Genomic DNA, 55,504 nt, shown 5'->3' on the forward strand with positions numbered 1-55,504 from the left:
CCTGCCGCTCGCCCCGGCGCTGATCCTGCTGCCGCTGCTCGGCGTGATGCTGAACGGCACCTCGTCGGTCCTGTACGGCACGGTGCCGGAACTAGCTCCTGGCGGCCGGGTCGAGCGGGCGTTCGCGGTGTTCTACACCTGCACGCTCGGGGGCAGCGCGCTCGCGGCGCCGCTGCTCTACGGCCAGCTCGGGGACGCGGCCGGCCCCCGCTGGGCGGCGGTGGCCGCCGCCGCGACGGCGCTCGCCGTGGTGCCGCTCATGCTGGCCCTGTCCCGCCATCTGGCTAAGTTCAAGGATCAAATATCGGGGTCGGAAGCACGCGCCTGAAACGCCACGCCTCTCCCTCCCCCCTCTGCGGGGGAGGGTGGCCCCCGGAGGGGGTCGGGAGAGGGGAGCGACGGTGCAGAATCAGGCTGTGATCGTCACGTCCGCTCCGCCTGTTTCGGACGCCGGGTTCCCCTCTCCCGACCCCTGCTGACGCAGGGGCCACCCTCCCCCGCAGAGGGGGGAGGGAGAGGCGCGTATCCCGCTTGGGCGAGGGACCCCGCGTACTTCGTCGGAAGATGTGTGAATCCGGCGGACCTCGCCGGGGGAGGGCGGCCCCGACGGGGCGCGTTCAAGCGGCCAGCTTCAGCAGCCACGCGTCATGCGCTGTCAGGAAGCCCTTGAGCCGGTCGCCGTAATCCTCGGGGACGGCGCTTCGGACGCTGTCCCGGGTCCGGAGGGCCGCCCGCCAGGCCGTGATCTTCGGGCAGGCCTCGAAGACGTCGGTCGGCGCCACGGTGTCGAACACGTCGAAATACCGGAAGACCGGCGCGAACGCCGCATCGACCAGGCTGAACGCGGGGCCCGCGAAGAACGGACCGTCGCCGAGCGCCGCCTCGACCCGCGCGAACTTGGCCACGAGCGCCGCGCGCTTCGACGCGAAGGTCGCTGCGTCCGTGGCCGTCTCGAAACCCCAGAGATCGGACAGGATCGCCGATCCGAGCTCGATCCAGCCGCGATGGCGCGCCCGGTCGAGCGCGTCGCGCGGATGCAGCGCCGGGCCGGCTTGCGTCTCCTCCAGGTATTCGCAGATGACGGCGCTCTCAAACAGCACGGCCTCGCTGCCGTCCGCCCGGCCGACGATCAGCAGCGGAACCTTGCCCAGCGGCGAGATCGCCTGGAACCACGCGGGCTTGGCGGCGAGATCCACGGACCGCCTTTCGAACGAAACCCCCTTTTCCGCCAAGGCGATGGCGGCGCGCTGGACGTAGGGACAGAGCGGGTGACTGACCAGCGTGAGGGCCGGCGCCCCGCGTCTTGCGGTCGTCATGCTGCCGTCTCCTCCAGCCCCTCGGCCAGCCGCGCCGCGCGGACCGCAGGGCGGGCGCCGACGCGGTCGAGGAAGGCGCGCACCTGCGGGAATCCGGACAGATCGATCTTCGTGTAGGCGGACCAGCCGACGATCGTGAACAGGTAGGCGTCGGCCGCCGTGAAGCCTTCGCCGAGCAGGAACGGACCGCCGCCCGCCAGATGACGCTCCACGAAGGCCAGCCTTTCGCCGATCTTCCGGCGGGCCACGTCCTGGGCCTGCGCACCGTAATCCGGGTGAAACAGCCAGGGGCTGTACAGCTTGTGCAACTCCGTGGCGACGAAGGTGAGCCAGGATTGCAGCGCGGCCCGCTCGCGCGTTCCGGGGGCCGGCGCCAGGCCGCGTTCGGGCTTCAGCTCCGCGAGATACAGGGCGATGGCGATGCCTTCCGTGAGGATCGCACCGTCATCGAGCCTGAGCGCCGGGACATAGCCCTTCGGGTTGACGGCGCCGTAATCGCTCCCGTCCTCGGTGACGTGCGGCGTCCGGGCGATGTCGACCCGTTCGAGGTCGAGGGGAAGGCCCACCTCGTTGGCAACGATGTGCGGGAAGAGCGAGCAGGTTCCGGTCGCGTAATAGAGCTTCATGGCGTGATCTTTCGGCAAGTACCCCGAGGAAAGCGCCCGACGTTGCGTGGGCGAAAGGGGCGCGGTTCCGTGACCTCGGCCGGATCGGCCGTGACGGCCTGTCCAGAGCGACATAGATGCAATAGCATGTACCCGCTCCGCCCGTCAAGATAGATGTATCTGCATCCATGTCCGAGCCGACCGATACGCCCCGTCCCGTCCCGCCGTCGATCACCGCTGCCTGGATCGGCCTGATGCGCGCGCAACGGATCGTCCTCGCCGCGATCGAGGCCGATCTGAAAGCGGCCGGTTTGCCGCCGCTCGGCTGGTACGACGTGCTGCTGGAACTGGCCCGCGCCACCGAGGGGCGCCTGCGTCCCTTCGAGATCGAGAAGCGGACCCTGCTGACGCAGTACAACCTGTCCCGGCTGATCGACCGCCTCGAAGGCAAGGGGCTCGTTCAGAAGGAGCTGTCGGGCGAGGATGGCCGCGGCCGCTTGGTCGTCATCACGCAGGACGGCCGGGCCATGCAGGCCAGGATGTGGACCGTCTACAGCAGGGCGCTGTCCGATCACGTCGGCCGCAAGCTGGACGAGTCCGGCGCCGACGCCCTGGCCGGCCTCCTGGCGAAGCTGACGGACTGAGGCGATCCGCCGGGCGCGACCCGGTCGATGGCCCAGGCAGCGGATCAGAGCACCCCCAGCGTGCTCACCCGGACCGGCTCGGAGCGGCCCTCCACCGGGATCTCGCGGATCGCCGTCGGGGCGGTCTTGGCCGCGCGGTAGACCGCCTCCGAGACCACCGCGATGCAGCCCAGAACCTTGGTCAGGCCCTGCAGGCGCGAGGCGACGTTGACGGTGTCGCCGAGCGCGGTGAAGCGGGCATCGGTGGCGTCGCCCATCGCGCCGACGATCGCCGGGCCGGCATGGACGCCGATCCCGTACCGCAGGGTGTGCTCCAGATCGGTCGCCAGCAGCGCGTTGAGGGTGGCGACGTGCTCGGCGATCAGATCCACCGCCCGCAGCGCGTCGCGGGCCGCCGGCTCGGGGTCGGTCTCCAGGCCGAACAGGGCCAGGAGGCCGTCGCCCAGGAACTGGTTGGTCGAGCCGCCGGCCTCCCGCACCGCGTCGCCGACCGCGCCGAGGAAGCGGTTGATGATGAACACCGTGTCGTAGGGCAGGCGCTCCTCGGCGAGCCGGGTCGAGCCGCGCAGGTCCACGAACATCGCCACGATGAAGCGCTCCTCGCCCGATTGCGCCCGGTCGAGCAGGTCCGCCTGCCGGACGCGCGGGGGCAGGGGGAACAGCGGGACCACGGCGAGGTCGGATTCGGGCCGGAACTGGCAGGCGAGGCGCACCCCCGGCCCGGCGGCGATCCGCTCCAGCACGGCGCGTTCGGCCCGGCCGGCGGGGGGAATCCGGTCGCTGCCGTCGAGCACGCGGATCCGGCAGGTCGAGCACCGGCCGCGGCCGCCGCAGACGCTGGCATGGGGGATCCGGTTGCGCCGGCTCGCCTCCAGCACGCTGGTGCCGCGGGGCACCCGCACCACCTTTCCGTCGGGATAGCTGAGCCGGATCGTGCCGCGCTTGATCTCCGTCAGGGTCCGGCCCCCGCGGGCGGCGATGACCACGGCGATGAGGCCGGCATAGGTCGTCAGCATCCCGTCCCGGATGGCGGCGAGCCGCGCCACCTGGTCGGGCAGCCCGACATGGACCGGCTGGAGCGCCACGGCACGCCAGGCCGGGTCCTGCGCCAGGGCGAGGATCGTCCGGCCGCCCTGCACGAAGCCGAGCAGGGCCAGGACCGGGACCAGCACCGCCACCGCCAGCAGCCAGGGCGCCGCGCGCCCGAAGGCGGGCTTCAGCCGCAGCCAGAAATACAGGCCGGAACAACCGTGGATCCAGGCGATGACCAGCATCGCCGCCTGCAGCGCGCCGCTGAGCGGGGAGGCGACCCAGAAGGCGTAGAGTTCCTGCGCGTAGCCCTTGTCGAGCCCCTCGGTGGCGAAGGCGATCCGGGTTGCCGCGATGTGGCTGATGAGCAGCGGCGGGATCAGCAGGCCGGAGACCATCTGCACCACCTCGCCGGGACGCCAGCGGAAGTAGCGGGCGGCGTAGAGGGCCTGGAGCCCGAGCCCGAGATGGATCAGCAGGGCGCCGTAGAGCAGCGCCAGGCCCAGCGGATTGAGCCACAGGGCGGAGGCGATCTCGAGCCCGTCCTCCATGGCGTCGAGGGAGATGTTGCCGAGCGCGTGGTTGGTCAGGTGGGTGAGGATGTAGGCGAACAGCACGAGCCCGCTGCCCAGGCGGAGGCGGCGCAGGCTGAGGAGGGACCGGATTTGGGCGCGCGGGTTGATCGGAGCGGCCGGCGGGTTTCCGGCGGCGGATCGGAGCGTCGCGAGCGACGGAGTGCGCATCATCCTGGGAGGTCCGACGAGATCGGCAGCGGGCCCGCTTGGTCCGGCCTTCGTACCAGCAAACGGCGGCCGCGGCCTGCGTTGTATTGCTACTTGTCGGTGCGTTTCAGGCCAGGACCGGACTGAAGCCTGCCGGGACAACCTTCGCGCGCCCTTCGAAGCGGCCGGATAGGGCTTTGCCGCCAGCCGACTTCCGGCGAAGAATCGCGCGGTCCGTCCCCCGATTGTGCGAAGCGTCCGGGGCCGGCCCTGGCCGCGCGGGAGCCGTCAACCGAACCGTCCGCCGGGCGTTGCCCAGGCTGGATGACACTTGGAAAAACCCGATGCCCGACCCGTTCTTCGCCCGGAGCGCCGCCGCGGTGGCCGCGGACCTGATCGGCGCGCAGCTCCGGGTCGGCGAGGCGGGCGGGATCATCGTCGAGACGGAGGCCTATGACCGGACCGACCCGGCTTCCCACAGCTTCGCCGGACCGACCCAGCGGAACGCCAGCATGTTCGGGCCGCCCGGGCACGTCTACGTCTACCGGTCCTACGGCCTGCACTGGTGCCTGAACCTGGTCTGCGAGCCCGGCAGCGCCGTGCTGCTCCGGGCGGTCGAGCCGACCGAGGGTCTGGCCGCCATGGCGGCGCGCCGGGGCCTGGCGGATCCGCGGCTGCTCTGCGCCGGGCCCGGCCGCCTGTGCCAGGCCCTCGGCATCACCGGGGCGATGGACGGCCTGCCGGTGGCGGAGGCGCCGTTCCGGTTCGCGCCCCGGGCGGAGCCGGTCCCGGTAGTGGCGGACCGGCGCATCGGGATCACCCGCGGCGCCGAGACGCCCTGGCGCTTCCTGCTCGCCGGCTCCCGCTTCGTCAGCCGGCCGGTGCGGCGGGTCGCGCCGATCGCCGGGCGAGATCCGCCCGAGCCCCGCAGAGATCCCGATCTCGCCTGATGCTGAAGCCGTCGCCTCAAGACGCGATCGAGGCCGGGAAGGTCCGGAGCGCAGCAGGCGCTGCGACTTTGCAGACGGCCGGAACAACGCGGGTCCACTTGGCCGTCCGGGCAACCTCATGTATAGATTTTGCCCGACGATATGGCAATTTTTGCAACTACAGGTCGGAAAATTTTCAAATTACAAGCATTCGGACTTTCGGTGACCCAGGACAGCCAGAAGGCTTTTGACATCGTCGCCCGGCTCAAGGAGGCGTCGAAGATCAGCGACATCCTCCGCGAGATGCGGGCGGGCGGCGCGTATTTCGGCTACGATGTCTTCATCATCACCAACCTGCCGGCGGAGCACGAGGTCTCCACCCAGAACTGCGCCCTGGTGCCGTCCTGGCCGGAAGGCTGGCGGAAACGCTATTTCGAGCGCGACTACCTGCGGATCGACCCGGTGGCGAACCATGTGAAGCGCACCACCGAGCCGTTCCTGTGGAGCGAGGCGCCCTACCGGTCCGACGAGGCCGGGGCCGCCCGGGTGATGGGCGAGGCCACCGAGTTCGGATTGTCGAAGGGGTTCTGCGTCCCGATCCACCATCTGAGCGGGCCGGGCGGCGGCGTCAGCTTCGGCGCCAGCCGGCTCGACCTGTCCGAGGAGGCCAAGGCCGCGCTGCACCTTGTGTCGATCTACGCCTATCAGCGGGCCGAGACCCTGATCCGCGAGGGTGGGCGCAACCCGGTGCGCAAGGCGCCTCGGCTGACGGCGCGGGAGATCGAGTGCCTGCGCTGGACCGCGGCCGGCAAGACCAGCTGGGAGGCGTCCGAGATCCTCAGCACCTCGCAGCGGACCGTGGAGTTCCACCTCAGGAACGCCGCCCGCAAGCTCGATGCGGTCAACCGCGTCCAGTGCGTCGCCGAGGCCATGCGACAGGGCATCATAGCCTAGCCACCCGGCCTGCGCCGACCTCGTAATTTTACGAGGCTCATTCGTACCCACCACCCGGCATCACGCCCCCAAAGGGGAATGATCCATGGTTGTGGTTATCGACGACGACAATATTTCCCAGCACGGCGATCTGCTGGAAAAGATCTACCGATTCCGGCACGCGCTGTTCGTGGAGCGGCTGAACTGGGAGGCGTGCCGCCGGCCCGACGGCCGCGAGATCGACCAGTTCGACGGCCCCGGCTGCATCCACCTGGCCTATCTGGAAGACGGCGCGATCACCGCCTACACGCGGCTGCTGCCGACGACCCGGCCGCATCTGCTCACCGAGGTCTACCCGCAGCTGGCGCAGCGTGGGCCGGCGCCCCGGGGCGCCACGATCTACGAGTGGACCCGCTGCGGGACGCTGCCGGCCCGGCGCGAGGGGCGCACCAGCCGGATCGACCCGGCCACCGCCGGGATCTTTACCGCCGCCGCCGAGGTGGCGCGGGCGCGCGGTCTCGACGGGCTGCTGGCGCAGACCCATCCGATCCTGGTCAACCGGCTGATGTCCTGCGGCTGGGACGTCGAGCCCCTCGGGCTGCCGACCACGTATCAGGGCCATTCGATCCTGGCGGTCTATGCCCGGCTGGGGCCCGACACGGTCGCGGACTCGCGCCGGTTCTTCGGCCTCGACGCCTCGCCCCTGCACACCTCGCGGGCGCCGGCGATTCGGCTGCCCATCCCCGCCGAGCGGAGGCTGCACGCATGAGCATGTCCGACATCCTGGACCGGGCCTGCAAGCGCGAAGGCGAGGACCCGGCGATCGTGCGTCTGGGCCACCACGCGATCGAGATGTGGCGTGCCGCGGAAGAGCTCGGCGACCCGCGCCTGCTCGCCGCCCTGCGCCCGCTGGTGGAGCATGTCGGCCGGGCGCTCGCCCGCGACGTACGGGACGAGGCTTGCGCGGACGACACGCTGCATTGAGGGGGCGGGGCGGCATCGTCTTCACGACCCGGGGCGGCCCAGGATCTGAACCCAATTAGCTTGACCGTGGCGATGTCTGCAACGGGTGGGAAGCCGCCGGTCCGTTTCCGGGCGGCGATACATGGAAGCGGACATCACCGTCAGGTCGACGCCAGGAGCTCAATGCCGAAGCGTGTCGATAGGCTGCCAAGACGTGCCAGAGCCTCCGCGTCAGGCACCTGAGCGGGCGCCGAGGTCGCACCTGTCTGACCTGCCTCTCGGACGAACTGCTCGAAGCCGGATGGCGTGCAGAACACCAGGGCTTCGGCTGTTTCAGAACCGGCGTTCCCCAGCCGATGGGCTTGGCCTCGAGGAAGGATCATGGCCTCCCCCACGGACAACGAGCAGGTCTTGCCGCCGGTCTCAACCTCGACCTGTCCGGACAGCACGTAGATGGTTTCCTCCTCGTTTAAGTGCCGGTGCGGCGGCGTCCACACGCCGGGCGGGTTGGTGATGCGCAGCAGTGAGAACTGCCGGCCGGTCTCCTCGCCCGTCACCAAAATGTCGACGAGCGTTCCAGCAAAGGTCATGGTTTCGGTCCGGTGCATCGGCGTGCTCCCTGTTTGTGGAATGTCCAACTCTAGGACCGCCCTAGACATGAGACGAGCTTAAGCGTTCTCATACGCGCATGAGTTCACGTCATGTGTCGGAGCGCGATCTCCGCCTCTTCCTCGTGCTCGACGCGTTGCTCGATCATCGAAGCGTGACGCAGGCGGCGAGCGCCCTCGGCCTCACGCAGTCGGCAGTCAGCCATTCGCTGCGGGCATTGCGGATGCGGTTCGGAGATCCGCTGCTGGTTCGGGTCGGTAATACGCTCTGCCCAACACCCCGCGCGCTGGCCCTGCGTCCCGGACTGTCGCTTGGGCTATCGGAACTCGAACGCGTGCTGGGCCGAGAGCCAATGTTCGATCCGGCGCACTCGACGCGGTGCTTTAGCCTTGCAACACCGGACTATCCCCAGTTCACGGTTCTACCCGAGCTATTTGGCCGGATCAGGCGCGAAGCACCCGGCCTGGATTTCCAGGTGAGACCGATCGGCCAGGGGCTCGCTGAAGATCTTGCGAGCGGTAGTCTAGATCTTGTCCTTGCGGGAGCTGAAGTCGAGCGGCAGCTGGCGCTCGACCGCGCGTTGATGCGGATGCGTGTCATCTCCGAGCCGTTCCACTGTGTGGTGAGGCGCGGACATCCAGCTTTGGCGGCTCCGCTCGACCTTGACGCCTACTCCACCCTGCCGCACGTGCTCGTCAGCACCGGAGGGGACCGCACGGGTATCGTCGATATAGCTCTGGCAGCTGTCGGACGGCGCCGCCGCGTGGCCATGACGGTCCCAAGCTTCCCGGCCGCGATCTGGATGGTGGCAGCATCCGACCTCATCGCGACGCTGCCGAAGGCGATCACCGATCGCGCATCGCGGCACGATGTTGAAGTCAGAGAGCCACCGATCCTGTTGCCACCGAGCGACGCCTATCTCTGGTGGCATCCGCGCTTCCAGCACGATCCTGGACACAGCTGGTGGCGTCAAACTCTGTCGAACGCCTTGGCGGGCTCAACCCTTCAGGAGACGACCTGCCGGACGAACCATCTCGATGAAGTCTAATCGGCACGTGCCGACCTCCAGCCGAAGTAGGCACGGTGCGCCCCGAGCCGAAGTTGCCGGACGGCTGACGAACAGCCGCTTTGGAGAAGCGCCGACGGCGGTCCGGGCAGCTGGATTGGGTCGAAACCAGTCGCCCCACGGCTAAGCTGATTGCGTTCAGACCCCGGAGCCGTTCCCGATCGCGTTGCCAGCGGTCTCGACTCCAAGTCCCTGATTCGACGCGCTCGCCGCCGAACCGGCATCCGCTTCGGCCGCGAGCGTTTCAGTACCGGCCAGGCGCACCCTGCATGACGCCGGCACCCGGTCGAACACTCAAGCGGCGGCGCGCCTGTCGCCCGGTAACAGATCCCGGCTGGCCTGCTCGATCCGCCTCAACCAGTCTTCGGCCGCCGCCGCCCGTAGATCGGCCGCCCGCGCATAGTCCTCCGCGTCACGGATGCGCGCCTCCGCGCGGGCCTGCACCGCGCGGATAGCCTCCTCCGCCTGGGCCTGCGTGTCCCGCAGCAGCGTCTCGAGGGTCAAGATCTCCTGTTGGGCGCGTTGCAGGTCGGCCGCGAGCGCCTCGCGGACGGCGGCCTGCTCGCGCAGACGGATCTCCTGCTGCTGGGCCGCATCCTTGGCGACCGAGATCGTGTCCAGGACCCGGGTCCAGTCCGCCACGGCGTGCGGCGTCACCGCGTCGGGCTCCTTAGGACTTGCCGCCGGATCCACCGCGTCGGCCAATCGGACGATCTCGGCGGTCGCGGGCGCTTCGGGCGAAGGCCGGTTCGTCGCAATCCGCGCATCGAGCTGTGTCCAGAACATTTCGTTCATCGTCGCCGTCATGATGCTCCCACGCTTCCACCGATCGCGATGCGCCTCACGCCGCGGAGGATCGGCCGCGAGCCCCCGGTGTCTCGCCGGCTTCGTGACCGGGGCGCACCGCGAACTCGGCCTCGATCGTGTCCGCGATGCGCTGGAGCATCTGCTCGGCCGCGTCGGCCCGCTCCTCGGCGGCCTGTATCATCCGGGTGGCCTGCGCATGGACGTCGCGCGTCTGCTGCTCGGCGGCCTGCACCCGCGCCCGGGCCGCATCCATGTCGACCCGCATCTGTTCCAGGAGTTCCTGGACGTGCAGCTCCTGCTCCTGCGCCCGGTCCTCGACGTCGCGGATATGCCGGGCCGCACCTTGCACCCGCTCCAGCAGTCCCGGCCACTTCTCCGCCATCAAAAGCTCCGCGTCGCGACCCTGCGCCTGGGCTCGACCGTCCGTGGCCGCGCTCAACACGACCAGGTTGCCGGCGCCGAACCGTGCCGTCGGCTCCTGCGCGTCCCGGACTGCAGTCCCGGACGGGTCCGGCGCCGCGGCCGAGGACGGGTTTGCCTGTTCCATGGTTCGTCCCTGTTGGTGCGTCTTGTCGTGTGCGCACGACAGGCCGCCCGAATGCGGCGCTCAGGCGGGAGCCCGGTCCGGGCTGGCCTGGCCGCCCGAAAGCAGCTTCTTGGCCGCGGTATCGATGCGCTGCAGCCACTGCTCGGCCGTGGAGGCGCGCAGGTCCGCGACGCGCGCCCGCTCCTCCGCCTGGCGCACCAGGGCCTCCGCTTCGGTGCGGATCATCCGGACCCGGGCCTCCGCCTCGGCGCGGATGTCCTGAACCTGGGCGTTGGCATCGGCTTGCGCGCGCTGCAGCCGGATGTCGGACTGCGCCTGAACCTCGCGGGTGCGCATCTCCGCCGCGCGACGCTTCTCCTCGGCTTGCTGGAGCTCCTGACGCAACGCGGTTAGCGCGGCTTGATGGGACATGCCTTGCTCCCTCCAGCGCCGCTCCTGCTCGTCGGCGAGACCAGCCATGCCGTTGATAATGTCGAGGGTGCCCATCCAGTCGTCGACGCCCTCGGATCGCGCCGCCGCGACGGGCGAGCCGAGTTCCACGGCGGTCGGAACGGTCGGCGGCTCAGAGCCTGCCGCGGCCCCAATCAGCAGCGTCGGCGGGGATTCTACGACGCCGAGGGAGGACCGGAGCCGCAGGATCTCGGCGGCCGGTTTGGCGGCGATCTCGTCCAGGCCGGCAGCGAGCTGCGTCAGGACCGTGGGCCAGGGGAATTGGGCAGCCGTGGCCATGCAGGTCTTCCGGGAGGCAGCGGAGGTTGATGCGAGACGGCCACGATATGGTTAACAAAACCTTAATTTTCGCCTTTGGGTTGCATCTTGGCGGCTTCGCTCGCCTCGAAACGGACACGACCGTCAGTCCGGTTCTGATCGACGATCATCCAACCCAACCCCCCTCATCCTGAGGCGCGAGCGCAGCGAGCCTCGAAGGAGCCCTCCAGCCAGCCACGCGATCCCTGGAGGGCTCCTTCGAGGGCGCCGCTGCGCGTCGCCACCTCAGGATGAGGGGTGTGGGTTGGACAAGCGCCGATCAAGACGAAGCCAGCCCCTGTCATCTACCTGATCTGAGGCCGTCGCTAGCGTCTTCCCCGCGATCCGCCGCATCGCTGGCGTATCCGTCACCGCAACCGCCAGACCCTCGGGTTCGTGGCGACGATGGCCAGGACGTAGAGGGCGACGCCGAGCGGCGTGCCGTAGGCGATCACCACGATGCCGATCCCGATCCAGGCTGTCAGCAGCGCGACCATCAGGGCCAAGACGACAGGATTCATGGCCGGCCCTGCCAGGATCGCTTCGGGGCGCGGACGACCCGTATCACGGTCATGAGACGCGGTCATCGCCGTCCGAGATCGCCTCGGCGCGCCGGGCGACCTCCGTCAGAACGCGATCGACCGCCGCCGGCCACGCGACGCCGTGGTCCTGCAGCATCCGGGTCGCGGTGACGAGCATGTGGAACTGCTTCGGCGGGATCGTCGCACCCGCGGCGTGCTGTTCGAGGATACGGTCGGCCAGTGCCGTCGCCAGCCCAGCCACCTCGGCCAGCTTGTCGGCCGGAATGTCCGGGCGCGTCACGTCGGGTCGCCCTTCGCCGTCAGGGGCTCGATGGGGAGCGTCACGGATCGCGTCCAGTCCTGTCGGTCTCGATACTGTCGATCGGCGCGCACTGTGCCCACGATGACGCCACGGATCAACGCCGCGCGGTCGGACTTGAGCGGCACGGTGACAGCCGATCCCGGGGAGACGGCCCGATCCAGCCACTTGGCAACAGACCCCCTCCGGACCCGCCGTGTATTGGGCTTGCCGGGACCGTGTTCGGGTCGCGCGCGTGACGTGAAACGGCACCGCCACGCCCCCTCACGATTCAAGATCCATCTTCCAGCGCAGCGTAGATCATGGCGCGGGTCAGCGTCCGGTAGTGCTGGCGTTGCTCCGCCGACGACGTCTGCATCGATGGGCTGCGGCTGCTAGAGCGTTTGCACGCGGCCGGCGAGATCGACTGGAGCCGGGCGAGCCTGGACAGCGCGTCTGTCCCGGCCAAAGAAGGGGCTCTGCCCCTGGCCCGAACTCGACTGACAAAATTTCATTCTATAATAATAAATAGATTTGTGATAGTAAAATTGTTATGCCCTCGCTTGTTATCCAGTTAAATTAAACCTGAACCGTAAATATCGGTTTCATTATGTCACGAGATAATAAAAGGGAATTATTTATTTAAAGAATTGTCATCAAGTGCATATTTTGCGCAACAGCTGCAAGATATAAATACATATGCAATCAAATGCTTCAAGAGCAGTAGACTTGTCCATCAAGGCCATGCGGCCGGCCGGCGGCGAGCAGCGTGTCCCAGACGGGGGCTGGCAGCGGTACGCCTTCGGCGAGGCGTTCCGCCTTCATGCGGCGCTCGGGCTCGCCCGGTAGTAGCACCGCGCCGCCCGGCGCCGGCCGGGCGGAGGTGAAGAAGTCGAGGTAGCTGCGAGCCTCGGTGGCGATCGCGTCGTCCGATCCGAAGACCCGCGGCGTCATGTAGAGCGAGAGCATGCCGTTGCAGACCCGGCGCTTGCCCGGCCCCGCGGTACCGGATCCCGTGAGCGCGCCGGCCAGCAACTCGCACATCAGCGACAGGCCCGAGCCCTTGTGCTCCCCGAAGGCCCGGATCGCGCCCCGGCCCTTCTGGTTGTCGCGCTCCGGACCGTCGAGCGGGCCGAACAAGGTGGCCGGATCGGCGCTGAGGCGGCCGTCCGGCTCGATCAGCACGCCCTCGGGCAGGGGCTTCCCGCCCTGCGAGGCCACCAGCACCTTGCCCTCGGCGACCGCCGAGGTGGCGAAGTCGAGGACGATCGGATCGCGCCCCGGCACCGGGAAGGCGGCGGCCACGGGGTTGGTGGAGAAGCGCCGCTCCACCGATCCGAACGGCGCCACGAGCAGGCTGCCGGCGACATTGACGAAATGCACCGAGACGAGGCCCGCGGCGGCGGCGCGCTCGGCCCATTCGCCGATCCGCCCGAGATGCCCGGCATGCCGCAGCGCCACCACCGCGACGCCGTGCGCCTCGGCCTTGGCGATGCCGAGATCCGTGGCGAACGGGCCGGCGGTCTGGCCGAAGCCGTAATGGGCGTCCACCAGCGCGAAGGCGCCGCCGTCGATCAGTACCTCGGGGGTGCGGTCGGCCACGAGTTCGCCGTCGCGTAGCCACGCCACGTAGCGCGGCACCCGGATGACCCCGTGGCTGTCGTGGCCGGTGAGGTTGGCGGCCACCAGGAACTGGCCGATCCGCCCCGCCTCGGCCTCCGAGCAGCCCTCCCGAACGAAGATGTCCCGCACGAAGGCGGTCAGTCCGGCGGCGTCGATCCGCATGATGGTTCATCTCCCGTCGTCGCGCCTCATCGGGCGCGTTCGGGTAACGATCCTAGGCTTTCTTAACCCGCAAGGCGACCGGTTCGGGTGACGCGGGATAGACAATGAAGCGCCCCGCATGGCCCAATACAAACAACGTCGGGCACAAGAACCGGCGGCGGGACGGAAATGCCTATGAAGACGACGCGTCGCGTTTTCTTGACGGGTGCCGCTTGCGCGGTTGCCAGCGGCCTCGCCCCGGGGGTGATCCGATCGAGCCGGGCGCAGGGCGCCGGCGCGACGGTCCGGATCGGCATGGTGCTGCCGGTCACGGGGCCCGGCGCGGATGCGGGGCGCTTCGCCCTCAACGGCGCCAAGATCGCCCTGGAGGCGGTCAACAAGGCTGGCGGCGTGCTCGGCAAGCCCCTCGAGATCGTCACCGAGGACGACCAGACCACCAATCCCGGCGCGGTGTTGGCCTTCTCCAAGCTCGCCTCGCAGCCCGATCTCGTCGGCTTCCTGGGCTCGGTCCGCTCCACGCAGAACCACGCGATGGCGCCGGACATCCTCAAGACCGGCAAGCCGATGTGCTTCGGCGGCACCGACCCGGTGCTGACCCAGCTCGGCAACCCGTGGCTGTTCCGCTTCCGGCCCAACGACAGCTTCTCGGCCCGGGTGATCGCCGAGCACGGCGTCAACGGGCTCGGGAAGAAGAAGTGGGCGATCATCCACTCCACCGACGCCTTCGGCACCAGCGGCGCCAAGGCGCTCACCGAGAGCCTCGGCAAGGCCGGCGCCACGGTCGTGCTCGACCAGGGCTACGCCAACCAGGGCCAGGACTTCACGCCCGTCGTGCTGGCGATCCGGCAGGCGGGGGCCGACGTGATCGGCTCGTACTTCACCTTCGAGAACGACCTCGGCATCTTCGCCCGCCAGCTCCGCCAGCTCGGCGTCACCGCCCCCTGGGTCGGCTCGCCCTCGATCACCAACGTTACGGCCCTGAAGCTCGCCGGGCCCTCGCTCTATGGCACCTACGGGGTGGCCGACTACGCGGAGGAGTCGAGCGACGCGGCCCGCGCCTACGGCAAGGCCTACCGCGCCGCTACCAAGATCGCCCCCGACAACCAGTCGTCCTGGACCTTCGACGCGGTGACGGTCCTGGCGCTGGCGATCAACAAGGCGGGCAAGACCGACCCGCAGGCGATCCGCGAGGCGCTGCTGGCGGTGCGCGGCCACGCGGGCGCCGAGGGCACCTACAACTTCGACAAGAACGGCGACGGCCTGCACGGCTACAACGTCGTGCGCAACGACAAGGGCACGATCACGTTCGACCGGCGCATCGACTTCTATCAGGGCTGAATCCGGGGCCGCGGACGGGGAACGGACGCAGACATGGACCTGATCCTCCAGCTCCTCTTTACCGGGATCGGCATCGGCTCGGTCTACGCCCTCGTCGCCCTGGGCTTCGTGCTGATCTTCCGCGCCACCAACGTCGTGAACTTCGCGCAGGGCGAGTTTTCGATGGTCGCGGCCTTCCTGATGGTGGTGTTCGCCGTCGACCTCGAATGGCCGTACTGGCTCTCGGTGCTGCTCACCATCGGCGGGATGGCCCTGCTCGGCGCCCTGTTCAACCTCGGCGTCTACTATCCCCTGCGCCACCGCACCTACCTGCCGGTGATCATCTCGACCATCGGCGCCTCGATCTTCCTGGCCAACACCACGCTCGCCCTCTACGGGCCGCAGCCGCAGGTCCTGCCGCCGGTGTTCGAGACCCAAGGCTTCCTGCTCGGGCCGGTCTTCCTCGACAGCCAGTATCTCCTGATCATCGCGGTGACCGCGGCGCTCGTGGCGTTCCAGTACTGGTTCTTCGAGCACACCCTGGTCGGTAAGAAGCTCCAGGCGACCTCGCAGGACAAGGAGATGGCCGCGCTTCTCGGCATCCCGGTCGCCGGCATGATCATGCTGACCTTCGTCTACAGCGCCGTGCTCGGCGGCATCGCCGGCATCCTCGTGGCGCCCGTCCTGTTCGTGTCGATCCAGATGGGGGCGACCATCGCGCTCAAGGCCTTCGCCGCGACGATCATCGGCGGGTTCGGCGACGTGACCGGCGCGATCATCGGCGGGCTGGCGCTCGGCATCATCGAGACCTTCGGGGCGGCCTACGTCTCGGTGCCGTACAAGGACGCCTTCGCCTTCATCGTCCTCGTGGCCTTCCTGGTCGTGCGCCCGCAGGGGCTGTTCGGCGAGCGCGTGGCGGAGAAAGCATGAGCGCCGAGCCCACAACGACGGCCGCCGCGCCCCTCCCGGGCACGGCCTCCCGGGCCGCCCGGCCGTTGCCGCTCGGCAGCCTCGCCTACGCGGCGCTCGCCGCGGCCGCCGTGGCGCTGGCCGCGACGACGCCGTTCAGCGGCTACGTCCTCAACATCTTGATGCAGGCCGCCACCTACGCGATCGCGGTGATCGGGCTCACCGTCGTGCTCGGGCTGTGCGGCCAGATCAACCTCGCCCAGGCCGCCTTCTTCGGGATCGGCGCCTACGCGGTCGGCCTCGGCACGGTCGATCACGGCCTGAGTTTCTGGCTGTGCCTGCCGATCGGGCTGGCGCTCGCGGTCGTCCTCGGCGCGATCCTCGGCGCCTCGACGCTGCGGCTCGGCGGCCACTACCTCGCCATGGTGACGATCTCGTTCCAGCAGATCCTCACCCTGGTCCTGACCAACTGGATCCCGGTCACCCACGGCCCGGACGGGGTGCCCAACATCCGCCGCCCCGCTTTGTTCGCGGACGGGCAGAGCTATCTCGCGCTGTGCGTGCTGGTCCTGGCGGTGGTCGGCTGGCTGGTCTGGCATCTGCCGCGGACCCGGCTCGGGCGCGCCATGCGGGCGGTGCGCGACAACGAGCTGGCGGCGGGCGTCAGCGGCATCGACGTCTACCGCACCAAGGTCGCGGCCTTCGCCATCGGGGCGCTGCTGGCGGGGCTGGGGGGCGGGCTGTTCGCGGGGAGCTTCACCTATATCAGCCCGGACCAATTCTCCTTCGCCGAGTCGATCGTCTTCCTGACGATGGCGCTGCTCGGCGGCGTCGGCTCGCCGGTCGGCGCCGTGATCGGCACGGGCCTGCTGATTCTGATCCCCGAATGGCTGCGCTTCCTCAAGGAGATTCCGGGCCTGTACCTGGCGATCTACGGGCTCGCGGTGATCCTGATCGTCGTGTTCATGCCCGACGGCATCTGGGGATTCTTGGGCGATCAGGTCCGCCGGCTGCGACCCGTGAAGTCCATGCCCCCGCCCGCCCCGGAGCTGACGCTGAGCCAGGAGCGCGACGCGTCGGCGACCCTGCTGACCGTGTCGGGCCTGTCCAAGTACTTCGGCGGCCTCAAGGCCGTGGACGCGATCGATTTCACCGTCACCCGCGGCGGCATCCACGCGCTGATCGGCCCGAACGGTTCGGGCAAGACCACGACGCTCAACGTCCTGTCCGGCCTCTACACGCCGACCGGCGGCACCCTGCGCCTCCAGGATCAGGACATCACGGGCTTTCCCCCGCACCGGCGCGCCGCAGTCGGAATCGGGCGCACGTTCCAGAACATCCGCCTGTTCCGCTCGATGAGCGCCCTGGAGAACGTGGTGATCGGCGCCGAGCGCCCGAACAACGCCCTCGGCGCAAGCGACCGGCCGGCGCTGGAGGCCCGCGCGCGCTCGGCCCTGGCCTTCGTCGGGCTGGAGGCGCGGGCGCAAGAGCCGATCTCGGGCTTCTCCTACGGGCACCAGCGGCTGATCGAGATCGCCCGGGCGCTCGCCGGCAACCCCACGCTCCTGCTCCTCGACGAGCCGGCCGCCGGGCTCAATTCCAGCGAGAAGAACGCCCTGACGGTGCTGCTGCGCCGGATGGCGGCCAAGGGCCTGACCATCCTGATCATCGACCACGACATGACGCTGGTCAGCGACGTGGCGAGCCACGTCACCGTCCTGAATTTCGGCCGGCGCATCGCCGACGGGGTCACCGCCTCCGTGCTGCGCGAGCCCGCGGTGATCGAGGCCTATCTCGGCGAGGACGCGGCGACCGGGCCGGACGCAGGGCTCAAGACCGCGCTGAAGACCGATCTCGCGCCGGCCTGACCAGGATGAGCACCGCATTGTCGAACCCGGTTCTGGAGATCCGCGACCTCACCGTCCGCTACGGCGAGATCGAGGCGGTGCGCGGGCTGTCGTTCGTGGTCGGCACGGGCGAGGTCGTGACCCTGCTCGGCTCCAACGGCGCGGGCAAGTCGACCACCCTTAAGGCGATCTCCGGCCTCGTGAAGCCGGCGGGCGGCAGCATCCTGCTCGACGGACAACCGCTCCACGGCCTGAAGCCCGAGGCGATCGTGCGCCTCGGCGTCGCTCACGTGCCCGAGGGGCGCCGGGTGTTCCCGGGGCTCACCGTGCGCGAGAACATCATGCTCGGCGCCTCGAACCGCTCCGGCATCGCCAAGCGCGTGCTGCGCGACGAGGTCGAGGCGATGTTCGAGCTGTTTCCCGATATCCGGCGCTTCGGCGACGCCCTGGGCTGGACCCTGTCGGGCGGCCAGCTCCAGATGGTGGCGCTCGCCCGCGGCCTGATGGCCAAGCCACGCCTGCTGCTCCTCGACGAGCCGTCGCTGGGCCTCGCCCCGGTGATCGTCCAGGCGGTGTTCGCGATCATCGCGGAGGTGCGCCGCCGCGGCACGACGGTGCTGCTGGTCGAGCAGAACGCCCGCATGGGTTTGTCGGTCGCCGACCGCGGCTACGTGCTGGAGACCGGCCGCCTCGTCCTCGAAGGCGACCCGCAGGCGCTCTGGGCCAACGACGACATCCGCGCCGCGTATCTCGGAGGCCGCGCAGCCTGACGCCACCGCCGCACCCCGGAACCGCCCCGATCACGCCCGGTTGCCTCTTGTGATCCCCAAAGGCGCGGTGAGGCCTATCGTGCGCGACCGCAAGCCAGCATCCCGGCGCACCGTTCTGCAATCGGGCGGCGCCGTCGTCACGAGCGCGATGCTCGGCATTGGCAGGGCCGCCGGTGCGGAGACGGGCTCCGGTGCGCCGGCAGAGACGCCGACGGGCCGTCGATCCAAAACCCTCGATACCGAGTACTTCAAGGGCATGTACGCCACGGAATCGGATCCGTGGCGCTTCGCCTCCAGCCCCTACGAGCGCGCCAAGTACGTGGCAACCCTCGCGGCGCTTCCGCGGGCCCGCTACGCTTCGGGTCTCGAGGTGGGTTGCTCGATCGGCGTGTTCACGCACGAGCTCTGCCCCCGCTGCGACGCGCTGGTCGGACTCGATGTGGTGCCGTCGGTCCTGGATGCGGCGCGGGCGCGCTGCGCCGATTGCCCGAATGTAAGCTTTCAACTCGCCGCCGTTCCAGGCGCCTGGCCGGAGGGCCGGTTCGACCTGATCCTAATCTCCGAGGTGGCCTATTATCTCGACCGCGCCGACCTTGCCCGCCTGGTCGCACGGGTCAGGGGCGCGGTGCTCCCGGAAGCGGACATCGTGCTGGTCCACTGGCTCGGCGTCACCCACTATCCCCTGTCCGGCGACGAGGCGGCCGAAGGTTTTATCGCGGGCGCACACGACTTCGCGCGGGTCCTGAAGCAGTCGCGCACTGCCGAGTATCGGCTCGACGTACTGCGGTCGATCGAGCCCGATGTGAAATCCGTTCCCTAACGCGAGCGATGTCGCCAGATCGTCGGCGATTGGTCGCGCGATCCTGCCCCGACCGAGGGATGTCGCATCACCGCGGCGGCGGTGCCATCCGGGCACTCCTCCGCTCCCGCGCCGTTGCGAGGCCGTACAGGCCGAGACCGGCCAGCATCAGCAGCAGGCTGGCGAGGGACTGGAGCGGCCGAACGGTGACAAGGTGCACGAGCATGAACAGCGTGACCGCGAGGAAGATCAGCGGTGTGATCGGGTAGCCCCAGGCCCGGAACGGCCGCGGCAGGTCGGGCCGGGTGATCCGAAGCTTGATCAGACCGATCACGGTGAGGAACGAGCACACGATCAGGCCGAACTGGATGACGTCGAGCACCGCCTCGAAGCTCTGCGTGAACAGCAGGAGGGTCGCGACACCGGCCTGGAGCAGCAGTGCGGCGACCGGCACGCCGCGTCGTGAGCGCCCGGCGAACACGCGCAGCGCCGCCACATCCTCGCCCATCGCCACGGTCACCCGCGGGCCGATCCACATCATCGCGCTGATGGCCGGGATCAGGCCGGCGCAGATCAGCCCGCCGACGATGCGGCCACCCGCCTCGCCGAAGACGTGACGGCCGGCAATCACCGCGACCTCGATCTGGCCGGCGAGTTCGGCGACAGGCGTCGTAAAGAGGAACACCGCGTTCAACGCGATGGAGAGCACGACGACGATGCTGGTCCCCACGAGGAGCGCTCGCGGCAGGCTGCGCGGCGGGTCGGCGAGCTCGCCGACGATGTAGGTCGCGGCGTTCCAGCCCGAATAGGCGTACATCACGAAGACGAGGCTGACAGCGAAGCTGGCGCTGACGATCTGCGCCGGATCGAATGCGCCGGGGGCGAAGCTGATCGCCTGGCCGCCGCCCCGGGCGAAGCCCACGCCGATGAAGGCCGCGATCAGTGCGAGCTTCAGCAGCGTGAACCCGACCTGGAAGGCGCTGCTGTGGCGCGTCCCCCGCAGGTGAACGAGCGATACGATCCAGATCGCCGCGAAGCCGAGCAGCAGCGGGGGCGCCCCGGGCAGGACCGCCTTGCCGTACTGGCCGAGGGCCATGGCGGCGAGCGCGACGGGCGCGGCGAAACCCAAGGTCGCCGAGAGCCAGCCGGCCATGAACCCGATCGCCGGGTTGTAGATCCGGCTGAGGAGATTGTACTCGCCGCTGGAGCGGGGAAACATCGTGGCGAGTTCGGCGTAGCAGAGCGCCCCGCACAGCGCGACAACACCGCCGACGAGCCACAACAGCAGCACCGTGAAGCCGGACGGGATGTCCGTCACTTGGAAACCGAGACTGGTGAAGACGCCGATGCCGATCATGTCGGCGACGACGATGGCCGTCGCCGCGAGGGTGGAGATGGCCGGTGCTGGTTCAGCGGCGCGAGATGTGCCCGTCATGACCCCTGTTCGCTATGGCCTGACGCCGGACCTCAGGGGTGGACAGAAGCCCAGACGGCCTCAGCAGGACGTTACAATCGTCTTGCTCGCCTCTTCGTGGATCGCAGCAATCCGGAAGCGCGACTAGGGCTGGCCGAGGCGTCCGTTTGCCGCGTGCGAGATGGCCGTTCAGATCGTCGACTGCCCTGGCGAGGGGAAAGGCCTTCGAACCCAGCGCAGAGACGCGAGCCGAGCATCCGACATCGCGGAAACGCGATCCGCGTTTAGGCAACGCTCCATTCGCTCGGCGGCCGCATTCTCGCTTACGCGCCCGGTCACCGCACAGCCCGGAGGCCGACACGCGAAAGTTTTGCGAAAGGTCGCTTTATGACGACCGCGACGACCGCCCGAAGGGCAGCTTTTCCAGTTTGAGCGTTGGAACCGGTCGGACCACTTTCGGCCAAACCCGGTCGGCTACTGTGCGCCCAACCCGGTCATTCCATGAGGCACGAACGCTCCTCTATAGCGGACATTCAACATCAAGTCTGCGATGCTGGGCCATTCGCAAAAGGAGTGTCAAAGCACCTGCGAGAGGAAGCGGCGGGTGCGCTCGTCCTGCGCGGATGCGAAGAACGTTGCAGGCGGGCCGTGCTCGACGATCACGCCGCGATCGGTGAAGTAGATATGGTCGGCCACGTCGCGGGCGAAGTTCATCTCGTGCGTGACGAGCATGCACGTCATGCCCTCCTCGGCCAGTTCGCGGATCGTGACCAGCACCTCCTTGACCGTCTCCGGGTCCAGGGCCGCCGTCACCTCGTCGAACAGCATCACGTCGGGTCGCATCGCGAGCGAGCGGGCAATGGCCACGCGCTGCTGTTGACCGCCGGACAGCTCGCCGGGATACGCATCCTCCTTGCCGGCCAGCCGAACCTTGGCGAGCAGGGCGCGAGCCCGGGCCTCGACCTCGCGCCGATCCTGCCCGAGGACGTGGATGGGGGCCATCATCACGTTCTGCAGCGCGGTCTTGTGCGGGAACAGGTTGTACTGCTGGAACACCATCCCGACCTTGCGGCGCAGCGCCAGCTTGTCGAGGCGCGGATCGGTGACCTCGATCCCCTCGACCCGGATCGAGCCCGCGGTGACCGGCACCAGCGCGTTGATGCAGCGGATCAGCGTCGACTTGCCGGAGCCGGAGGGCCCGATGATGCAGACCACCTCGCCCTTGCGCACATCGAAGCTGACACCCTTCAGGACCTCGAACGTCCCGAAGGACTTGTGCACGTCGACGAGGCTGACGATCGGCTGATCGGGCGTCCAGCCCTGGGACGGGGTGCCGGCCATGGTCGCGCGCATCCTGCTCAACGGGTCTCGAAGCGACGTTCCAGGCCAGCCGTCAGCCGGTCGATCGGGTAGCAGTAGAGAAAGAAGCAGAGCAGGGCGAAGCCGTAGAGCGGGGCGAACAGCTCGGGGCGGCCGCCCTCGGCGGCATGCACCTGCGCGGTCAGCGTCAGCATCTCGGTGACCCCGACGATCGACGCCTGCACGGTGGCCATCGCGATGAGCGCATAGACGTTCATCCAGGGCGGCAGCATGCGCTTCGCGCACTGGGGCAGGATGATGCGCCACATCGTTTGCCGCCGGGTGAAGGCCAGGGATTCGGCCGCCTCCCATTGCGTGTTCGGCACCGAGCGCACGGCGCCGCGCACGATCTCGGCGACGTTGGCCATCACCGGCAGGCTGAAGCCGAACGTCGCCTTCACCCAGTCGGGCAGCGGCACGCGGAGTCCGAACACCGTGACCTGGAACGGCACCAGGAACATCACGAAGAACAGCAGCACCAGCCAGGGCACGTTGCGGAAAACCTGCGTGATCGACCACGCGATGCGGCGCAGCACCCGGCCCTCGGCCAGCATGGTCAGCCCGAGCCCGATGCCGGCGAGCGTGCCGATCGCCATCGCCATCAGCGAGATCGCGACATTGAAGGCGAAGCCCGTGAGCAGGAGCGGCGCCCACTTGATGACCACCTCCAGCGGTGACAGCGCCGCGCCCGCGCCCGCGCCCTGGGCCCAGGCCGGGAGGGCGACGACGGCGAGGCCGCAGAGCAGCCAGCCATGGACGGGGCGCAGGCGCGCGGGCGGACGGTTTTTGGAAATGGCGAACGGCAAGAGAACCGGCAGATCAGTCGGACGACCTTCCGGACGCTCGTCTGCACGCGGGCCGTTTCGGTCCGAAGGGTTCATCGGCCGTATCCGGGGATGCGCAGCGCGCGCTCCCAGCGGTGCATGATCCAGACGAGCACCCCCACGAGCACCGCGTAGGTCGCGAGCAGCACGAGCATCATCTCGAGGACGTTCTGCGACTCGGACCAGATCTGCTTGACCGCGTAGAGCGTCTCGGGGACCGCGATGGCGTAGGCAAGCGTCGTGGTCTTCAGGAGGTTGATCAGGTTGTTGTTTAGCGCCGGCAGGCAGACGCGGAGCGCCAGCGGCAGGACAACGTGGCGGTAGGCCTTGAACCGGGTGTAGCCGAGCGCCTCGGCGGCCTCGACGGTGGTCTTGGGCACGGCCTCGATGCCGGAGCGGAAGATCTCGACGTTGAACGCGCCCGCAAACAGCGAGAGCGAGACGATCGCCCATTGCACGTTGTTGAGGATCGGAGCGCGCAGACCGTCGGCCGAGCGCACGTCCGGCAGGAGCGTACCGAGGCCGAAGTAGAAGAAGAAGATCTGCACCAGCGGCGGCGTATTGCGGAACACCACGACGAAGCCGTTGACCAGCCCCCGCAGCAGGCGCGACGGCCCGCCCTGCAGCAGCGCCCCGACTGCGCCGATCACGAGGCTGATCAGGATCGTGCTGATCCCGAGCAGCAGCGTCATCCGCAGGCCGGCGACGTAGCGGTTCCAGTCGTACAGGTCGTAGAAGACCGTGAAATTGAAGCCCGTGGTCTCGTAGAGACGCTGGAACCAGGCCTGGACCGCTTCGATCATTGCGGTCGATCACCTGGACTCGTCGAACGGACGCGCATCAGTTGGTCGCGTTCTTGTACTTCTCGTGCATCGCCTTCGAGTAGGCGGTGGGCTCGATGCCCCACTTCTTCTCGCCGGCGACGATGAAGCCGGTCTTCATCCAGTCCTTGGTCGCGTCCTCGACCATCGTCTGGAGCGTGGTGTTGCCCTGCGCGACCGCCATCATCCACGGTGCGTCGAGGATCCCCTTGAGAGGCAGGGCGTAGCCGGCCTTCCAATCGTCGTCGAGCAGCTTACCCTGAAGCATGCTCTGGTCGTAGACGTAGCCGAGGCAATTGCCCTGCTTGAGCGCGAAGAGCGGCTTTTCGGAGCCGTCGAAGGCGACGATCTCCGCCCCGTAGGTGCGGGCGACATCCTTGTTGTACCAAGCCCCCGAGGTCGCGCAGAGCGGCTTCCCCTTCAGCTGGGCCCAGTCGGTGATGCCGGAGGTCTTGGGCAGCAGCACGTTCACGAAGTCGGAATAGTATTGCGGGTCGATGGCCTGCACGACCCGGCGGCGCTCCGGCTTGTCCGAGAGCGTGGCGATCAGGAGATCGACCTTGCCTTGCTGGAGGAACTCGATCCGGTTAGCCGAGACCACCGGCACCAGCTCGAGCTTCACGCCGAGGCGCTTGGCCAGGTCGGCGGCGAGATCGGGCTCGAGCCCGATGATCGTGCCGCTCGGATCGCGGAACCCGAAGGGCTTGTAATCCGCCTTCACGCCGACGATCAGCGTCCCGCGCTGCTTGATCGCGTCGACGCCGTCCGCGGCCGATGCTTGGCCGGGCATCGCGAGAGCCGAGACCGCCGCGAGCGCGGCCAGAGCACCGGTCGTCAGGAAGGTGCGGATCGTGTGTCGCATCGGCTCGGTCCTGCGCGGGTGATCTGATCTTGGCATGGTTTCTAGCAATCCACGAGCCACCGGCCGGCGGATCAACCGAAGCGTGCGAGCGCGAACGGCGTGAGGTCGGGTCGCCCGGCTCCCCCTGTCAGGTCGGCGGCGACGGCCTCGCCAATGCCCGCCGAATGCTTGAAGCCGTGTCCCGAGCAGGCGGAGACCACGAGTACCCGATCCATCTCGGGATGCCGGTCGATAATGAAGCCGCGATCGGGGGTCACCGTGTAGACGCAGGCCGCGGCCCGCACGACCTCCGGGGTGGCGCCGGCCAGCCGGTTCTCAACCCGCAGCCGGTACATCGCGTCGGATTCCGACGGATCGACGTGGCGCTCGACTGCGTCGGCGGAGGTGGCGGTGCTGTACTGCTCGGTCGCAACCTTGATGGAGCGCTCCCCCGCCATGGGCGGGAAGCCGTAGAGGTAGTCCGTGTCGCCCGTCCCGTACATCCAGATGAAGACGGGCGAGCGCGGCCGATACGCAGCTTCGTCCGCCAGGGCGTACCAGTGCAGGAGCTGGCGCCGGACCGTCAGCAGCCCGTCGAACGGCCGGCCGAGCAGCGGCGCGGTCCAGGCGCCGGCGGCGACCACGGCGCGATCGGCCAGGATCACGCCGTCAGCGGTCTCGATGCGGACACCGGACCCGTCCTGATGCAGCGCCCGCACCTCGCAGCCGGTCCGGATCTCGGCCCCCAGGGCGGCCGCACGGGTGAGTTGTGCCGCGATGCAGCGCTCCGGGAACACGGTGCCGCCGCCCGGCTCGTAATAGGCCTTCTCGTCGCCGGCGAGGTTCAGGAATTGCGGGAAGCGGCGGGCGACCTCGGCCCCGTCGAGCACCTCGTGCGCGATCCCGGCCCCCTGCGCCGCGCTGATCGAGCGGCCGACGAAATCCGGCTTGCCGTGGTGGGAGGAGACACCGTGACCGGGGGCCATGACCAGGGCGCCGCAGGCGTTCAGCAGGGTCTCGCCCGTTTCCGCCTCCAACTCCCGCCAGATCCGATGCGCCGCGGTGACGAACGGGACGTAGTCGCTCCCTTCCCCGACGGCCTGGCGCGTGATCCGGGTCTCGCCATGGCTCGACCCGAGCGCGTGCGGCGGCGCGAAGCGGTCGAGCCCGATCACCGCGGCACCGCGTTTGGCCAGCTGGTAGAGGGTGGCGCTGCCCATGGCCCCGAGTCCCAGGACCGCGACGTCGACCCGCCCCGTCATCGACGATGCCCCCGCACGTCGGCGCAGCGACGGGATTGGGTCTTCAGCGGCGACACGGGTAGGGCGGTGGAACCGAGCATCCGGGCGATCTCAAGCATAACGATGAAGCCCCCAAGAATGACGCGCCCTGGTTGTTGCGCTTGACCGCAGCAGACGGTTTCTTTCACCGATGAGCCAACTCAAGGCACCGACATCGAAGGAGGACACGTCCGCGCCGGGGGATCGGCCGTACGAGATCGGCTTCATCCTCGTGCCGGGCTTTGCGTTGATGTCGTTCGCGTCGGCTTGCGAGCCGTTCCGGGCGGCGAATTACCTCGCCGGCCGGCCCCTCTACCGGCTGCGCTACTTCGGAGAGATGGAGGGCTCGGTCGCGTCCTCTTCCGGGGCGGAGATCCCCACCGAGGAGTTACCGCGCGAGCCTGGTCACCTGCAGACGGTCTTCGTCTGCGCAGGCGGCGAGCCGACCGGGTGGGACAAGCCCGCGATCCACGCCGCTTTGCGGCGCATGGCCCGGTTCGGCGTGCGCATCGGCGGCATCTCGGGTGGCCCCTACCTGATGGCTGCGGCGGGCCTGCTGGCGGATCGCCCCTTCACGGTCCATTGGGAGTACACGGGTGCCACGGTCGAGGCGTTCCCGGATGCACGCCTCACGAGCGCGCGCTATGTCGCCGATGCCGATCGCCTGACCTGCGGCGGCGGCGTCGCCCCCCTCGACATGGCCTACACGTTGATCGCCGAGCGCATGGGGGCAGCATTCGCGCGCCGCGTCTCAGACTGGTTCCTCCACACGGCGGTCAGTGCCGCGGATGACCCGCAGCGCGCCTCGACGGCTGAGCGCTACGGCGTCCATCATCCGGCCTTGCTCACCGTCCTCGAGAACATGGAGAAGACCGTCGAAGCGCCCCTCGACCGCCAAGCCATGGCCCGCCTCGCCTCGGTCAGCGCCCGTCACCTCGACCGCCTCTTCCTCGACAAGCGGGGCCTGAGCTTCTCGGCCCAGTACCGGGCGATCCGCCTCTCCCATGGCCGTCGCCTGCTGCGTCAGAGCCCGCTCAGGATCGGGGAGATCGCGACGGCCTGCGGCTTTTCAAGCGCAGCCCATTTCTCACGAATCTACAAGTCTCATTTCGGCTGCAGCCCATCCTCGGAACGTTGAGGCAATATAAAACTAGAGAACCGTCAAGCTCGATTTCCGGGGTGATCTGACATATGACGCCGTAAGGATTTCGGCAGTCGAGACGTGGTGTCCGCTCACCGGGAAGTCGATATTCCGCGTTCGGCCAGACGACGTCAGACCGGATCGCCAATCCGCGTAAAACCCGCCGTTCGGCTATGCGCCCATCCCGGCCATTTCAAAGGCCTCGGTCGCTCACCATTGCGGACATTGGTGAAACGGCTTCGACGCGGGGCCATTCGCATAAGGGCACGCCGCGGAACGAGATGCGCCGTGATCGTCCGCGGCTGCGTGCGAGCCAGTGTGGACCTGGGAAGGTCCGCTTCCAGGCTGTCGACGCGGCAGAGATCTACGACTGGGTTGGGTGGTCTTCTGCCAGTCGGCTTTCGAGCGTCATATTCAAAAAGCCGCCGTTCGACGCCCGGCAGGATCCGGTCGGAAGCCGAATGGCTGCTCGAAGGCTTTCGGCTGGTCTGCTTTCGGGAAGGCGGCGAAGCGGACGTTGTCGCCCCGCCCGCTCACGACCCGATTCCATCGGAGGAGCTGGTTCGGGACGAGCCCAGAAACGGTCGTTGGTCCCACCGTTGATTCCGTGATGCGTTGCGTGAGACGGATGCCGCCAACGTGTCTTGGTATATGCACGCTCACCGGCGACCTCACGTGAAGCTTCTTCGCGATCGCAGTGCCGTCGCTCATTGATAACTTTCAACGTAGAATAAATACAAACTGACTTTGTGCTCTGAGGTATAGTTTTTATGTTCTTGCCAAATGGCGTATCGCTACGATACGCCATGACGCTGCTTAATTGCTCCGGCGATCTGTCGCTGGTAGAGGTCGATGCCTGTCGTCACTCCTTCGCGCGAGGCGCGCGCAAGTCATTTAGCGAGACTTTATCGTACCCATTGTAAAGCATTGCTGCGCTTTCTGGGTCGGAAAGTCGGCCAAAGCGATGCGTCGGATTTGGCGCACGAGGCATTCCTCCGGATCGCACATTCGGGACACAGCCAGACACGTCTCCACAACGAGCGCGCCTTCCTGTTTCAGATCGCCGCGAACCTCGTCCTCGACCACAAACGTGCGCAGGTGCGCCGATCTCGCATCCTCACGGCCATCGAGATAGACGAGCTCCTAATGGTTGCCGACGAGACACCGGGCCCGGAGCAGTTCGCTCATTCGCGTGGTGAGTTGCAGGCTCTCGATGCGGCACTGCGCGAACTGCCTTTCCGGCGCGCCGAGGCCTTCCGGCTCAGCCGGATCGAAGGTCTGAGTCACGCGTCGATCGCCGCCCGTCTTGGCGTATCGCTCCGCACCGTGGAGGCAGAGGTTAGGATGGCTCTTGATCATTGTGCCGACCGTCTGCGATCCGGACGGTCGCCGGATTGATCGCGGCGTCGTCCTGATGACAATGATCCCCGGCATGGAATGCCCTTCAGGAGATCGCTCGAAACGCTTCCGGCAAACGGCGAGAGACGAATGAGCGCGCCGGACTATCATGGCAGACCGTCCGCCGACAGGGACCGATGCATTGCGCAGGAAGCGCACGCCTGGGTGGTTCGCCTGACGTCAGGCACCGCGACGCAGGACGACGCACAGGCGCTTGCCACCTGGCGCTCCGATCCGGAGCAGGACGCCGCCTTCCGGGCTGCAGCAGGACTCTGGAAGCAGGCGGGCCAAGCCCTTGCCGGCCCAGCGCGCGCGCCGGCCAGCCGCGGTGACCTGCTGGCGATGACCCGGCGCCGCATGCTCCGCCGGGTGGCCGCGGGAGGCATCGCATCGGCCTCGATCGCCGCCGGTGCCACGCTTGCGTTGCGATGGCCGGTGCTGAGTGCGGCCTATCGGACAGGAACCGGTGAGATCCGAACGGTGGTCCTGTCGGGCGGCATCCGCCTCGAGCTGGATGCCGAAACCGCCCTGGACGCCGACCTCGACGACGAGGGACACGACATGGTCCTGCATGCGGGCTCGGTGGCCGTTACGGTCCCGAGCGGGCATGCGGCCCTCACCCTGGGCGCGGGCCAGGGGCGTCTCGTCACCGAGCCGAGCCAGCCCGCGGAGTTCATCGTGCGCTGCAAGCCGAGCGAAGGCCTCTCCGGTTGGGTCGGCGGCGTGGACGCCGACATGTCCTGCCTGTCCGGCGCCATCACGGTCGTTCCCGCGGCGGGATCACAGGCGACGCGCCTCACGGCAGGGCAGGAAATCAGGATCGGGCCGGATGCGCGCGGCGTTCACCCCATCGACGTCGCCCATGCGGCGGCATGGCGGCGTGGCCTTCTCGTCTTCCGCGACACGCCCCTGTCGGAGGTCGTGGACGATCTCAACCGATACCGCCCCGGTCGCATCGTCCTGGCCAGTTCGGCGGCCGCCGCGAGACGCGTGACAGGGATTTTTCATCTGGCGCGTCCGGAAGAAGCCCTCCGCAGCATCCGTACCGCGCTCGCCCTGTCGGAGGTGCGACTCGGCGACCGGCTCGTCGTTCTCCGCTGAGGCCGGCGCGGGAGCCACCAGTTTTTTTGCGGGCTCGTCACCCGGAGCACGTCTGAAGAGTCAGGCGGGCGATCATGACCCGCCGGACCGCGGTTGCAAACCGCGCGGGGACGGTGGGGCGAATGACGGTGCGAGGACGCGGGGCGAACCGGACGGGGAATGGCTGTCGTATGGTCATCGGATTGAGTGGGGTCGCGGCGCTGGTGCTCGCCATGCCGACGCCGACCTCGGCGGCCATCGACCACGCGGGACGGGACGGGACGGCCATCGGCGCGCGGATCACCCGCATTGCCGCGATCGTCGCAGATGCGGACGAGATCCTGGATTTCGCCATTGCGGCTCAGCCCCTGGATGAGGCCCTCGCGGCCTACGGGGCGATCAGCGGCGTCCAGTTGATCTACGACAGTCACGCGACTCGCCGGCTCCGCGCGACACCGATCACCGGACGCTACGACCGGGTGGAAGCGCTCCGGCTATTGCTTTCGGGCACGGGTCTGGTGCCGCAATTCACGGCCCAGCGCTCGGCGACCCTCGTAGGCGTCGTGGCCGAGGCCGACCCCGCCGGCATCCAGGACGGCGCCGTCGTCCTGGATGCGCTGGAGGTGACCAGCGACACCGCCATCGGACCCACGAACGGCTACGTCGCCCGGCGCAGCACGACCGCGACCAAGACCGGCACGTCGCTTCTCGAAACGCCCCAGGCGGTCAACGTCATCGGCCGAAAGGAGATCGAGGATCGGCAGGCGCAGAGCGTCAGCCAGGCGCTTCTCTACACGCCGGGGGTTCTCACCCAGTACGGCACGGACGTGCGCTACGATTGGCTCTACGTCCGCGGCTTCGTGCCCGGGCGCTACCTCGACGGGTTGCGCCTGCCGTTCGGTGCACGCGGATACTCGCAGCCGCGCATCGAATCCTACGGCCTGGAGCGCATCGAATTGCTGAAGGGCCCGGCCTCGGGGCTCTACGGGCAGAACTCGCCGGGCGGTCTGCTCAACCTCGTCAGCAAGCGGCCGAGCGCGGTTCCCGTGCGCGAGATCCAGCTCCAGACCGGCAGCTTCGGACGCGCACAGGCCGCCTTCGATCTGTCGGGTCCGATCGATCCGGACGGCCGGGTCCTGTACCGGCTGACCGGGCTCGCCCGCACCACCGGCACCCAGGTCGATTATCTGGAGGAGGACCGAGTCTTCATCGCGCCGAGCGTCACGTTCCGGCCGGATTCCGACACGTCGTTCACGATCCTCTCGCAATACTTGCACATCAATTCGCCCGGAGGCGGCGCGCCACAAGGCCTGCCGACGCTCGGCACCCTGTACACGAACCCGCGCGGGCGCATTCCCACCAGCCGGTTCATCGGTGAACCGAACTACGACCGCTTCAAGCTCGACCAGGGCTTCATCGGCTACGCCTTCGAACATCGGTTCAACGATGTCTGGACCGTGCGCCAGAACCTACGCTTCGCGCATGTGGAGGCCGACACCCAGCGGGTTCAGGCCATCGGGCTCGGGGCCGACGGCCGCACGCTCTCCCGCTACGCCTGGGCCTTCCCGGAGCGCTCGAACCTGTTCAACGTCGACAATCAGGCGGAGGCGCACTTCTCCACCGGACCCTTCGACCATACCCTGCTCCTCGGCGTCGATTTCCTGCGCGAGGATGCCCGCTATGACGAATCGCAATTGCGGGTCGTCCCCTCGGTCAACATCTTCGCGCCGGTCTACGCGGGCACGGTCACCCGGCCGCCGCTGGGCGCACGGACGACGCAGAGCCGGAACCAAGTCGGCCTCTACGCCCAGGACGAGATCCGCTTCGGCGGCTTCAGCCTCACGCTGAGCGGGCGGCAGGACTGGGCCGACGCCCTCACCCGCACCCGGACGGCCGCGACCGGTGCATTGGCGCGGGTGAAGCAGGACGATGCCGCCTTCACCGGTCGCGTCGGCCTGAGCTATCTCTTCGACGGCGGCTTCGCCCCCTATGTGAGCTACGCAACCTCGTTCCAGCCGACCTCCGGCACGAACCGGCTCGGCTCGCCGTTCGCGCCCACCACCGGGGATCAGATCGAGGGCGGCATCAAGGTGCAGCCGACGGGAACGAACCTCCTGCTGACCGGGGCGGTCTTCGACCTGAAGCAGCAGAACGTGCTGACGCCGGACGCCGTCGACTTCCGCTTCAACACCCAGGCCGGCGCGGCACGGGTCCGCGGGCTGGAACTCGAGGCCAAGGCGAGCCTGACCGACAGTCTCGACCTCGTCGCCTCCTATGCGGCCATGACCAGCCGATTCACCAAGGCGAACGCCGATGCGACGGGAGCCAGCATCGTCGGGAACGAATTGCCGTTCGTTCCGCGCCATCAGGCGTCCGTCTGGCTCGACTATACGATCCGGACGGGCGACTGGGCGGGCCTCGGCCTGGGAGCGGGCGTCCGCTACATCGGTGTTTCGGTGGGCGACAACGCCAATCTCTATCGGACACCGGTCGTCACGCTCGTCGACGCGGCCTTGCGGTATGATTTCGGGTATCGCTATCCCGCCCTGAAGGGCGTCGATCTCGCGCTCAACGCGACGAATCTTTTCGACAAAACCTACGTGACGACGTGCATCGCTGCCACCGGGTGCTTCTATGGCAATAGGCAGACGATCCTCGCAACGCTGCGATATCGTTGGTGACGGGCAGGGACATCGCCCGAAGAGCCCCGACGGATCGTTAACTCAGCCTGGATGGTTCTGCGCGTCGAGGACGCGCAGAGCTTTTTCACCCGGCCGTTTCCGGATGCAGCGCCGCGGTCGGATTGTGATCCTTAGACGGATCGTTCGCGTAACGTACGCTTATGGGTGGTGCGCCTACGTTCCCTCGTGCGAGCCTTCATCCCAGGTGACGGCGAAAGCCGCTACGCCAGCTTGATCAAGCCCTCGTGGCGGTGGCCCCTGATAGCCTTCCGAACCCGTAGCCCGAGCTACCCGCTGCCTCGCTTCATGCTGAGGTGCCGCCCGATCCAGTCTTGAGCCGCATCGAGGTCCAAGAAGAGGGGAGCGCTCATCACCGCGGTCAGACCGAAGCCGGCCTCCAGGAACCACATGCCCGCGAATGCGCCGTGCTGCCCGGAGAGTTGCACCAGCACCGCCACGAGGAACCCGTCCGCGAACACAAGCTGACCGTCGCCGTCTTCACTGCCGGTGGCGACACGCACCGGCTGGAGGTGCAGGGTCATCCCGCCGCTCGCTTCTGCAAGTGCAGGTAGGTCGCGTCGAACTCGGAGGCGCGGACAAGCTCGTCCCACGCCTTCACCACCAGCGTCTGCCGGTGCAGCGTGATCAACCCGCGACCGCGCATCTCCTTCAATACGCGGTTGATGTGGACGCTGGTCATACCCGTAGCATCAGCGAGATCGATCTGGGTAACCGGCAGGGGGCAGCGGTAATCGCCCGCCAGACCGACCGCCTCCTGCTTCAGGTACAGTTCGCAGAGGAGGTGCGCTAAGTGCTCGAAGGCCGGGCGACGACCCATGGCGATCAACCACTCCCGGAAGATCGCCGCGTCGATCAGCGTGTCACGCCAAAGCGCGGCGGCGATGGTCGGGAAGCGGGCCGTGAGGTCGTGCATGCTCTCGTGCGGGACAAACGCCACGGTAGCCTGGGTCATCGTCCCGAGGGTGTGGTCCATCAGCGGGATGTGCAGGCTCTGCAAATCCGGGATGTCGCCCGCGATGTGGAACGAGAAGATCTGGCGGCGCCCCTCGCTCAGGAACTTGTAGCGACAGGCCCAGCCTTCCAGGATGACACAGCACTGGGTCGCCCGGTCTCCGTCCCGCACGATGTCCTGTCGCGCCGTGAGGGTCCGGACACGGACCGGCAGGCTCTCAATCGCCCGTCGTTCCTCGTCAGAGAGGCGGGTGACGCTCTCCAGCTTGCGGATGAGCGGGTAGAGGGCGTGGGGGAGCTTTGCAGCCATCGTGGCGTCGCCTTGCGTCGCAGGCGGAAGCACACGGCTCTCCCAGGCGGCAGCACCTGTACCGGAGCGGCTGACGATCCTATGAGCGTAGGAGGTGTATTAACGCGGCGATCAAACCTGCGTTAAGATTTTCGGCGATCCCGGTGCTCCGCATGGTCGCCCCCGTCTGTTGAGATGGTGGACCTCACGGTTACGTGACCGGGCTGCACGCACCGTGTTAACCTCAATCAGAGCCGGGCCCCGGTGAAGCGGCTACGGCGTCGGCATGGCAAACCGGCTCATGACGCTCGACCTGTTCGCCACCCTCGACATCGTCGAGGACGATGTCACCGCCGTGGTGGACGCCTACATCGACGATCCAACCTCTGGTCCGGTCTCGTTCGGTGAGATTTATCGGATCGACCCCGCCGCGGCCGTTGCAGCCCACCCCTTCGCCCAAACGCTCATGGGTCAGTTCTGGGCAAGCCCGGAGCTTCGGCGGGCCGCCATCCGTGCCGCCATCATGCTCGCGCAGCCGGAGCGGGTGTAGCCGTCGCGCCCGGTCAGTTGCGAGCGGACAGCAGCTAGCGTCCGCTCAGCCACTGAGACGTGATTTCTCGAAACGCCGCATCGCCGCTCGCCTCTGACGCGCCCTCCGAGCCGAAGGACCGGGCCGACTGGCGCACGACTATATCATCCCGCGTGACCGACCAATCGAACCGGCCGGGCTCCTTCGCAGATGGGGTGATCCGCAGCTTGTGGGGGTTCGGCTTGAAGATGATCATCTCTCGCATGTGGGGAGCCGCAGGCCCATCCACGATAGGACCCAGGGTGGCCCGAAGGTCTGGAACTGTACTCAATCTCATGCGCTGCCGGAAACACAATATATGATGGTATGGTGCCGCCGGATTGCGTGTCTCTCGACGCGCCGATCTCGAAGCCTATCCCGCATCATTGCGATACGCCGTCCGGCTCGGGGCGAAACGACCGCCGAAGAGCGCGTCGTGAGCCATGATCGAGACCCTGATCCGCAAGCTCAGCACCGCAGGCGGACTAACCGAGGCCGATCTCGTGACGTTGCGGCGCGCGAGCCTGCATAGCCGACCGGTCCCAGCCCGTCAGGATCTCACCAGCGAGGAAGATCGACCCGATAACGTGCATCTCGTCCTCTCCGGCTTCGTCTGCCGCTACAAGATCCTGCCGAAGGGTCAGCGCCACATCACTGCCCTCATGGTGCCGGGCGATTTCTGCGACCTGCACGTCGCCATCCTCGACGAGATGGACCATTCGCTCGGCACGATGACGCCGTGCACCGTGGTGGAGATCCCACGCGCCACCATCCAGGACCTGACCGAGAACCATCCCCGCATCGCTCACGCTCTCTGGTGGGCGACCCTCGTCGATGAGGCCGTACTGCGCGAGTGGCTCGTCAGCTTGGCGGGACGCGAGGCCGCCGAGCGGATGGCACACCTGTTCTGCGAGCTGCTGCTGCGCCTGCGTGTGGTCGGCTTGGCGGAGAAGGACGGTTACGCTTTGCCCTTCACCCAGATTGACCTCGCCGACATGCTCGGTCTGACGCCGGTTCACGTGAACCGCGTGATGAAACACCTGCGGTCCGAAGACCTGATCGTCCTCAAGAAGCGTCGCCTTGAGATCCCAGATGTGGCTCGGCTGAAAGCGTTCTGCGACTTCGTCCCAACCTACCTGCATCACACGCCAAGAGCGAAAAAAACTTCGGCTTCACCAACACAGGCTACAAACCTCAGCCCCCGAATGAGGCAGAACCAAACACATCGCTGATCGAACATTTGGGCGTCAGCGGCTGAGAGATGCGAATGCTCCCGCCTGAGCGAGATCGGATATCTCATGCCCCATTTTTTTTTCGACACCGACGACGGCCACTTCCGCCATGAGGACGATGAGGGCTTCGAATTGCCCAGCCTCGACGCCGCTCGCATCGAGGCATTGGATGCCCTCCCGGAAATGGCGCGTAACAAGTTCCCGGACCGGGATCGTCGCACCTATTCGGTTCGGGTGCGCGATGAGGACGGGACGGCGGTCTACTCCGCCTCGCTCGCCTTGGTCGGTGAGTGGCACGTTCCACGTGCGGGTTCGTCGTCTTAGCCCTCCTCCAGCAGTTGCGAGCTGCCTGCGCCCTCAGCTCAATGCGACCGCGAAGCCCCGCTGCACCGCCGGCCGGGCCATCATCGTGTCGTACCAGCGCCTCACATGCGGGTAGTCGGCGAGATCGACCTGATGACGCTCGTGCCGCCACGCCCAACCCAGAATGGCGAAATCCGAGATCGACAGCGCGTCGGCCACAAACTCCACCGCCGCCAAGCGCCGATCCAGCACGCCGTAGAGCCGGTGGGTCTCCTTCAGATAGCGCTCCAATCCGTAGGCTCGGTCCTTCTCTGCGACGCCGAGGAAATGGTGGACCTGCCCCGGCATCGGTCCGAACCCGCCCATCTGCCACATCAGCCACTCCAGCACGGCCATGCGCCGGCGCGGATCGGCCGGCAGGAACCGGCCCGACTTCTCGGCGAGGTACAGCAGGATCGCGCCCGACTCGAACACCGCGATCGGACCGCCGGGCCCGTCCGGATCGACGATGGCGGGGATGCGATTGTTCGGGCTGATCGCCAGGAAGGCCGGATCGAACTGCTCCCCCTTCGTGATGTCGACGGTCCTGACCCGGTAGGGCAGGCTCATCTCCTCCAGGGCGACGCTGATCTTGCGCGCGTTGGGTGTGTTCCAGGCATACAGCTCGATCATCGCAGGGGCCTCGATGTGCACGTTCGCATCGCTAACGGCTGCGGCGCAGATGCGAAAGACGCGCGGATGTCAGGGGGGCATCCGACGATCCCCGATCCGCGTCGCGCTCGGCATGGATCCGTTACACCGGGATGGCCCCGCGAACGCGCGTCTCACACCGGGCCGCGAAACGGTCTCCAAGCCTGTGTCAGTTGGGTAAGCCGGAAGACGGCATTGCCGACGCCGAGAACGAGCGCGTGTTCAGGCCCAAAGCTGGCCGGCGGAGCGGTGACGACGGTGGCGGGAGACCGTGCAGGCCGCCGCTAAGCCCTGGTCCCCGCAGCGATATCGCCGAAGAGCGCAGGACGCTAAATTTCCACCAGGAAGGCCTGGTGGAGCTGAGGGGAATCGAACCCCTGACCTCCGCAGTGCGATTGCGGCGCTCTCCCATCTGAGCTACAGCCCCGTCGAGGCGCCGGCCTTGTAGGCGCGGGCGGCTCAGCCTGTCAATTCCTGTTTCACCGCCGCCCGCCGCGCCCCGATCATCGGGGCCGCCGCGCGGGCGCCCCGAGGATACGCGCGAACCCGCATGAACGCCCTGATCTGGCTCTTCGACACGGTCGTCCAGCTCTTCATCTACGTCCTCATCGCCAGCGCGGTCCTGAGCTGGCTCGTGGCGTTCAACGTCGTGAATGTCCGCAACCCGATCGTCGCCCAGATCGGCGAGGTGCTCTACCGGATCACCGAGCCGGTGCTGCGGCCGATCCGCAACCTGCTGCCCAATCTCGGCGGCGTCGACATCTCGCCGATCATCCTGATCCTGCTGCTGCTGTTCATCAGCCGCCTTCTGCACGAATATGCCGTCCCCCAGGCGTATATCTACGCGCAGTAGGATCGAGCGACCGTGAAGACAAATCCAGGCCGGTTCTTCGAGGATTTCCGCCTCGGCGAGACCATCCGCCACGCCACGCCCCGCACCGTCACGGTGGGCGACGTCGCCCTCTACACCGGCCTCTACGGCCCGCGCTTCGCCGTGCAATCGTCGGACGCCTTCGCCCGGGCCTTCGGGTATCCCAAAAGCCCGCTCGACGACCTGCTGACCTTCCACATGGTGTTCGGCAAGACCGTGCCGGACGTCTCGCTCAACGCGCTCGCCAATCTCGGCTACGCGGAGGGCGGGTTCCGCCGGCCGGTCTATCCGGGCGAGACCCTGTCGACCGTCTCCGAGGTGATCGGCCTCAAGGAGAGTTCGAACCGCCAGACCGGCGTGGTCTATGTCCGTTCGGTGGGCTCCGACGAGGCTGGCGAGACCGTGCTGAGCTATTGCCGCTGGGTGCTGGTGCGCAAGCGCGACCCGGAGGCCGCGATCGCCGAGGAGCACGTGCCGACGCTGGCCAAGGTGGTCGATCCGCAGGACCTCGCGGGCGCCCTGCCGAAGCTGTCCTCGGCCGCCTACGATTCGGAACTCGCCGGCAGCCCGCACCGCTTCGCCGACTACGCGGTCGGGGAAAAGATCGACCATGTCGACGGCATGACCGTCGAGGAGGCCGAGCACCAGATCGCCACGCGCCTGTTCCAGAATACCGCCAAGGTCCATTTCGACGGCCTGGCCGCCAAGGACACCCGGTTCGGCCGCCGGCTGATCTATGGTGGGCACGTGATCTCCCTGGCCCGGGCGCTCAGCTTCAACGGGTTGGGCAACGCCTTCGCGCTCGCCGGCATCAATGCCGGCCGCCACGTGGCGCCGCTCTTTGCCGGCGACACGGTCTATGCCTGGAGCGAGGTTTTGGACGCCGCCGATGTCGGCCGCGCCGATGTCGGCCTCCTGCGCCTGCGCACGGTCGCCACCAAGAACCAGGCCTGCGGTGCTTTTCCGGACCGGGCGGGGGAGGGCTACGACCCGGCCGTGATCCTCGATCTGGATTACTGGGCGTTCGTGCCGAAGTAGGCCGGGGCTTCACAGGAGGCCCGGTCTGGATAGAGCCCTCCCTGTAGGGCCACGGTCTTTACTGATCTCAGGACAAAGCTTGGGTCCCCCTCTCCCCGCAGGCGGGGAGAGGCCCACACGGACCTTGTCGTCCGTGTGGGAAGCGCAGGCGAAGCCGGAGCGGCGGTGAGGGGCTTGAACGGATGAGGCTCATACGGAGCCGCCCCCTCACCTTCGGCTGCCGCCTCGCTCCGGCGACGACAAGGTCGCCGGAGCCCTCTCCCCGCAAGCGGGGCGAGGGGATACCCACCCCGTGCCGTGTGAATTGGATGATCCGTTGAGGTGGGAACGCCAAGGCATGACCGGCGGCTGCCCTCGTCCGACGCCGACGTGTAGGATGGCCCTCGCCCGCTCCTGAGCGGGCCCGCTGTTCGGCCTTCACAGGAGCGTCCGTTGGCTTCCGTCCCGTCGATGTCGGAGGCTGTGACGATCCGGCCGGCGGGCCTGGACGATGCGCCGGCCATCGCGGCGATCCATGTCGCCGCCTGGCAGGAAACCTATGCCGGGCTCCTGCCCGCCGCGATGATCGCGGCCCTTACGGTCGAGACGCGGCTGGCGATCTGGACGCGCATTCTCGGCGATCCGGATTCCGGCACGGTCGTTCAAATCGCCGAGGGGTCGGCGGGGCCGGTCGGGTTCGGGTCCTGCGGTGCCCAGCGCTCGGCCGAGCTGGCAGCCGACGGCTTCGACGGCGAGGTCAGCGCGATCTACGTCCTGAGAGCCGCGCAGCGGCGCGGGACCGGCAGCGCCCTGATGGCCGCGCTGGCGGCGTACCTGCGACAGAGCGGTCACCGTGCCGCCAGCCTGTGGGTGCTGCGCGACAATGCGATGGCCCGGCGGTTCTACGCGCACCTCGGCGGTGTCGTGATCGGCGAGCGGGCGGAGCGGCGGGAGCAGGCCACGCTCGTGGAGGTCGCCTATGGCTGGCGTGATCTCGCGGCGCTCCAGCGGAATCTGGTTTCCGGCTGACGCGCACGCGCCGTCATTGCGAGCGCAGCGAAGCAACCTAGGGAACCGCTACCTTCTCAAATCGTGCGCTGCCCTGGGTTGCTTCGCTGCGCTCGCAATGACGGTTGTGGTCGGGCGACCCAAAAAATAAAAAACCTCAGCGCAGGCCGTTGCGTACCACGCCGGCCTCGACCGCCACGGAGAGGCGGTCCGTGATCGCCCACTCGACCCCGACCCGGGTGTTCGGCAGGATCGCGATGTCCTCGCGGGTGAGCGGCGGGGTGAACGGGGTCGGCCCGACCCGCAGGGTGTCGTGGACGGCGGCGGCTCCCGCCTTGGCGTAGAGCAGCACGTCCGGCGCCAGCAGGGTCCCGACCTTCACCTCCAGCGCGCCGGCGAAGTCGCGGCTGTAGGCGCGGCGCCCGAAGCCGGGGGTGAGGTTGCCGTCGAGGCCGGCCAAGTAATCCAGGCCGCCGCTGATCCCGTAGAGGATCGGCCCTTCCTGCCACATCCGGCCACCCTCGAACCCGATCGTCGGGCCCGAATAGCTGCCGAGATGCCGGGAGGTGGTGACCGCGTAGCCGGTCGAGAGGCTTGCATAGGAGCCGGTCCAGCGGCCCGCATCCGCGACCGGCTCCCAGGCGAAGGCCGGCAGCGGCGCGAAGCCCGTGAACGGCAGCAGCGCCTGGGCGGCGGCGGGGCCGGCCGGGAGCAGGGCGGCGCCGAGCACGAGGCCGGCGGCGAATCGGCGGGGACGAGAACCGGCGGATCGAGTCATGCCGGCAGGATAGCGAAACCCGCCGGGGCGAAACAGGTCAGGCCGCCAGGGATCGGTCCCCGACCAGCGACCCGAAGGGCTGCACCAGCACGCGCCGGCCGCTGAGATCGTGGACGCTGACCCGCCATTCGGACCAGTCGGTCCGGTCGGACAGGGCCTGCATCACGTCGGCGGCGACCCGGCGCGCCCGGATTGTCAGGCGACCGGCCGCGCGGATCTCGGCGCCGCGGGCGTCGAACACGCATTCCAGGCCGTTGGTGCAGTGGAACCGGTAGCGGGCCATCGGGACTCCTGTCTGATCCTGCGCGGCAGCGTCTGATGTTCTATATATGTTCCGAATTGGGATGGACATCCAGCGGATCCAATCGGCCGCAGGTTTGCCGGGTCGGCGGCCCGTTGACGGCCAGGGCTGATTGCATGCCGCCCGGCGCCCTATCTCGGTAAGGCAGCCATACGGTCTTCGAGCCCGAAAGATTTTTGTCATGCCCTCTCTCCGGATCCTGGTCGCCGCCCTGCTGATCGGCCTGGCCGGTGCGGCGCAGGCGCAGACCGTCCTGGTCCCGTCCGGCGATTCGGCGGTCACGCAGCCCGGCGGCACCGAGGGCCGCGCCGCCCGACGCAACATCCGCGAGGCGATCCGGAACGGCGACGTGGTCGGGGTTCCGCCCGGAACCCGGACCTCCGAGGTCGAGCGGCGGCTCCATCGCAATCCGGTCCGGGCGCACCGGCCGGAATAGTCCGCGCCTGTGGACGAACGGCCCTTGCATTTGCGGCGACGGCCGGTGATCGCAGGGGAGTTGCGGGATCCGCCCGCGCCGGAGCCTGCCGCGTGTCCCTTCCGGCGCTGGTCCCCAGCACGATCGAGACGACCCGCCATGTCGAGCCGAAGCACGCCTTCGAGTTCTGGCGGGCCACCGCGCTGGCGCCGTTCGGCGATGTCGGACGGGCGCATCCCCGCGATCCGTTCCGGGCCAAACGCCTCGTCGTAGCGGGCGCGGGCTGGGGCCTGACCCATACGGTCAGCAGCCCGGTCGGCCTGACCATCGGCCCCCGGCAGGTCGACCGGAGCGCCCTCGAGACGGTTGTGATCGGCTTAGCGCTCGACGGGATCGGCTATCAGCAGCAGGGCGAGCGCGGCGGGCGCCTCGGGGCCGGCGACATCAGCTTCCTGTCGCGCCAGCGGCCCCTCGTGGCCGGCACCCAGAGCGACTACGCGGAGATCCGGCTGGCGCTGCCGCGGACGACCTTCGAGGCCGCGATCGGCACCGTCGACGCCTTCGCGGGGCGCTGCATCGCCGACCGGCCCGGGCATGCCGCGTTCAAGGCGGCGTTGCGCGCCTTCGCCGCCTCGGCCGCCTGGATGTCGGAGGACGAGGCGCAGGTCGCGGTCGCGGGCGTGCTGCACCTGCTCGGCACCCTCGTCCGGGATCCGGCGGAGCGGCCGGGCGCGGCACTCTCCTGCGAGACGGTGCTGTCCCTGGCCCGCGCCCATATCGTGCGCCGGCTCCACGACCCGCGCCTCGACCCGGCCGAGATCCACGCGGCGCTCGGCCTGTCCCGCGCTCAGCTGTACCGGGCCTTTGCCGGCACCGACGGCGTCGCGGCGGCGATCCGCAATGCCCGCCTCGATCTCGCCCATCGCCGCCTGGCGGCGCCGCGCACCGACGGGACGAAGATCGCCACCATCGCGTATGCATGCGGCTTCACCGACGTGCCGACCTTCAACCGCGCGTTCCGCCAGCGCTTCGGCTTCGCGCCGCGCGCGCTGCGCGCCCAGTCTGGCGATCCTACTTGAGGTGGTAGGCGACGCCGGCGATCAGCGCCTTCTCCTCGGTGTTGGGGGTGCGCCGCGGATCGCCGCCGAACTTGTTGTGCCAGTACTGGAAGCCGACGAACGCCTCGACCCGGTTGGGGGCGTTCTCGACCAGCTGCCCGATATCGAGGACCAGGTTGGTCTGCGAGACGAACTCCACCCGCGTCTGGTTCTCGTTGATCTGGCCGTAGCGGCCCTTGGGCAGGATCAGGGTGTTGAAGCCGGCCAGGGCCAGGGGCAGGCCGGTGAAGGCCAGCGGGATCGTGTAGGTCAGCTCGAATTCCGGCGTCATCTTGTACTCGACGCTGCGGAAATGCGCGTAATCGAAGCCCGGAATGACCGGTAGGCGGGACTCCTTGGTCGGTGCCGTTCCGGCGAAGCCGTTGCGGGAGAATTCCTTGTAGCCCTGGACCTTCAGGTTCACGAACCCGGCCGGCACGTCGAAGGCGAAGCTGAGGCCGAAGGTGCCGGCGCGCTTCTCGGAATCGAACTTCGTGTCCTTGGTGTTGATGTCGGCCCCGAACGACAGCCCGATATCCTTCACGAGGCCCGGGATGGCGAAGACTGTCGTGTCGAAGATCTTGTTCGGGCTGAGCACGCCCCGGTAGATCAGGTAGACCTCCGTGGCGCCGTAATCCTTGAACGGGACCCGCTTGTCGCCGGCCGGATCCTGGGATCCGGACCGGAGGATGTCCAGCGAGATCAGGTTGGTGCCGTAGGCCCAGGAATTGGCGTGGAACAGGTTGACCACGTTCTTGGGCACCGCGCGGGCCTCCTTCCGGCCGCCGGGGCGGTCCACGACGAGGCCCGGCTCCGCGGAGGGCCCCTGGAAGCGGTAGCTGACCACCGTGTCCGAGAAGGAGAAGAATGACGGCGGCGCGGCCATCACGGTCGCGGCGGCCAGCGGCACCCCGGCCTCCGGGGGCTTCGGCGGGGCGGGGGCGCCTTGCCCGGTGGGTGCAGGCTCGTCGAGGGCTTGGGCTGTGCCGGCGAGGCCGGCCTGCACCAGCAGGGCGGCCGCGATCAGCAGAGTCGCTCGCAGCGGTTGGAGAGATGCGCGTCGCCCTCCCCCCTCTGCGGGGGAGGGTGGCCCCCGAAGGGGGTCGGGAGAGGGGAGCGACGGTGCAGGAGAAAGCTCCGGCCCGCACACCCGCTCTGTCTCTTCCGGAAGCCGGGTTCCCCTCTCCCGACCCGGCCTGACGGCCGGCCCACCCTCCCCCGCAGAGGGGGGAGGGGGACGCGCGTGAGTCCGATCGTTGCCCTCTTCCGGCAACGGAGAGCGAATATCATAGCCCACCGAGCGAGGCGGACGCGCGCGTGACGCGCCGGCGCCGCTCACAGCACTTTCCAGAAGACCAGGATCAGGCCCGCATAGACCGCCACCAGCAACCCCGCGCCCTGGAGGTCGACCGCCGCCCGTCTTTCCTTCGCGGGAGCCAGCCACCAGCGCATCCGGTTGGCGGCCCAGGGCACCAGGCGCGACGTGATCAGCACGCTGACCACGTTCCCGATGAACAGGGCCACCGGGAAATCGAGCTTCAGCACCTGCAACAGCAGCGGCGTGCCGATCAGCAGGCCCCAGAGGAACACCGTCGGGTAGAGCGTCAGGAGGACGATCATGTTCATCTTCCAGGCCGGGGGCGGCGGCGCGCCCTCCGGGGTCGTGTCCCGGAACCATTGCTCGAAGCCGCTCTGCACCGTCCGGGTGTGGAATTCCGCGGTGAGCGGCGCCGCCTCCTCGATCAGCGCCTTGCGCACGGGGGAATCGAGCCAGGCCTGCAGGTTGGCGTCGCTGTCGAAGCGCAGGATCGCGACGAAATCCTCCTGCACGCCGGGCACGGCCGGCTCGAACCGGTAGCCCTGGAGCCCCGGCGCCTTCGACTGGGCGGCCGCGACCTTCTGCTCCCAGCGCAGGTATTCGGCCTCCATCCCGGGCTTCACCCGGGTGCTGATCACCGCCGAGACCGGGGCCGTGCGGGCGGCGCTGGCGGCGTCGGTGACGATGTGGACGTCGTCGCGGCCGACCAGCATCGGGGCGGCGCCCTCGATCCGGGATTGCCGCTCCGGCGAGGCCAGCCAGTGCCGGGCATGGTCCAGGCTGTCGAAGCGCTGCAGGATCACCCAATCGACCTGAAGCGGCGGGTGCGGCGGCATCAGCCGCTGCTCGATGAAGCCCGGAAAGGTCGCCACCACCGCGCTGGTGTCGCCCTGCCACCGGGCGAAGGCGTCGGCACTCTCTTGCCGGACGGTGGTCTGGGTGACGATGCTGACGCTCGCCGCGGGCCCGCTCATGAGGCGGCGAGCTTTTCGAACAGGCGGTCCGGAGTGAACGGCAGGTGGGCGAAGCGCACGCCGGTGGCGTCGGCCAGCGCGTTCGAGACCGCCGGGGCCACGGGGTTGATGCCGCACTCGCCCTGCGACTTGGCCCCGAGCGGCCCGATCCGGTCGACGGTGTCGGCGAAGAAGATGTCGGTATGGGGCGTGTCCGCGAAGGTCGGGATCCGGCAGTTGCGCAGCTGCGGGTTGACCATGCGGCCGTCCCCGTCATGCACCATGGTCTCGACCAGCGCCCAGCCGTAGCCCATGCCGACCGCGCCATCGAGCTGGCCGCGGCACTGCATCGGGTTGATCGGCTTGCCGATATCGGCGGCGTGGACGCTGTGCAGCACCCGGATCTCGCCGGTCACCCGGTGCACCGCCAGGCGGACGCCCTGCACGTTGAACGCGATGGTCCGCGGCGACAGATAGGCCTTCCGGCTGACCATGAAGCGGTGGTCGACCTTCGTGCCCTCGGCGTGGAGCTCGGCCAGCGTCAGGCGCCGGTTGCCGCAGACCACGCCGCCATCGGTGTCGAGCCGGCATTGCTCCACCGGGATCCCGGTGTGGCGGCTGGCGAAATCGAGGATGTCCTTGGCCATGGCCTCGGCGGCCAGATGCACCGCCTTGCCGCCGACCACGGTGCCGGTGCTGGCGAAGGTGCCGGTGTCGTAGGGGGTGCGGTCGGTGTCGGCGTTGATGATCGCGATGGCGTCGGCGCGCGAGCCCAGGATCGCGGCCGCGATCTGCTTGTGGGCCGTGGTGATGCCGTTGCCCATCTCGGTGGAGCCGCAGGCGAGGTGGTAGGTCCCGTCCGGCAGGAGGCGCAGCTCGGCGCCCGAGCGGTGCTCGGTCGGCGGCCCGCATTCCAGCATGGCGAGCGCCACGCCCTTGCCCTCGGCCCAGTCCGGCCCCGCGGGCCTGGCGACGCCGTTGCCCTTCTCCAGCTCACGCTCGACGATATCGAGGCACTCACTGACGCCGTAGCTGCCGAAGCTGGCGTCGCTCGGCTCCTTCCAGATCGACTCGATGTTGTCGCCCGGCTGCACGACGTTCAGGCGGCGCATCGCGAACGGATCGATGCCGAGCTTACGGGCCAGCGCGTCGATGGCGCATTCGATCGCGAAGGTGGTCTGCGAAGCGCCGTAGCCGCGGAAGCCCCCGCCCGGCAGCATGTTGGTGTAGACCGCGTGGCCGATGCCCCGCTTGTTAAGGCAGCGATAGGCCGCAATCGGGCTGGCCATGGCGGCCCCCAGGGTCTCGCCGCCGTGGCCGCCATAGGCGCCGGTGTTGGAGACGACCTCGACGTCCAGGGCGGTCAGCGTGCCGTCCTTCCGGGCGCCGATCTTCACCCGGGTGGTCATCGGGTGGCGCGTCGTGGCGCCGATGAACTCCTCCTCCCGGGTCCATTCCCACTTCACCGGGCGCCCGAGCTTCATCGTGGCGAACAGGACGAGGTCTTCCGAGACCATCTCCTGCTTGCCGCCGAAGCCGCCGCCGACCCGCTCGGTGAACACGTGCAGGTCCCGGTGCGGGACGCCCATGACGTAGGCGAGCTTCTGGCGCACCGCGAACGGCGCCTGCGAGCTGGTGCGGATGTGCCAGCGCCCGTCCTCGCCCTGCCAGGCGATTGAGCCGTGGGTCTCGAGATGGGTGTGCTGCACGCGTGTGGTCGAGTAGGTCTCCTCAACGATCACGTCGGCTTGCCCGAAGCCGGCCGCCACGTCGCCGATCTCGCCCTGGAGCGTGCAGAAGATGTTGCTGTCGCCGGTGACGTGCTCCTTGTCGTGCAGGATCGGCGCGCCGGGCTGCATGGCGGCGACGGGATCGAACACCGCCGGCAGGACCTCGTAGGTCACCTTCAGCGCCCGGCAGCCGGCCTCGGCCGCCGCCTCGGTCTCGGCGACCACGGCCGCGACCCGCTGGCCGGCGAAGCGCGCGACCGAATCGAGCAGCAGGATGTCGTCGGGATCGACGAGGTGGTCCTCGTGGAGCGCGGAGCTGAACCGGCGCTTGGGCACGTCCTGCCAGGTATAGACCGCGACCACCCCCGGCACCGCCCGGGCGGCCTGGTCGTCGATCGCCACGATGCGGGCATGGGCGTGGGGGGAGCGCAGCACCTTCAGGTGCAGCAGGTCCTCCACCGCGACGTCCATCGTGTAGCGGGCGCTGCCGGTGAGGATCGAATCCGTGAACGGGTTGGGCAGGCTGGCGCCCAGCGCCTTGCCGGCCAGGTCCGCCTCGATGTTGCAGCGGCCGTGCAGGGCGTCGTTGATCGAGCGGTAGCCGGTGCAGCGGCAGAGGTTGCCCTTGAGGGCGTGGGGCAGGTCCTCCTTCTGCGCGTCGGTCAGCGTCACCGCGGTCATGATCATGCCGGCGGTGCAGAACCCGCACTGGAACGCCTGCGCGTCGTGGAACGCCTGCTGCATCGGGTGCTGCGCGCCGTCGGCGGCGGCCAGGCCCTCGATGGTGGTGACCTCACGGCCCTCGGCCCGGAAGGCCGGGACCAGACAGGAATGGAACGGCTTGCCGTCGATATGGACGGTGCAGGCGCCGCAATCGCCGGCGTCGCAGCCCTTCTTGACCCCGAACACGTCGAGGTCGCGCAGGAAGGTCCGTAGGCACTGGCCGGGGGCGGGTTCGGCGGCGTAGGCGCGGCCGTTGATCGAATAGGCGTTCACGCGAGCTCCGTACGGATCTGTTCGGCTAGGTATTGCGTGACGTGGCGCTTGTAGGGGGCCGAGCCGTGGACGTCGGCGAAGTAGGCATCCGGCGGCAGGCGTGCGTCGAGGGCGTGGGCCAGCTCCTCGGCGGTCGGGCAGGCGGGGAAGCGCAGCTGCATCGGCCGGGGCGTCGCCGCCGTGACGGTCAGCAGGAAATCCGTGCCGTCCTGGCCGAGCGTGCCGATGATCAGCGCGGCCGAGCGCCCGTGCTTGGTCAGCGAGACCTGCCGCATGGCCGTCCGCTTCGTAAGGGCCGCGGCCGGCAGGTGGATGCTGCGCAGCAATTCGCCCGGCTGCAGCACGTTGGCGTGGTTGCCGGTGACGAAGTCGGCGACCGGGATCGTGCGCGGCGCACCGTCCCGCGGCCACAGGGTGCAGACCCCCTCCAGCGCCGCCGTCAGCGAGATCATCGCGCCGGCGGGCAGCGACATGCAGACGTTGCCGCCGATGGTGGCGGCGTTCCAGATCTTGAACGACATCAGGAACGAATCGATGCAGTGCCGGAACAGCGGCACCGCGTGCCAGTCCGCCGGCCCCGCGAAATCGTGCAGCTCGACGATCCGGCAGGTCGCGGCGATCTCGAGCCCGGTCTCGGTCACCGTCAGCGGCGCCCAGCCCAGCCGGTCGAGATCGATCAGCGTATCGACCGCCACCTGCGGCTCGGAGAACAGCCAGGTGCCCCCGGCCAGCCACGAATACCCGTCCTGCCAGCCCTGGACCTCGTCGAGGGAGGTCGGCCGCTTGACGTCGACAATCGTTGAGAGGTTCATCGCCGGCCTTCAAGTCTCACGGACGTCAAAACCCGTCCCGCTCCACGTTCTTGTCGCCCATCGCAAGTAAATGGATCGTATAAAGTCTGTGGTATTTTGATTGATCGTGAGCGGAATATGAATGTCCGAGCCCGACGAGCGGCGATCATCAGGTTTCGACCCATCCGATCCAAAGGCATTGTGTCATCGGCCGATCCGTGCCGCAGCCATGCTGTCGGGATGGGGTGCCGAACCTTCGCGCCGTCACGCCGTAGTCCATGCGACCTTCGCCGCGGTGGGACCTGGTGTTCGCGCACGCGGAAACATCGCGGGACTCTTCGTGCATCGGGCCCCCGCCGAGTTTTCAGCGGCTATCTGGAATTGTCGCGCAGTAAGCATATGAATTGGATGCGCGTCAATGCAATATATCTGGTGCCGACGAGGAAAAATGTAAATGCAGTAAGAGCGAGATCAGTAAGATTTGATATTGACGATATTCAAATACATATCGCCGCTGTCTGCTGATTTAGAACGATTATAGGCGTTTATACACTATCGCGCGGCATCGCGATTGGCGCCCGTGAGACGGATCGACAACAAAAAGACCGCGCCGCTGCACGGACGGCCGACGGCCGGTCACGCCGGGGCGGAGGCCCAGGCAGACGGGCGCGCAGACTCGATTATCGTTGCTGGATCGCGGGCAACGGCCTGGCCCGCGCGCCGTCCTACCCCACAGGAGTGCGGGTGAGGCACAAGCGTTGTTGGCAAGCCGCGACGCGCGCCCCTTTCCCGTTCGGGCTAGCGGACTCACACATCGCGGTCGGTAGGATACGCTGGAGACACGGCGGCTCTCCCTCCCCCGCAGAGCTACGGTGTTCACAAATCGGCTTGCGAAAGCCGCGACGCGCCCCCTCTCCCGTGCGGGAGAGGGTTGGGGTGAGGGACCAAGTCTTTCCGGAAAGCGCGCATCCCTCACCCTGTCCCTCTCCCGCACGGGAGAGGGGACCCGCGCCACACTCGGGGATGTGTGAGTCCGATAGCCCGCAGAAGGGGAGGGAGGGCGCATCTGCCCTTCCGGACCAGGATCTGCCGGTACCGGTATGGTACCAAAGGGAGATGTGTGAACGTCGTAGCCCGCTGAGGGAGGAGAGGCGCGCCTCTCCTCCGGCTCAAGCCTTCTGTCGGGCGGCAGGCGATCCGAAACCCGATCTGCGGGCGTCGCTGTCAGTCGCGCACGACGACCTTGGTCCCCACCCGCACCCGGTCGTAGAGGTCGACCACGTCCTTGTTGGTCATGCGGATGCAGCCCGAGGAGACCGCGGCGCCCATCGTGTCGGGCTCGTTCGAGCCGTGGATCCGGTAGAGCGACGAGCCGAGATAGAGGGCGCGGGCGCCGAGCGGGTTGTCCTGGCCGCCGGCCATGTAGCGCGGCAGGTCGGGGCGGCGGGCCAGCATCTGCTGCGGCGGGCGCCAGGCCGGCCATTCCTTCTTCATCGTCACCGTCTTGGTGCCGGACCAGGAGAACCCCTGCCGGCCGACGCCGACGCCGTAGCGGATCGCCTCGCTGTTTCCGAGGATGTAATAGAGCCGGCGCTGGCGGGTGGAGATCACGATCGTGCCGGGCTTCTCGGTGCTGTTCCAGCCGATCGTCTCGCGCGGGATCGCCTGGCTGCGGAACACGTTCAGGAAATCCGCGAGCGGCCCGCTATCCAGCGGGCTGGCGGAAGCGGGCGCGCTCCCCAGCAGGGCGGCTGCAAGCCCCAGCATCGCGATCCGTCTCGACATGGTCTGTCATCCTCTCACTTGCCGGTTCTTGCCGATGGCGTCGGTCATCGCGGGTGGGCCGCGATCCTCCGGCGAACCGGCCCGCACTTCGCGGCAAGGTTGAGGCCGGTGGGGTGTGGCGCGTGAATCCGGCCGCCCCTGTGGGCTCCGGGCAACACCCAAAAAAGGCGCGACGCCGTGGGTGATTGCGCCGGGGGACGGCCATGCTTATCTCAAAGTCGTGATCCGATCCGCCGCCCTTCTGGCCCGCCGCGTTGTGGGCTCGCCGGACCGCCTCGTCCGGAGCCTCGCCATGCTGGCGATGCTCGTCGTCGCGGCGGCTGCGCTGATGGCTGAGCCCCGGCCGGCCCAGGCCGCGCTGGCGACGGGTCCGGCCTGTTCGGTGATGAGCCAGACCGTGGCCGTCCTGTCGGATGCGCGCAAGCGCGATGTGCGCAAGACCGCCCCCGAGGCCCGCCGGTCGCTGTTCGACGGCACCGACCTGTGCCCGGCCGATATCGAGATCGTCAGCGAGCTCGGGCTACCGCGCCGCCCGGTCGAGGCGCCGCGGCCCCGTCACGCCGCTGCCGCAACTTACGGCTATCAGACGGCCGCCGCGCCGGCCTCCGGGCCGGACGAGGCCCTGCATCGGCCACCCCGGGCGGCCTGATCCGCGCCGCCGGTATCGGTCGGCCGGGCGCCGCGAACGCCGCCGTATAGGCGCAAGAGCCTCGTCCGCGACACGCTTCCAGGACAAGGCCCTCAAGTCTCGATCGTGCATCTTGTGTTTCCGGGATCCGGAAACCGTCCTTCGGGACGATGCGCGATCCGCCTCGACGACGCGCGGCCCTCACGCCGCGCCAGCCTCTGCAGACGCATGATTTTCCAGGAGCGTCGGAACCCGTGACCCGCACTTCGTCCACCCCGTTCCCCGCCCGGCGCTGCGCGCCCGTCCTGTGGTCGGCCGCCCTGCTGGCTCTGGGCCTGTCGGCCTGCAACCCGAAGCAGGCGGCCGCGCCGACGCCGCCGGTGCCGGAGGTCGGCTTCGTCACGGTGACGCCGCAGGCGATCCCCTACCTGCGCGACCTGCCCGGGCGGGTGGCGCCGATGCGCATCGCCGAGGTCCGCTCGCGGGTCTCGGGGCTCGTGGTCAAGCGCCTGTTCGAGCAGGGCAGCCAGGTCAAGGAAGGCGACATCCTCTACAAGATCGACCCGGCTCCCTTCGAGGTCGAACTGGCGAGCGCGGAGGCCGTGCTGGCCCGCCAGGAAGCCGCCCTGGTGCTCGCCCGCCAGCAGGCCGACCGGCTCGAGCAGTTGCTGACCCGCGCCACCGCCAGCCAGGCGCAGTACGATGCCGCCTTCGCGGGCAAGAAGCAGGCGGAGGCCGAGGTCGCCGGCGCCAAGGCGGCCCGGGACCGGGCGCAGCTCAACCTCGGCTGGACCGACGTGCGCGCGCCGATCACCGGCCGGATCGGCCGGGCGCTGCTCACCGAGGGAACCCTGATCGAGCCGGGCTCGACCGGCGCGCTCGCCACGATCCAGCAGCTCGACCCGATCTATGTCGACATCACCCAGTCGGTGGGCGAGCTGAACCGTCTGCGCCGGGACCTCGCCAGCGGCGAACTCGCCCGGCTGGAGGACAACACCGCCAACGTCCACCTGATCATGGACGACAATTCGCTCTATCCGCTGGCCGGCCGGCTGCTGTTCTCGGACGTCACCGCCGATCCGAGCACCGGCCAGGTGACCCTGCGGGTGCAGTTCCCCAACCCGCATGACGAGCTGTTCCCCGGCATGTACGTCCGCGCCCGGATCAAGCAGGGCATCGATTCCGACGCCATCGCGGTGCCGCAGCAGGCGATCCAGCGCACCGAGGACGGCCGCGCCGAGGTCTGGCTGGTACGGGCCGACGACACGGTGATGCGCCAGCCCGTCGAGGTCGGGCCGGTGGTCGGGCAGAACTGGCTGATCCGCGACGGGCTCAAGGGCGGCGAGAAGGTCGTGATCGACGGCGTCCAGAAGATCACCGTGGGCGCGAAGGTGAAGCCCCTGGACCAGACCCCGGCCCACGGCGAGGCCGGCCCGAAGCACGATGCCGACGAGGTTCCCGACGCGCCCGGCGACCAGAAGCCCGGCGACAAGGCGGAGGCCGCCCCGCGCGCCGCCGCGGTCAACCGCCACTGAGCCCCGGGGACCACGCGCATGGCACGCTTCTTCATCGACCGCCCGGTCTTCGCCTGGGTGGTGGCTTTGTTCATCTGCCTGGGCGGCGCCCTGGCGATCCCGAACCTGCCGATCGCGCAGTACCCGGTGATCGCCCCGCCCCAGATCGCCCTGTCCACGGCCTATCCCGGCGCCTCGGTGGATAGCCTCTATGTCGGCACGACCCGGCTCATCGAGGATGAGCTGAACGGCGCGGCCAACATCATGAACTTCGAGTCGACCACCGACTCGTTCGGCTCCGTCAACATCACCGCGACCTTCCTGCCCGGCACCGAGCCGGCGCTGGCCTCCGTGGAGGTGCAGAACCGGCTCAAGCGCGTGGAGGCCCGCCTGCCCGCGGAGGTGCGCCAGCAGGGCATCCTGGTGGAGGAGGCCTCGGCCGCAACCCTCAACATCATCACCCTGATCTCCAAGGACGGGTCGATGGACGAGGTCGGTTTGGGCGACTTCCTGATCCGCAACGTCATCAACGAGATCCGGCGCATCCCCGGGGTCGGGCGCGCGACGCTCTACTCCACCGAGCGCTCGCTGCGGGTCTGGGTCGATCCAGACCGCTTGCGCGGCCTGTCGCTCAGCGCCGAGGACGTGACTCAGGCGATCCGCAACCAGAACATCCAGGTCGCCTCCGGTTCGGTCGGCGCTCAGCCGAGCCCGACCAAGCAAGCCGTCACCGTGCCGATCATCGTGAAGGGCCAGCTCGGCACCATCGAGGATTTCGGCGCGATCGTGCTGCGGGCGAACTCCGACGGCTCGAACGTGCGCCTGCGCGACGTCGCCCGGATCGAGCTCGGCGGCGACGCCTACCAGTTCTCAACGCGGCTGAACGGCGGCCCGGCCGCCGGCATCTCGGTGACGCTGGCCCCCGACGGCAACGCGCTGGAGACGGCCAAGGCGATCCGCGCCAAGATGGTGGAGCTGTCCCAGTTCTTCCCGCCGGACCTGAAGTGGGACATCCCGTACGACATCACCCCGGCGGTCGAGGCCTCGATCGAGAAGGTGCTGCACACCCTGGTCGAGGCGGTGGTGCTGGTCTTCCTGGTGATGTTCCTGTTCCTGCAGAACATCCGCTACACCCTGATCCCGACCATCGTCGTGCCGATCGCCCTGATGGGCACGGTCACGGTGATGTGGATCTCCGGCTTCTCGGTGAACGTGCTCACCATGTTCGGCATGGTGCTGGCCATCGGAATCCTGGTCGACGACGCCATCGTGGTGGTGGAGAACGTCGAGCGGATCATGAACGAGGAGGGGCTGCCCCCCAAGGAGGCCACCAAGAAGGCCATGGAGCAGATCACCGGGGCGATCATCGGCATCACCCTGGTGCTGATGGCGGTGTTCATCCCGATGGCGTTCTTCCCCGGCTCGGTGGGCATTATCTACCGGCAGTTCTCGATCGCCATGGTGACCTCCATCGCGTTCTCGGCGCTGCTCGCGCTGTCGCTGACCCCGGCGCTCTGCGCGACCTTCCTGAAGCCGGTGGCCAAGGGCCACGGCCACGCCAAGGGCGGCGTGTTCGGAATGTTCAACCGCTTCGTCGACCGCGAAACCGCCCGCTACGGCCGCGGCGTCGCGGGGTTCATCCGCAAGTCCGGCCGGGTGATGCTGATCTACCTCGCCCTGGTGGCGGGCACGGCCTACGCCTTCATCAACCTGCCGGAAGGCTTCCTGCCGGTGGAGGACCAGGGCTTCTTCACCGTCGACATCCAGACGCCGCCCGGCGCCTCCTACAACCGCACTCAGGAGGCCAACCGCAAGGTCGAGGAGCACCTGCTGGCGCAGCCCGGCGTCGCCACCGTGACGATGCTCAACGGCTTCTCGTTCTCCGGCCAGGCCCCGAGCACCAGCCAGGCCTTCGTGACCCTCAAGCCCTGGAGCGAGCGCGACGCCAAGAACTCGGCCGCCGCCCTGGTGGCCGGCACCAACGCGGCCCTGGCGAATTACCGCGACGCCACCGTGGACGCCCAGGAGCCGCCGCCGGTGGACAACCTCGGCAACGCTGCCGGCTTCTCGTTCCGCCTCCAGGACCGGGCCAACCGCGGCTACGCGGCCCTGCTCTCGGCCCAGGACCAGCTGCTCAAGCTCGCGCAGGCGAGCCCGATCCTCCAGAAGGTGAAGATCGAGGGCCTGCCGCCGACCCCGCAGGCGGAGCTGATCGTCGACCGCGAGAAGGCGGCGGCGCTCGGCGTGAAGTTCGAGGACGTCAACGCTACGATCCAGCTCAACCTCGGCTCGGTCTACACCAACGACTTCCCCAACCGGGGCAAGATGCAGCGCGTCTATGTGCAGGCCGAGCAGCTGCAGCGGATGAACGCCTCGGACATCCTCAACTACGCGGTGAAGAACGCCGGCGGCACGATGGTGCCGATGTCGTCCTTCGCGGAACTGAAATGGGGCATGGGGCCGAGCCAGATCGTCGGCTTCAACGGCTACCAGTCGGTGCGCATCACGGGTGAGCCCAATCCCGGCTACACCTCGGGCGATGCCATCGCCGAGATGGAGCGGCTGATGCTCCAGCTGCCCAAGGGTTTCGGCTATGCCTGGACCGGGCAGTCGTTCCAGGAGAAGCAGGCGGGCAGCCAGGCCAGCCTGCTGCTGGCGCTCTCGGTGCTGATCGTGTTCCTGTGCCTGGCTGCGCTCTACGAGAGCTGGGCGATCCCCATCTCGGTGCTGCTGGTGATCCCGCTCGGCGTGATCGGCGCGGTGGCGGCCGTCTATCTGCGCGGCATGCCCAACGACGTGTACTTCAAGATCGGCCTGATCACGATCATCGGCCTCTCGGCCAAGAACGCGATCCTGATCGTGGAGTTCGCCAAGGACCTCTGGAAGCCCGGGACCTCGGTGGTGCGGGCCGCGATCGAAGCCTCGACGCTCCGGTTCCGGCCGATCGTGATGACCTCGCTCGCCTTCATCTTCGGCGTGGTACCGCTGGCCATCGCCACCGGCGCCGCCTCGAAGAGCCAGCAGGCTATCGGCACCGGCGTGATGGGCGGCATGATCACCGCGACCGTGCTGGCGGTGTTCTTCGTGCCGGTGTTCTTCGTGGTGGTGATGCGCCTGTTCCGGCGCAAAGCCGTGGCCGCGGGGGAACGCGGGGAGGGGGCGGACGAGGCGGCGCCTCATCAGTCGCATCACGCGGCGGCGGCCGAGTAGGAACTGCCGGTTTCCTGTTCGTCTCCGCCCTGCGCGTTGGGATCCCCTCGCCCCCCTTGCGGGGAGAGGGCCGCGACGACCGCGTCGTCGGCGCGGCGAGGCGGCAGCCGAGGGTGAGGGGGCGGCTCCGAATGAGCCTCATCCGTTCACACCCCCTCACCGCCGCTTCGGCTTCGCCTGCGCTTCCCGCACGGACGACGAGGTCCATGCGGGCCTCTCCCCGCGTGCGGGGAGAGGGGAACCCGCGCCGTGTCCTGAAATCCGTGAACACCACACCCCGTCACCCCCGTATTTTGCATACGGATGGTCCGAACCTTGCTGTGGGTGTGTGGCCAGCGCGGTTTGCTCGCGCGCGGCGCTCGGCCTAGGCTCAACCCCTGCGCTGGTGATGGCGGCCTGCCATCAACTTCCACGGTTCCGGAGATCCGCTTGTCCCGTTCGACCCTGAAGATTCTCGCCCGCGGCGTGGCCGTGGGCGCGACCCTCGCGCTGGTCGCTCTGCCCGCGCAGGCCGCCAACGTATTCCGCTTCGCCTTCCAGGGTGATCTCAAGTCCCTCGATCCGTACTCCCTCAAGGAGAGCTTCACGGAGGGTATGCAGCAGGCGGCCTACGAGGCGCTCGTCACCCTCGACAAGAACCTGAAATTCGCCCCCGGACTGGCGGAATCCTGGGAGATTCCGGAGCCGACCCGCTGGCGCTTCCACCTGCGCAAGAACGTCAAGTTCCACGACGGCTCGCCTTTCACCGCCGACGACGTGATCTTCTCCGCCCAGCGCGTCCGGGCCTCGGGATCGAACTTCACCACCAACGTCCCATCCGACGCCGAATTCGTGAAGGTCGACGACTACACCGTCGACATGGTTCTGAAGAAGCCGAACCCCATCGCCATCGCCCAGTTCCCGACCTGGCTGATCATGTCGAAGGCCTGGTCCGAGAAGAACGGCGCCGCCCAGCCGACCCCGGCCAACGCCACCAGCCCGAGCTACGCCACCCTGCACGAGAACGGCACCGGCCCGTTCGTGATCGCCGAGCACC

The 55,504-nt window shown here is 68.4% G+C and carries 54 protein-coding genes, 1 tRNA gene and 1 pseudogene (2 of these 56 cut by a window edge); 29 read left to right on the forward strand and 27 right to left on the reverse strand.

Annotated elements, in window-relative coordinates; all coding sequences use genetic code 11:
- On the forward strand, nt 1-328 hold the 3' end of the coding sequence (locus tag MKK67_RS22450) for an MFS transporter (protein ID WP_243969588.1). The gene continues 950 nt to the left of window position 1, outside the view; 328 of the gene's 1,278 nt are visible here — the last part of the coding sequence; its start codon lies off the left edge, out of view; the stop codon is at nt 326-328.
- Between the two features lie 289 nt (nt 329-617).
- On the opposite strand, the gene MKK67_RS22455 is transcribed toward MKK67_RS22450, so the two are convergent.
- Nucleotides 618-1,316, reverse strand: coding sequence for a glutathione S-transferase family protein (locus tag MKK67_RS22455; protein ID WP_243969590.1), 699 nt, complete (start codon nt 1,314-1,316; stop codon nt 618-620).
- A complete protein-coding gene (locus MKK67_RS22460; RefSeq protein WP_243969592.1) occupies nt 1,313-1,942 on the reverse strand; it encodes a glutathione binding-like protein in 630 nt (209 codons plus the stop codon). The genes MKK67_RS22455 and MKK67_RS22460 overlap by 4 nt, the downstream gene beginning before the upstream one ends.
- A gap of 167 nt (nt 1,943-2,109) precedes the next feature.
- Here MKK67_RS22460 and MKK67_RS22465 point away from each other — a divergent pair, with 167 nt between their 5' ends.
- The gene (locus MKK67_RS22465) at nt 2,110-2,565 is read left to right on the forward strand and encodes a MarR family winged helix-turn-helix transcriptional regulator (protein WP_243969594.1); all 456 of its coding nucleotides are present in this window, start codon (nt 2,110-2,112) and stop codon (nt 2,563-2,565) included.
- A 44-nt stretch (nt 2,566-2,609) separates the two neighbouring features.
- Here the strand turns inward: MKK67_RS22465 and MKK67_RS22470 are convergent, their stop codons facing one another.
- Complete coding sequence (locus MKK67_RS22470) at nt 2,610-4,340, reverse strand: adenylate/guanylate cyclase domain-containing protein (protein WP_243969596.1); 1,731 nt, start codon at nt 4,338-4,340, stop codon at nt 2,610-2,612.
- Nucleotides 4,341-4,660: 320 nt separating this feature from the next.
- Here MKK67_RS22470 and MKK67_RS22475 point away from each other — a divergent pair, with 320 nt between their 5' ends.
- From MKK67_RS22475 to MKK67_RS22490, 4 genes are all read left to right on the forward strand, one after another.
- Nucleotides 4,661-5,266 carry a DNA-3-methyladenine glycosylase gene (locus tag MKK67_RS22475; protein ID WP_243969598.1) on the forward strand — a complete coding sequence of 202 codons (606 nt, stop codon included), beginning with the start codon at nt 4,661-4,663 and terminating at the stop codon, nt 5,264-5,266.
- 201 nt (nt 5,267-5,467) lie between these two features.
- Nucleotides 5,468-6,199: an autoinducer binding domain-containing protein gene (locus MKK67_RS22480; RefSeq protein WP_243969600.1), complete on the forward strand. Its 732-nt coding sequence runs from the start codon at nt 5,468-5,470 to the stop codon at nt 6,197-6,199.
- 85 nt (nt 6,200-6,284) lie between these two features.
- Complete coding sequence (locus MKK67_RS22485) at nt 6,285-6,947, forward strand: acyl-homoserine-lactone synthase (RefSeq protein ID WP_243969602.1); 663 nt, start codon at nt 6,285-6,287, stop codon at nt 6,945-6,947.
- Nucleotides 6,944-7,162 (forward strand): hypothetical protein, encoded by a 219-nt coding sequence (locus MKK67_RS22490; protein ID WP_243969604.1) that lies wholly within the window; start codon nt 6,944-6,946, stop codon nt 7,160-7,162. Before MKK67_RS22485 ends, MKK67_RS22490 begins: the two co-directional genes overlap by 4 nt.
- A gap of 140 nt (nt 7,163-7,302) precedes the next feature.
- Here MKK67_RS22490 and MKK67_RS22495 read toward each other — a convergent pair whose 3' ends face one another.
- A complete protein-coding gene (locus tag MKK67_RS22495; RefSeq protein ID WP_243969606.1) occupies nt 7,303-7,749 on the reverse strand; it encodes a cupin domain-containing protein in 447 nt (148 codons plus the stop codon).
- Nucleotides 7,750-7,829: 80 nt separating this feature from the next.
- Between MKK67_RS22495 and MKK67_RS22500 the strand changes: the two genes are divergently transcribed.
- Nucleotides 7,830-8,798: a LysR family transcriptional regulator gene (locus MKK67_RS22500; protein WP_243969608.1), complete on the forward strand. Its 969-nt coding sequence runs from the start codon at nt 7,830-7,832 to the stop codon at nt 8,796-8,798.
- Nucleotides 8,799-9,110: 312 nt separating this feature from the next.
- On the opposite strand, the gene MKK67_RS22505 is transcribed toward MKK67_RS22500, so the two are convergent.
- From MKK67_RS22505 to MKK67_RS22525, 5 genes are all read right to left on the reverse strand, one after another.
- Nucleotides 9,111-9,623 carry a hypothetical protein gene (locus tag MKK67_RS22505; RefSeq protein WP_243969611.1) on the reverse strand — a complete coding sequence of 171 codons (513 nt, stop codon included), beginning with the start codon at nt 9,621-9,623 and terminating at the stop codon, nt 9,111-9,113.
- Nucleotides 9,624-9,657: 34 nt separating this feature from the next.
- Nucleotides 9,658-10,170, reverse strand: a complete 513-nt coding sequence (locus tag MKK67_RS22510) for a hypothetical protein (protein WP_243969613.1) — start codon at nt 10,168-10,170, stop codon at nt 9,658-9,660.
- Between the two features lie 60 nt (nt 10,171-10,230).
- Nucleotides 10,231-10,899 (reverse strand): cell division protein DivIVA, encoded by a 669-nt coding sequence (locus MKK67_RS22515; RefSeq protein ID WP_243969615.1) that lies wholly within the window; start codon nt 10,897-10,899, stop codon nt 10,231-10,233.
- Between the two features lie 386 nt (nt 10,900-11,285).
- Nucleotides 11,286-11,438 (reverse strand): hypothetical protein, encoded by a 153-nt coding sequence (locus MKK67_RS22520; protein WP_243969617.1) that lies wholly within the window; start codon nt 11,436-11,438, stop codon nt 11,286-11,288.
- Nucleotides 11,439-11,487: 49 nt separating this feature from the next.
- Nucleotides 11,488-11,739, reverse strand: a complete 252-nt coding sequence (locus MKK67_RS22525) for a hypothetical protein (protein ID WP_243969619.1) — start codon at nt 11,737-11,739, stop codon at nt 11,488-11,490.
- A gap of 389 nt (nt 11,740-12,128) precedes the next feature.
- On the opposite strand from MKK67_RS22525, the pseudogene MKK67_RS22530 reads away from it, so the two are divergent.
- Nucleotides 12,129-12,244: pseudogene (locus MKK67_RS22530) on the forward strand (IS5/IS1182 family transposase); the annotation flags it as partial.
- A 206-nt stretch (nt 12,245-12,450) separates the two neighbouring features.
- On the opposite strand, the gene MKK67_RS22535 reads toward MKK67_RS22530, so the two are convergent.
- On the reverse strand, nt 12,451-13,521 hold the full coding sequence (locus MKK67_RS22535) for a malate/lactate/ureidoglycolate dehydrogenase (RefSeq protein WP_243969621.1): 1,071 nt from the start codon (nt 13,519-13,521) through the stop codon (nt 12,451-12,453).
- Nucleotides 13,522-13,695: 174 nt separating this feature from the next.
- Between MKK67_RS22535 and MKK67_RS22540 the strand changes: the two genes are divergently transcribed.
- From MKK67_RS22540 to MKK67_RS22560, 5 genes are all read left to right on the forward strand, one after another.
- Nucleotides 13,696-14,859 (forward strand): ABC transporter substrate-binding protein, encoded by a 1,164-nt coding sequence (locus MKK67_RS22540; protein WP_243969624.1) that lies wholly within the window; start codon nt 13,696-13,698, stop codon nt 14,857-14,859.
- Nucleotides 14,860-14,892: 33 nt separating this feature from the next.
- A complete protein-coding gene (locus tag MKK67_RS22545) occupies nt 14,893-15,768 on the forward strand; it encodes a branched-chain amino acid ABC transporter permease (RefSeq protein ID WP_007562633.1) in 876 nt (291 codons plus the stop codon).
- Nucleotides 15,765-17,615, forward strand: a complete 1,851-nt coding sequence (locus tag MKK67_RS22550; protein WP_243969626.1) for an ABC transporter permease subunit — start codon at nt 15,765-15,767, stop codon at nt 17,613-17,615. Before MKK67_RS22545 ends, MKK67_RS22550 begins: the two co-directional genes overlap by 4 nt.
- 5 nt (nt 17,616-17,620) lie before the next feature.
- Entirely contained in the window at nt 17,621-18,364 is a 744-nt protein-coding gene (locus tag MKK67_RS22555; protein WP_243969627.1) for an ABC transporter ATP-binding protein, read from the forward strand.
- A gap of 79 nt (nt 18,365-18,443) precedes the next feature.
- Entirely contained in the window at nt 18,444-19,184 is a 741-nt protein-coding gene (locus MKK67_RS22560; protein ID WP_243969629.1) for an SAM-dependent methyltransferase, read from the forward strand.
- Nucleotides 19,185-19,251: 67 nt separating this feature from the next.
- Here the strand turns inward: MKK67_RS22560 and MKK67_RS22565 are convergent, their stop codons facing one another.
- The 6 genes from MKK67_RS22565 to solA all read right to left on the reverse strand — a co-directional run bounded on the left by MKK67_RS22565 (nt 19,252) and on the right by solA (nt 25,684).
- Nucleotides 19,252-20,598 carry an APC family permease gene (locus tag MKK67_RS22565; RefSeq protein WP_243969631.1) on the reverse strand — a complete coding sequence of 449 codons (1,347 nt, stop codon included), beginning with the start codon at nt 20,596-20,598 and terminating at the stop codon, nt 19,252-19,254.
- Between the two features lie 555 nt (nt 20,599-21,153).
- On the reverse strand, nt 21,154-21,918 hold the full coding sequence (locus MKK67_RS22570; protein WP_279601764.1) for an amino acid ABC transporter ATP-binding protein: 765 nt from the start codon (nt 21,916-21,918) through the stop codon (nt 21,154-21,156).
- 17 nt (nt 21,919-21,935) lie between these two features.
- Nucleotides 21,936-22,817 (reverse strand): amino acid ABC transporter permease, encoded by an 882-nt coding sequence (locus tag MKK67_RS22575; RefSeq protein WP_243969634.1) that lies wholly within the window; start codon nt 22,815-22,817, stop codon nt 21,936-21,938.
- Nucleotides 22,814-23,563, reverse strand: a complete 750-nt coding sequence (locus MKK67_RS22580) for an amino acid ABC transporter permease (protein ID WP_243969636.1) — start codon at nt 23,561-23,563, stop codon at nt 22,814-22,816. Before MKK67_RS22580 ends, MKK67_RS22575 begins: the two co-directional genes overlap by 4 nt.
- 37 nt (nt 23,564-23,600) lie before the next feature.
- Entirely contained in the window at nt 23,601-24,443 is an 843-nt protein-coding gene (locus MKK67_RS22585; RefSeq protein WP_243969638.1) for a transporter substrate-binding domain-containing protein, read from the reverse strand.
- A gap of 71 nt (nt 24,444-24,514) precedes the next feature.
- Complete coding sequence (gene solA / locus MKK67_RS22590) at nt 24,515-25,684, reverse strand: N-methyl-L-tryptophan oxidase (RefSeq protein WP_243969641.1); 1,170 nt, start codon at nt 25,682-25,684, stop codon at nt 24,515-24,517.
- A gap of 169 nt (nt 25,685-25,853) precedes the next feature.
- Here solA and MKK67_RS22595 point away from each other — a divergent pair, with 169 nt between their 5' ends.
- The 4 genes from MKK67_RS22595 (at nt 25,854) to MKK67_RS22610 (ending at nt 32,002) form a co-directional block, all read left to right on the forward strand.
- The gene (locus tag MKK67_RS22595; RefSeq protein ID WP_243969643.1) at nt 25,854-26,840 is read left to right on the forward strand and encodes a GlxA family transcriptional regulator; all 987 of its coding nucleotides are present in this window, start codon (nt 25,854-25,856) and stop codon (nt 26,838-26,840) included.
- 855 nt (nt 26,841-27,695) lie between these two features.
- On the forward strand, nt 27,696-28,241 hold the full coding sequence (locus tag MKK67_RS22600; protein ID WP_243969645.1) for an RNA polymerase sigma factor: 546 nt from the start codon (nt 27,696-27,698) through the stop codon (nt 28,239-28,241).
- A gap of 90 nt (nt 28,242-28,331) precedes the next feature.
- Entirely contained in the window at nt 28,332-29,342 is a 1,011-nt protein-coding gene (locus MKK67_RS22605; RefSeq protein WP_243969647.1) for a FecR family protein, read from the forward strand.
- Nucleotides 29,343-29,512: 170 nt separating this feature from the next.
- The gene (locus MKK67_RS22610; RefSeq protein ID WP_243969649.1) at nt 29,513-32,002 is read left to right on the forward strand and encodes a TonB-dependent siderophore receptor; all 2,490 of its coding nucleotides are present in this window, start codon (nt 29,513-29,515) and stop codon (nt 32,000-32,002) included.
- A 287-nt stretch (nt 32,003-32,289) separates the two neighbouring features.
- Here the strand turns inward: MKK67_RS22610 and MKK67_RS22615 are convergent, their stop codons facing one another.
- Both MKK67_RS22615 and MKK67_RS22620 read right to left on the reverse strand, forming a co-directional pair.
- Nucleotides 32,290-32,544, reverse strand: a complete 255-nt coding sequence (locus MKK67_RS22615; protein WP_243969651.1) for a hypothetical protein — start codon at nt 32,542-32,544, stop codon at nt 32,290-32,292.
- On the reverse strand, nt 32,541-33,284 hold the full coding sequence (locus tag MKK67_RS22620) for a Crp/Fnr family transcriptional regulator (protein ID WP_243969653.1): 744 nt from the start codon (nt 33,282-33,284) through the stop codon (nt 32,541-32,543). The genes MKK67_RS22615 and MKK67_RS22620 overlap by 4 nt, the downstream gene beginning before the upstream one ends.
- 280 nt (nt 33,285-33,564) lie before the next feature.
- On the opposite strand from MKK67_RS22620, the gene MKK67_RS22625 reads away from it, so the two are divergent.
- The 3 genes from MKK67_RS22625 to MKK67_RS22635 all read left to right on the forward strand — a co-directional run bounded on the left by MKK67_RS22625 (nt 33,565) and on the right by MKK67_RS22635 (nt 35,387).
- The gene (locus tag MKK67_RS22625) at nt 33,565-33,813 is read left to right on the forward strand and encodes a hypothetical protein (protein ID WP_243969655.1); all 249 of its coding nucleotides are present in this window, start codon (nt 33,565-33,567) and stop codon (nt 33,811-33,813) included.
- A gap of 461 nt (nt 33,814-34,274) precedes the next feature.
- Complete coding sequence (locus MKK67_RS22630; protein WP_243969657.1) at nt 34,275-35,063, forward strand: Crp/Fnr family transcriptional regulator; 789 nt, start codon at nt 34,275-34,277, stop codon at nt 35,061-35,063.
- Between the two features lie 66 nt (nt 35,064-35,129).
- Nucleotides 35,130-35,387: a DUF6894 family protein gene (locus MKK67_RS22635; protein ID WP_243969659.1), complete on the forward strand. Its 258-nt coding sequence runs from the start codon at nt 35,130-35,132 to the stop codon at nt 35,385-35,387.
- A gap of 33 nt (nt 35,388-35,420) precedes the next feature.
- Here the strand turns inward: MKK67_RS22635 and MKK67_RS22640 are convergent, their stop codons facing one another.
- Together MKK67_RS22640 and MKK67_RS22645 are read right to left on the reverse strand one after the other, a co-directional pair.
- Nucleotides 35,421-36,038, reverse strand: coding sequence for a glutathione S-transferase family protein (locus MKK67_RS22640; RefSeq protein WP_243969661.1), 618 nt, complete (start codon nt 36,036-36,038; stop codon nt 35,421-35,423).
- Nucleotides 36,039-36,407: 369 nt separating this feature from the next.
- Nucleotides 36,408-36,483, reverse strand: a tRNA-Ala gene (locus MKK67_RS22645).
- A 123-nt stretch (nt 36,484-36,606) separates the two neighbouring features.
- On the opposite strand from MKK67_RS22645, the gene MKK67_RS22650 reads away from it, so the two are divergent.
- The 3 genes from MKK67_RS22650 (at nt 36,607) to MKK67_RS22660 (ending at nt 38,973) form a co-directional block, all read left to right on the forward strand.
- Nucleotides 36,607-36,909: a YggT family protein gene (locus tag MKK67_RS22650; RefSeq protein WP_007567711.1), complete on the forward strand. Its 303-nt coding sequence runs from the start codon at nt 36,607-36,609 to the stop codon at nt 36,907-36,909.
- Between the two features lie 12 nt (nt 36,910-36,921).
- The gene (locus tag MKK67_RS22655) at nt 36,922-37,965 is read left to right on the forward strand and encodes a MaoC family dehydratase (protein ID WP_243969663.1); all 1,044 of its coding nucleotides are present in this window, start codon (nt 36,922-36,924) and stop codon (nt 37,963-37,965) included.
- A gap of 432 nt (nt 37,966-38,397) precedes the next feature.
- Nucleotides 38,398-38,973, forward strand: a complete 576-nt coding sequence (locus MKK67_RS22660) for a GNAT family N-acetyltransferase (RefSeq protein WP_243969665.1) — start codon at nt 38,398-38,400, stop codon at nt 38,971-38,973.
- 136 nt (nt 38,974-39,109) lie between these two features.
- Here the strand turns inward: MKK67_RS22660 and MKK67_RS22665 are convergent, their stop codons facing one another.
- Entirely contained in the window at nt 39,110-39,730 is a 621-nt protein-coding gene (locus MKK67_RS22665; RefSeq protein WP_243969667.1) for an outer membrane protein, read from the reverse strand.
- 37 nt (nt 39,731-39,767) lie between these two features.
- Nucleotides 39,768-40,013 (reverse strand): DUF6894 family protein, encoded by a 246-nt coding sequence (locus MKK67_RS22670; protein WP_243969669.1) that lies wholly within the window; start codon nt 40,011-40,013, stop codon nt 39,768-39,770.
- 199 nt (nt 40,014-40,212) lie between these two features.
- Here MKK67_RS22670 and MKK67_RS22675 point away from each other — a divergent pair, with 199 nt between their 5' ends.
- Entirely contained in the window at nt 40,213-40,467 is a 255-nt protein-coding gene (locus MKK67_RS22675; RefSeq protein ID WP_243969671.1) for a hypothetical protein, read from the forward strand.
- A gap of 92 nt (nt 40,468-40,559) precedes the next feature.
- Nucleotides 40,560-41,525: a helix-turn-helix domain-containing protein gene (locus tag MKK67_RS22680; protein ID WP_243969673.1), complete on the forward strand. Its 966-nt coding sequence runs from the start codon at nt 40,560-40,562 to the stop codon at nt 41,523-41,525.
- Here the strand turns inward: MKK67_RS22680 and MKK67_RS22685 are convergent.
- The 5 genes from MKK67_RS22685 to MKK67_RS22705 form a co-directional block, all read right to left on the reverse strand.
- Nucleotides 41,518-42,549 carry a hypothetical protein gene (locus MKK67_RS22685; RefSeq protein ID WP_243969675.1) on the reverse strand — a complete coding sequence of 344 codons (1,032 nt, stop codon included), beginning with the start codon at nt 42,547-42,549 and terminating at the stop codon, nt 41,518-41,520. The two genes, MKK67_RS22680 and MKK67_RS22685, sit on opposite strands and share 8 nt — an antisense overlap.
- A gap of 329 nt (nt 42,550-42,878) precedes the next feature.
- Nucleotides 42,879-43,835: an antibiotic biosynthesis monooxygenase gene (locus MKK67_RS22690; protein WP_243969676.1), complete on the reverse strand. Its 957-nt coding sequence runs from the start codon at nt 43,833-43,835 to the stop codon at nt 42,879-42,881.
- Nucleotides 43,832-46,540 carry a molybdopterin-dependent oxidoreductase gene (locus MKK67_RS22695; protein ID WP_243969678.1) on the reverse strand — a complete coding sequence of 903 codons (2,709 nt, stop codon included), beginning with the start codon at nt 46,538-46,540 and terminating at the stop codon, nt 43,832-43,834. Before MKK67_RS22695 ends, MKK67_RS22690 begins: the two co-directional genes overlap by 4 nt.
- Nucleotides 46,537-47,352, reverse strand: coding sequence for an FAD binding domain-containing protein (locus tag MKK67_RS22700; RefSeq protein ID WP_243969680.1), 816 nt, complete (start codon nt 47,350-47,352; stop codon nt 46,537-46,539). Before MKK67_RS22700 ends, MKK67_RS22695 begins: the two co-directional genes overlap by 4 nt.
- A 1,203-nt stretch (nt 47,353-48,555) precedes the next feature.
- Nucleotides 48,556-49,116, reverse strand: a complete 561-nt coding sequence (locus MKK67_RS22705; RefSeq protein ID WP_243969682.1) for a L,D-transpeptidase — start codon at nt 49,114-49,116, stop codon at nt 48,556-48,558.
- Nucleotides 49,117-49,408: 292 nt separating this feature from the next.
- On the opposite strand from MKK67_RS22705, the gene MKK67_RS22710 reads away from it, so the two are divergent.
- The 4 genes from MKK67_RS22710 to MKK67_RS22725 form a co-directional block, all read left to right on the forward strand.
- The gene (locus MKK67_RS22710) at nt 49,409-49,765 is read left to right on the forward strand and encodes a hypothetical protein (protein WP_243969684.1); all 357 of its coding nucleotides are present in this window, start codon (nt 49,409-49,411) and stop codon (nt 49,763-49,765) included.
- 149 nt (nt 49,766-49,914) lie between these two features.
- Complete coding sequence (locus MKK67_RS22715) at nt 49,915-51,279, forward strand: efflux RND transporter periplasmic adaptor subunit (protein WP_279601765.1); 1,365 nt, start codon at nt 49,915-49,917, stop codon at nt 51,277-51,279.
- Between the two features lie 18 nt (nt 51,280-51,297).
- A complete protein-coding gene (locus MKK67_RS22720) occupies nt 51,298-54,468 on the forward strand; it encodes a multidrug efflux RND transporter permease subunit (protein ID WP_243969689.1) in 3,171 nt (1,056 codons plus the stop codon).
- Between the two features lie 429 nt (nt 54,469-54,897).
- Nucleotides 54,898-55,504, forward strand: the start of a protein-coding gene (locus MKK67_RS22725) for an ABC transporter substrate-binding protein (RefSeq protein ID WP_243969691.1). The gene runs 1,004 nt beyond the window's last position; the window shows 607 of its 1,611 coding nt (coding positions 1-607); it begins with the start codon at nt 54,898-54,900; the stop codon falls past the right edge of the window.

The sequence above is a fragment of the Methylobacterium sp. J-072 genome (assembly GCF_022829425.1).
Classification (GTDB): Bacteria; Pseudomonadota; Alphaproteobacteria; order Rhizobiales; family Beijerinckiaceae; genus Methylobacterium.

Excerpts from the sequence above, each read along its gene's own strand:
- MKK67_RS22455 (WP_243969590.1), bottom strand. The coding sequence starts at position 1,316 with ATGACGACCGCAAGACGCGGGGCGCCGGCCCTCACGCTGGTCAGTCAC.
- MKK67_RS22460 (WP_243969592.1), bottom strand. The coding sequence starts at position 1,942 with ATGAAGCTCTATTACGCGACCGGAACCTGCTCGCTCTTCCCGCACATC.
- MKK67_RS22465 (WP_243969594.1), top strand. The coding sequence starts at position 2,110 with ATGTCCGAGCCGACCGATACGCCCCGTCCCGTCCCGCCGTCGATCACC.
- MKK67_RS22470 (WP_243969596.1), bottom strand. The coding sequence starts at position 4,340 with ATGATGCGCACTCCGTCGCTCGCGACGCTCCGATCCGCCGCCGGAAAC.
- MKK67_RS22475 (WP_243969598.1), top strand. The coding sequence starts at position 4,661 with ATGCCCGACCCGTTCTTCGCCCGGAGCGCCGCCGCGGTGGCCGCGGAC.
- MKK67_RS22485 (WP_243969602.1), top strand. The coding sequence starts at position 6,285 with ATGGTTGTGGTTATCGACGACGACAATATTTCCCAGCACGGCGATCTG.
- MKK67_RS22490 (WP_243969604.1), top strand. The coding sequence starts at position 6,944 with ATGAGCATGTCCGACATCCTGGACCGGGCCTGCAAGCGCGAAGGCGAG.
- MKK67_RS22495 (WP_243969606.1), bottom strand. The coding sequence starts at position 7,749 with ATGCACCGGACCGAAACCATGACCTTTGCTGGAACGCTCGTCGACATT.
- MKK67_RS22500 (WP_243969608.1), top strand. The coding sequence starts at position 7,830 with ATGAGTTCACGTCATGTGTCGGAGCGCGATCTCCGCCTCTTCCTCGTG.
- MKK67_RS22505 (WP_243969611.1), bottom strand. The coding sequence starts at position 9,623 with ATGACGGCGACGATGAACGAAATGTTCTGGACACAGCTCGATGCGCGG.
- MKK67_RS22510 (WP_243969613.1), bottom strand. The coding sequence starts at position 10,170 with ATGGAACAGGCAAACCCGTCCTCGGCCGCGGCGCCGGACCCGTCCGGG.
- MKK67_RS22515 (WP_243969615.1), bottom strand. The coding sequence starts at position 10,899 with ATGGCCACGGCTGCCCAATTCCCCTGGCCCACGGTCCTGACGCAGCTC.
- MKK67_RS22520 (WP_243969617.1), bottom strand. The coding sequence starts at position 11,438 with ATGAATCCTGTCGTCTTGGCCCTGATGGTCGCGCTGCTGACAGCCTGG.
- MKK67_RS22535 (WP_243969621.1), bottom strand. The coding sequence starts at position 13,521 with ATGCGGATCGACGCCGCCGGACTGACCGCCTTCGTGCGGGACATCTTC.
- MKK67_RS22540 (WP_243969624.1), top strand. The coding sequence starts at position 13,696 with ATGAAGACGACGCGTCGCGTTTTCTTGACGGGTGCCGCTTGCGCGGTT.
- MKK67_RS22545 (WP_007562633.1), top strand. The coding sequence starts at position 14,893 with ATGGACCTGATCCTCCAGCTCCTCTTTACCGGGATCGGCATCGGCTCG.
- MKK67_RS22550 (WP_243969626.1), top strand. The coding sequence starts at position 15,765 with ATGAGCGCCGAGCCCACAACGACGGCCGCCGCGCCCCTCCCGGGCACG.
- MKK67_RS22555 (WP_243969627.1), top strand. The coding sequence starts at position 17,621 with ATGAGCACCGCATTGTCGAACCCGGTTCTGGAGATCCGCGACCTCACC.
- MKK67_RS22565 (WP_243969631.1), bottom strand. The coding sequence starts at position 20,598 with ATGACGGGCACATCTCGCGCCGCTGAACCAGCACCGGCCATCTCCACC.
- MKK67_RS22570 (WP_279601764.1), bottom strand. The coding sequence starts at position 21,918 with ATGGCCGGCACCCCGTCCCAGGGCTGGACGCCCGATCAGCCGATCGTC.
- MKK67_RS22575 (WP_243969634.1), bottom strand. The coding sequence starts at position 22,817 with ATGAACCCTTCGGACCGAAACGGCCCGCGTGCAGACGAGCGTCCGGAA.
- MKK67_RS22580 (WP_243969636.1), bottom strand. The coding sequence starts at position 23,563 with ATGATCGAAGCGGTCCAGGCCTGGTTCCAGCGTCTCTACGAGACCACG.
- MKK67_RS22585 (WP_243969638.1), bottom strand. The coding sequence starts at position 24,443 with ATGCGACACACGATCCGCACCTTCCTGACGACCGGTGCTCTGGCCGCG.
- solA (WP_243969641.1), bottom strand. The coding sequence starts at position 25,684 with ATGACGGGGCGGGTCGACGTCGCGGTCCTGGGACTCGGGGCCATGGGC.
- MKK67_RS22595 (WP_243969643.1), top strand. The coding sequence starts at position 25,854 with ATGAGCCAACTCAAGGCACCGACATCGAAGGAGGACACGTCCGCGCCG.
- MKK67_RS22600 (WP_243969645.1), top strand. The coding sequence starts at position 27,696 with ATGCCTGTCGTCACTCCTTCGCGCGAGGCGCGCGCAAGTCATTTAGCG.
- MKK67_RS22605 (WP_243969647.1), top strand. The coding sequence starts at position 28,332 with ATGAGCGCGCCGGACTATCATGGCAGACCGTCCGCCGACAGGGACCGA.
- MKK67_RS22610 (WP_243969649.1), top strand. The coding sequence starts at position 29,513 with ATGGTCATCGGATTGAGTGGGGTCGCGGCGCTGGTGCTCGCCATGCCG.
- MKK67_RS22615 (WP_243969651.1), bottom strand. The coding sequence starts at position 32,544 with ATGACCCTGCACCTCCAGCCGGTGCGTGTCGCCACCGGCAGTGAAGAC.
- MKK67_RS22620 (WP_243969653.1), bottom strand. The coding sequence starts at position 33,284 with ATGGCTGCAAAGCTCCCCCACGCCCTCTACCCGCTCATCCGCAAGCTG.
- MKK67_RS22625 (WP_243969655.1), top strand. The coding sequence starts at position 33,565 with ATGACGCTCGACCTGTTCGCCACCCTCGACATCGTCGAGGACGATGTC.
- MKK67_RS22630 (WP_243969657.1), top strand. The coding sequence starts at position 34,275 with ATGATCGAGACCCTGATCCGCAAGCTCAGCACCGCAGGCGGACTAACC.
- MKK67_RS22635 (WP_243969659.1), top strand. The coding sequence starts at position 35,130 with ATGCCCCATTTTTTTTTCGACACCGACGACGGCCACTTCCGCCATGAG.
- MKK67_RS22640 (WP_243969661.1), bottom strand. The coding sequence starts at position 36,038 with ATGATCGAGCTGTATGCCTGGAACACACCCAACGCGCGCAAGATCAGC.
- MKK67_RS22650 (WP_007567711.1), top strand. The coding sequence starts at position 36,607 with ATGAACGCCCTGATCTGGCTCTTCGACACGGTCGTCCAGCTCTTCATC.
- MKK67_RS22665 (WP_243969667.1), bottom strand. The coding sequence starts at position 39,730 with ATGACTCGATCCGCCGGTTCTCGTCCCCGCCGATTCGCCGCCGGCCTC.
- MKK67_RS22670 (WP_243969669.1), bottom strand. The coding sequence starts at position 40,013 with ATGGCCCGCTACCGGTTCCACTGCACCAACGGCCTGGAATGCGTGTTC.
- MKK67_RS22675 (WP_243969671.1), top strand. The coding sequence starts at position 40,213 with ATGCCCTCTCTCCGGATCCTGGTCGCCGCCCTGCTGATCGGCCTGGCC.
- MKK67_RS22690 (WP_243969676.1), bottom strand. The coding sequence starts at position 43,835 with ATGAGCGGGCCCGCGGCGAGCGTCAGCATCGTCACCCAGACCACCGTC.
- MKK67_RS22700 (WP_243969680.1), bottom strand. The coding sequence starts at position 47,352 with ATGAACCTCTCAACGATTGTCGACGTCAAGCGGCCGACCTCCCTCGAC.
- MKK67_RS22705 (WP_243969682.1), bottom strand. The coding sequence starts at position 49,116 with ATGTCGAGACGGATCGCGATGCTGGGGCTTGCAGCCGCCCTGCTGGGG.
- MKK67_RS22710 (WP_243969684.1), top strand. The coding sequence starts at position 49,409 with ATGCTGGCGATGCTCGTCGTCGCGGCGGCTGCGCTGATGGCTGAGCCC.
- MKK67_RS22715 (WP_279601765.1), top strand. The coding sequence starts at position 49,915 with ATGCGCGATCCGCCTCGACGACGCGCGGCCCTCACGCCGCGCCAGCCT.
- MKK67_RS22720 (WP_243969689.1), top strand. The coding sequence starts at position 51,298 with ATGGCACGCTTCTTCATCGACCGCCCGGTCTTCGCCTGGGTGGTGGCT.